Annotated in this window: 58 protein-coding genes (1 of these 58 running past the window's edge); 29 read left to right on the top strand and 29 right to left on the bottom strand. The window is 28.8% G+C overall.

All coding sequences use genetic code 11. The annotated features are described in order from the left end of the window. Nucleotides 1-1546: the 3' portion of a class I SAM-dependent DNA methyltransferase gene (locus SY27_RS07800; RefSeq protein WP_045968905.1), read on the top strand. The gene continues 296 nt to the left of window position 1, outside the view; 1546 of the gene's 1842 nt are visible here — the last part of the coding sequence; its start codon lies off the left edge, out of view; the stop codon is at nucleotides 1544-1546. 402 nt (nucleotides 1547-1948) lie between these two features. Here the strand turns inward: SY27_RS07800 and SY27_RS07795 are convergent, their stop codons facing one another. Then, on the bottom strand, nucleotides 1949-2245 hold the full coding sequence (locus SY27_RS07795) for a hypothetical protein (protein ID WP_152640732.1): 297 nt from the start codon (nucleotides 2243-2245) through the stop codon (nucleotides 1949-1951). Nucleotides 2246-3098: 853 nt separating this feature from the next. On the opposite strand from SY27_RS07795, the gene SY27_RS07790 reads away from it, so the two are divergent. Both SY27_RS07790 and SY27_RS07785 read left to right on the top strand, forming a co-directional pair. Then, on the top strand, nucleotides 3099-3521 hold the full coding sequence (locus SY27_RS07790) for a hypothetical protein (protein ID WP_045968901.1): 423 nt from the start codon (nucleotides 3099-3101) through the stop codon (nucleotides 3519-3521). 28 nt (nucleotides 3522-3549) lie between these two features. Continuing rightward, on the top strand, nucleotides 3550-3729 hold the full coding sequence (locus SY27_RS07785) for a hypothetical protein (RefSeq protein WP_045968899.1): 180 nt from the start codon (nucleotides 3550-3552) through the stop codon (nucleotides 3727-3729). A gap of 41 nt (nucleotides 3730-3770) precedes the next feature. On the opposite strand, the gene SY27_RS07780 is transcribed toward SY27_RS07785, so the two are convergent. From SY27_RS07780 to SY27_RS07705, 16 genes are all read right to left on the bottom strand, one after another. Continuing rightward, nucleotides 3771-4277: a class I SAM-dependent methyltransferase gene (locus SY27_RS07780; RefSeq protein ID WP_045968897.1), complete on the bottom strand. Its 507-nt coding sequence runs from the start codon at nucleotides 4275-4277 to the stop codon at nucleotides 3771-3773. An 89-nt stretch (nucleotides 4278-4366) separates the two neighbouring features. After that, nucleotides 4367-4543, bottom strand: coding sequence for a hypothetical protein (locus tag SY27_RS18990; RefSeq protein ID WP_200894142.1), 177 nt, complete (start codon nucleotides 4541-4543; stop codon nucleotides 4367-4369). Beyond that, a complete protein-coding gene (locus SY27_RS07775; protein WP_045968895.1) occupies nucleotides 4543-4752 on the bottom strand; it encodes a hypothetical protein in 210 nt (69 codons plus the stop codon). The genes SY27_RS18990 and SY27_RS07775 overlap by 1 nt, the downstream gene beginning before the upstream one ends. Nucleotides 4753-4761: 9 nt before the next feature. Then, nucleotides 4762-5157: a DUF5675 family protein gene (locus SY27_RS07770; protein ID WP_045968893.1), complete on the bottom strand. Its 396-nt coding sequence runs from the start codon at nucleotides 5155-5157 to the stop codon at nucleotides 4762-4764. Next, a complete protein-coding gene (locus SY27_RS07765; RefSeq protein ID WP_045968891.1) occupies nucleotides 5157-5915 on the bottom strand; it encodes a hypothetical protein in 759 nt (252 codons plus the stop codon). Before SY27_RS07765 ends, SY27_RS07770 begins: the two co-directional genes overlap by 1 nt. 852 nt (nucleotides 5916-6767) lie before the next feature. Next, nucleotides 6768-8036 (bottom strand): HNH endonuclease, encoded by a 1269-nt coding sequence (locus tag SY27_RS07755; RefSeq protein ID WP_045968887.1) that lies wholly within the window; start codon nucleotides 8034-8036, stop codon nucleotides 6768-6770. A gap of 13 nt (nucleotides 8037-8049) precedes the next feature. Beyond that, nucleotides 8050-10155, bottom strand: a complete 2106-nt coding sequence (locus SY27_RS07750; protein ID WP_045968885.1) for a hypothetical protein — start codon at nucleotides 10153-10155, stop codon at nucleotides 8050-8052. Between the two features lie 4 nt (nucleotides 10156-10159). Beyond that, complete coding sequence (locus SY27_RS07745; protein WP_045968883.1) at nucleotides 10160-10927, bottom strand: hypothetical protein; 768 nt, start codon at nucleotides 10925-10927, stop codon at nucleotides 10160-10162. A 425-nt stretch (nucleotides 10928-11352) separates the two neighbouring features. Beyond that, nucleotides 11353-11631: a hypothetical protein gene (locus tag SY27_RS07740; protein WP_045968881.1), complete on the bottom strand. Its 279-nt coding sequence runs from the start codon at nucleotides 11629-11631 to the stop codon at nucleotides 11353-11355. A gap of 8 nt (nucleotides 11632-11639) precedes the next feature. After that, nucleotides 11640-12269, bottom strand: a complete 630-nt coding sequence (locus SY27_RS07735) for a hypothetical protein (RefSeq protein ID WP_152640731.1) — start codon at nucleotides 12267-12269, stop codon at nucleotides 11640-11642. 38 nt (nucleotides 12270-12307) lie between these two features. Next, nucleotides 12308-12778, bottom strand: a complete 471-nt coding sequence (locus tag SY27_RS07730; protein ID WP_045968876.1) for a hypothetical protein — start codon at nucleotides 12776-12778, stop codon at nucleotides 12308-12310. A gap of 230 nt (nucleotides 12779-13008) precedes the next feature. Beyond that, a complete protein-coding gene (locus SY27_RS07725) occupies nucleotides 13009-13698 on the bottom strand; it encodes a hypothetical protein (protein ID WP_045968874.1) in 690 nt (229 codons plus the stop codon). Nucleotides 13699-13922: 224 nt separating this feature from the next. Beyond that, complete coding sequence (locus SY27_RS07720; protein WP_152640730.1) at nucleotides 13923-14852, bottom strand: hypothetical protein; 930 nt, start codon at nucleotides 14850-14852, stop codon at nucleotides 13923-13925. Nucleotides 14853-14894: 42 nt separating this feature from the next. Then, on the bottom strand, nucleotides 14895-15179 hold the full coding sequence (locus SY27_RS07715) for a helix-turn-helix domain-containing protein (protein WP_052705208.1): 285 nt from the start codon (nucleotides 15177-15179) through the stop codon (nucleotides 14895-14897). A gap of 94 nt (nucleotides 15180-15273) precedes the next feature. Then, nucleotides 15274-16056, bottom strand: coding sequence for a hypothetical protein (locus SY27_RS07710; RefSeq protein ID WP_045968870.1), 783 nt, complete (start codon nucleotides 16054-16056; stop codon nucleotides 15274-15276). After that, on the bottom strand, nucleotides 16056-17330 hold the full coding sequence (locus tag SY27_RS07705) for a tyrosine-type recombinase/integrase (RefSeq protein ID WP_045968869.1): 1275 nt from the start codon (nucleotides 17328-17330) through the stop codon (nucleotides 16056-16058). The genes SY27_RS07710 and SY27_RS07705 overlap by 1 nt, the downstream gene beginning before the upstream one ends. A 598-nt stretch (nucleotides 17331-17928) precedes the next feature. Between SY27_RS07705 and SY27_RS07700 the strand changes: the two genes are divergently transcribed. The 7 genes from SY27_RS07700 to SY27_RS07670 all read left to right on the top strand — a co-directional run bounded on the left by SY27_RS07700 (nucleotide 17929) and on the right by SY27_RS07670 (nucleotide 27037). Further along, nucleotides 17929-18375 carry a hypothetical protein gene (locus tag SY27_RS07700; RefSeq protein WP_152640729.1) on the top strand — a complete coding sequence of 149 codons (447 nt, stop codon included), beginning with the start codon at nucleotides 17929-17931 and terminating at the stop codon, nucleotides 18373-18375. 188 nt (nucleotides 18376-18563) lie between these two features. Next, nucleotides 18564-18905, top strand: coding sequence for a heavy-metal-associated domain-containing protein (locus tag SY27_RS07695; RefSeq protein ID WP_052705207.1), 342 nt, complete (start codon nucleotides 18564-18566; stop codon nucleotides 18903-18905). A 125-nt stretch (nucleotides 18906-19030) separates the two neighbouring features. Further along, nucleotides 19031-22855, top strand: a complete 3825-nt coding sequence (locus SY27_RS07690; RefSeq protein WP_045968865.1) for an efflux RND transporter permease subunit — start codon at nucleotides 19031-19033, stop codon at nucleotides 22853-22855. Continuing rightward, entirely contained in the window at nucleotides 22848-24068 is a 1221-nt protein-coding gene (locus SY27_RS07685; RefSeq protein WP_045968863.1) for a TolC family protein, read from the top strand. Before SY27_RS07690 ends, SY27_RS07685 begins: the two co-directional genes overlap by 8 nt. Nucleotides 24069-24070: 2 nt before the next feature. Further along, on the top strand, nucleotides 24071-25852 hold the full coding sequence (locus SY27_RS07680; protein ID WP_045968861.1) for an efflux RND transporter periplasmic adaptor subunit: 1782 nt from the start codon (nucleotides 24071-24073) through the stop codon (nucleotides 25850-25852). Nucleotides 25853-25864: 12 nt separating this feature from the next. Beyond that, the gene (locus SY27_RS07675) at nucleotides 25865-26596 is read left to right on the top strand and encodes a DUF3347 domain-containing protein (RefSeq protein WP_045968859.1); all 732 of its coding nucleotides are present in this window, start codon (nucleotides 25865-25867) and stop codon (nucleotides 26594-26596) included. Continuing rightward, complete coding sequence (locus SY27_RS07670; protein ID WP_045968857.1) at nucleotides 26597-27037, top strand: heme-binding domain-containing protein; 441 nt, start codon at nucleotides 26597-26599, stop codon at nucleotides 27035-27037. 334 nt (nucleotides 27038-27371) lie between these two features. On the opposite strand, the gene SY27_RS07665 is transcribed toward SY27_RS07670, so the two are convergent. Continuing rightward, nucleotides 27372-28349, bottom strand: a complete 978-nt coding sequence (locus SY27_RS07665; RefSeq protein WP_045968855.1) for a GlxA family transcriptional regulator — start codon at nucleotides 28347-28349, stop codon at nucleotides 27372-27374. 158 nt (nucleotides 28350-28507) lie between these two features. Here SY27_RS07665 and SY27_RS07660 point away from each other — a divergent pair, with 158 nt between their 5' ends. The 3 genes from SY27_RS07660 (at nucleotide 28508) to SY27_RS07650 (ending at nucleotide 32811) form a co-directional block, all read left to right on the top strand. Next, nucleotides 28508-28945, top strand: a complete 438-nt coding sequence (locus tag SY27_RS07660; RefSeq protein WP_235270931.1) for a VOC family protein — start codon at nucleotides 28508-28510, stop codon at nucleotides 28943-28945. A gap of 29 nt (nucleotides 28946-28974) precedes the next feature. After that, nucleotides 28975-29361 (top strand): DoxX family protein, encoded by a 387-nt coding sequence (locus SY27_RS07655; protein ID WP_045968851.1) that lies wholly within the window; start codon nucleotides 28975-28977, stop codon nucleotides 29359-29361. 456 nt (nucleotides 29362-29817) lie between these two features. After that, complete coding sequence (locus tag SY27_RS07650; protein WP_045968849.1) at nucleotides 29818-32811, top strand: CHAT domain-containing tetratricopeptide repeat protein; 2994 nt, start codon at nucleotides 29818-29820, stop codon at nucleotides 32809-32811. Here SY27_RS07650 and SY27_RS07645 read toward each other — a convergent pair. After that, nucleotides 32791-33492, bottom strand: coding sequence for a tol-pal system YbgF family protein (locus SY27_RS07645; protein ID WP_045968847.1), 702 nt, complete (start codon nucleotides 33490-33492; stop codon nucleotides 32791-32793). The genes SY27_RS07650 and SY27_RS07645 overlap by 21 nt on opposite strands. A 1-nt stretch (nucleotide 33493) precedes the next feature. Next, nucleotides 33494-34033, bottom strand: coding sequence for an RNA polymerase sigma factor (locus SY27_RS07640; protein ID WP_045968845.1), 540 nt, complete (start codon nucleotides 34031-34033; stop codon nucleotides 33494-33496). A 120-nt stretch (nucleotides 34034-34153) separates the two neighbouring features. On the opposite strand from SY27_RS07640, the gene SY27_RS07635 reads away from it, so the two are divergent. The 11 genes from SY27_RS07635 to SY27_RS07585 all read left to right on the top strand — a co-directional run bounded on the left by SY27_RS07635 (nucleotide 34154) and on the right by SY27_RS07585 (nucleotide 44263). Next, nucleotides 34154-35491 carry an OmpA family protein gene (locus SY27_RS07635; RefSeq protein WP_082084320.1) on the top strand — a complete coding sequence of 446 codons (1338 nt, stop codon included), beginning with the start codon at nucleotides 34154-34156 and terminating at the stop codon, nucleotides 35489-35491. A gap of 3 nt (nucleotides 35492-35494) precedes the next feature. After that, a complete protein-coding gene (locus SY27_RS07630; protein ID WP_045968841.1) occupies nucleotides 35495-36694 on the top strand; it encodes a hypothetical protein in 1200 nt (399 codons plus the stop codon). A gap of 8 nt (nucleotides 36695-36702) precedes the next feature. Next, nucleotides 36703-37341: a hypothetical protein gene (locus SY27_RS07625; protein ID WP_045968839.1), complete on the top strand. Its 639-nt coding sequence runs from the start codon at nucleotides 36703-36705 to the stop codon at nucleotides 37339-37341. A 1-nt stretch (nucleotide 37342) separates the two neighbouring features. Continuing rightward, nucleotides 37343-38074 carry a hypothetical protein gene (locus tag SY27_RS07620; protein ID WP_045968837.1) on the top strand — a complete coding sequence of 244 codons (732 nt, stop codon included), beginning with the start codon at nucleotides 37343-37345 and terminating at the stop codon, nucleotides 38072-38074. 1 nt (nucleotide 38075) lies between these two features. Continuing rightward, on the top strand, nucleotides 38076-38468 hold the full coding sequence (locus SY27_RS07615) for a hypothetical protein (protein ID WP_045968835.1): 393 nt from the start codon (nucleotides 38076-38078) through the stop codon (nucleotides 38466-38468). A 2-nt stretch (nucleotides 38469-38470) separates the two neighbouring features. Beyond that, nucleotides 38471-38956, top strand: a complete 486-nt coding sequence (locus SY27_RS07610; RefSeq protein WP_045968833.1) for a hypothetical protein — start codon at nucleotides 38471-38473, stop codon at nucleotides 38954-38956. Between the two features lie 126 nt (nucleotides 38957-39082). Beyond that, nucleotides 39083-39994, top strand: a complete 912-nt coding sequence (locus SY27_RS07605) for a hypothetical protein (RefSeq protein WP_045968831.1) — start codon at nucleotides 39083-39085, stop codon at nucleotides 39992-39994. 28 nt (nucleotides 39995-40022) lie between these two features. Continuing rightward, nucleotides 40023-40778 carry a hypothetical protein gene (locus SY27_RS07600; RefSeq protein ID WP_045968829.1) on the top strand — a complete coding sequence of 252 codons (756 nt, stop codon included), beginning with the start codon at nucleotides 40023-40025 and terminating at the stop codon, nucleotides 40776-40778. A gap of 1 nt (nucleotide 40779) precedes the next feature. Continuing rightward, complete coding sequence (locus tag SY27_RS07595; RefSeq protein WP_045968827.1) at nucleotides 40780-41106, top strand: DUF4870 domain-containing protein; 327 nt, start codon at nucleotides 40780-40782, stop codon at nucleotides 41104-41106. 1 nt (nucleotide 41107) lies between these two features. Beyond that, nucleotides 41108-42052: a hypothetical protein gene (locus tag SY27_RS07590; protein ID WP_152640728.1), complete on the top strand. Its 945-nt coding sequence runs from the start codon at nucleotides 41108-41110 to the stop codon at nucleotides 42050-42052. 54 nt (nucleotides 42053-42106) lie between these two features. After that, on the top strand, nucleotides 42107-44263 hold the full coding sequence (locus SY27_RS07585; protein WP_045968823.1) for a T9SS type A sorting domain-containing protein: 2157 nt from the start codon (nucleotides 42107-42109) through the stop codon (nucleotides 44261-44263). A gap of 56 nt (nucleotides 44264-44319) precedes the next feature. Here SY27_RS07585 and SY27_RS07580 read toward each other — a convergent pair whose 3' ends face one another. Further along, nucleotides 44320-44823: a DUF2938 domain-containing protein gene (locus SY27_RS07580; RefSeq protein WP_200894141.1), complete on the bottom strand. Its 504-nt coding sequence runs from the start codon at nucleotides 44821-44823 to the stop codon at nucleotides 44320-44322. 84 nt (nucleotides 44824-44907) lie between these two features. On the opposite strand from SY27_RS07580, the gene SY27_RS07575 reads away from it, so the two are divergent. Next, nucleotides 44908-45288 carry a Fur family transcriptional regulator gene (locus SY27_RS07575; protein ID WP_045968819.1) on the top strand — a complete coding sequence of 127 codons (381 nt, stop codon included), beginning with the start codon at nucleotides 44908-44910 and terminating at the stop codon, nucleotides 45286-45288. 293 nt (nucleotides 45289-45581) lie between these two features. Then, on the top strand, nucleotides 45582-47813 hold the full coding sequence (locus SY27_RS07570; protein ID WP_045968817.1) for an amino acid permease: 2232 nt from the start codon (nucleotides 45582-45584) through the stop codon (nucleotides 47811-47813). A 168-nt stretch (nucleotides 47814-47981) separates the two neighbouring features. On the opposite strand, the gene SY27_RS07565 is transcribed toward SY27_RS07570, so the two are convergent. From SY27_RS07565 to SY27_RS07555, 3 genes are all read right to left on the bottom strand, one after another. Then, nucleotides 47982-48695, bottom strand: coding sequence for an AAA family ATPase (locus SY27_RS07565; RefSeq protein ID WP_045968815.1), 714 nt, complete (start codon nucleotides 48693-48695; stop codon nucleotides 47982-47984). Nucleotides 48696-49016: 321 nt separating this feature from the next. Further along, on the bottom strand, nucleotides 49017-49898 hold the full coding sequence (locus tag SY27_RS07560; protein ID WP_045968813.1) for a dihydrodipicolinate synthase family protein: 882 nt from the start codon (nucleotides 49896-49898) through the stop codon (nucleotides 49017-49019). 10 nt (nucleotides 49899-49908) lie between these two features. After that, nucleotides 49909-50370, bottom strand: a complete 462-nt coding sequence (locus SY27_RS07555) for a cupin domain-containing protein (RefSeq protein WP_045968811.1) — start codon at nucleotides 50368-50370, stop codon at nucleotides 49909-49911. Nucleotides 50371-50466: 96 nt separating this feature from the next. On the opposite strand from SY27_RS07555, the gene SY27_RS07550 reads away from it, so the two are divergent. Then, nucleotides 50467-51879, top strand: a complete 1413-nt coding sequence (locus SY27_RS07550) for a PLP-dependent aminotransferase family protein (protein WP_045968809.1) — start codon at nucleotides 50467-50469, stop codon at nucleotides 51877-51879. 9 nt (nucleotides 51880-51888) lie between these two features. Here the strand turns inward: SY27_RS07550 and SY27_RS07545 are convergent, their stop codons facing one another. From SY27_RS07545 to SY27_RS07540, 3 genes are all read right to left on the bottom strand, one after another. Next, entirely contained in the window at nucleotides 51889-52482 is a 594-nt protein-coding gene (locus SY27_RS07545) for a MarR family winged helix-turn-helix transcriptional regulator (protein WP_045968807.1), read from the bottom strand. A 191-nt stretch (nucleotides 52483-52673) separates the two neighbouring features. Beyond that, complete coding sequence (locus SY27_RS19075) at nucleotides 52674-52745, bottom strand: DUF2024 family protein (RefSeq protein ID WP_235270941.1); 72 nt, start codon at nucleotides 52743-52745, stop codon at nucleotides 52674-52676. Nucleotides 52746-53111: 366 nt separating this feature from the next. Beyond that, on the bottom strand, nucleotides 53112-53345 hold the full coding sequence (locus tag SY27_RS07540) for a hypothetical protein (protein ID WP_045968805.1): 234 nt from the start codon (nucleotides 53343-53345) through the stop codon (nucleotides 53112-53114). Between the two features lie 318 nt (nucleotides 53346-53663). Here SY27_RS07540 and SY27_RS07535 point away from each other — a divergent pair, with 318 nt between their 5' ends. Both SY27_RS07535 and SY27_RS07530 read left to right on the top strand, forming a co-directional pair. Beyond that, a complete protein-coding gene (locus SY27_RS07535) occupies nucleotides 53664-54233 on the top strand; it encodes a hypothetical protein (protein ID WP_045968803.1) in 570 nt (189 codons plus the stop codon). Between the two features lie 344 nt (nucleotides 54234-54577). Next, a complete protein-coding gene (locus SY27_RS07530) occupies nucleotides 54578-55642 on the top strand; it encodes a bifunctional methionine sulfoxide reductase B/A protein (RefSeq protein WP_152640727.1) in 1065 nt (354 codons plus the stop codon). 462 nt (nucleotides 55643-56104) lie between these two features. Here the strand turns inward: SY27_RS07530 and SY27_RS07520 are convergent, their stop codons facing one another. Further along, nucleotides 56105-56290 (bottom strand): hypothetical protein, encoded by a 186-nt coding sequence (locus SY27_RS07520; protein ID WP_045968800.1) that lies wholly within the window; start codon nucleotides 56288-56290, stop codon nucleotides 56105-56107. 49 nt (nucleotides 56291-56339) lie between these two features. Further along, nucleotides 56340-57517, bottom strand: a protein-coding gene (locus tag SY27_RS07515; RefSeq protein WP_235270929.1) for an IS3 family transposase whose coding sequence is annotated in 2 segments (ribosomal slippage) — nucleotides 56340-57268 and nucleotides 57268-57517 — 1179 coding nt in all. Because the reading frame shifts where the segments join, the coding sequence is not laid out codon by codon here. Nucleotides 57518-57671 lie beyond the last annotated feature (154 nt).

Raw genomic sequence — 57671 nt, 5'->3', positions numbered from 1 at the left:
TATTAGAGAGTATATTGTAAATCAATCTTTAAACAACAGAAATGTTAATTTTCAGACAATTAAAGTAGCAGACATAGCATGTGGTTGTTCTGGATTTTTATATACTGTTGCAAAAGAATTAAGACAAAGAACAGGTAATACTTATACATATATTTTTCAAAATCAAATTTTTGGTTTAGATATCCAAGAATACTCAGTTACTCGAAGTAAATTATTATTAAGTCTTCTAGCTTTATCCGAAGGTGAAGATATTGAACAGTTTCATTTTAATATTCATCAAGGCGATACTTTAATATTTGATTGGTCAGAAATCATTATTGATTTTCATGGTTTCGAAATCATTGTTGGAAATCCACCATATGTATCTGCTCGTAATCTTGATGATTTAGCAAAAGAGAATGTTAAACTTTGGGAAGTATGTTCTACCGGTAATCCTGATTTGTATATTCCATTCTTTCAAATAGGCTATGAAAATTTAGCTCCAAATGGTATCCTTGGGTATATAACCATGAATACATTTTTTAAGAGTTTAAACGGAAGAGCTTTAAGAAGATATTTTGAAAATAGTAGGATTGCAATAAGAATTATTGATTTTGGGACACATCAAATTTTTAAATCAAAAAGTACATATACATGTATTTGCTTTTTAGAAAATACTGAGCAGAATTTTGTTGAGTATTATAAATCTGAAAGCAAAGAATTACCTAATAATAGAAACTTATACAGTAGAGTAAATTTTCAAAATTTAGATGCAAAAAAAGGTTGGAATCTAAACAATAATGAAATTATTTCTCGTATAGAAGCTGTTGGAAATCCTTTTGGCAAGCTTTATAAAACAAGACATGGTATTGCTACATTAAGAAATGATTTATTTATTTTTAAGCCTGTCGATGAAGATGATGATTTTTTTTATTTACAAAATGGTAATTTATATCCAATTGAAAAGGGTATCTGTAAAGATATTTTAAACTCAAACAAACTGAGTAGAAGTATAGATTTTGATAGTGTAAGAGAAAAAGTTCTGTTTCCTTATAACGATGAAAATAAGCCGAAAGCTTTAGAAGAAGAATTTTTAAAAGATGTATTTCCAGAAGCATACAAATATCTGAAGAGAAAAAAGGAAGAACTAGCTAAAAGAGATAAAGGAAAAGGCGAATATGACAAATGGTTTGCTTTTGGTAGAACTCAATCTTTAGAGAAAGTTGGCAACAAATTATTTTTTCCTAAATTTTCTGATCAAACTCCAAATTATCTTTTAAGTAATGATAATGACTTATTATTTTACAATGGTCAAGCTGTTGTAGGGCATTCTGTAGAAGAAATGTTATTGATTAAAAAAATAATGGAATCACGTTTGTTTTGGTATTATATAAAAACCACTAGCAAACCATACTCATCAAGCTATTATTCCCTAAATGGTAATTATATCAACAATTTTGGAATTTGCGATTTTACAAATAACGAAATTGATTTTATCCTTAATGAAAATAACAAAGATGTTCTTGATGCTTTTTTTGAAGAAAGATATAATATCATTTTACAATAATATTATCTCATTCAGACTGCACAAAAACCGTCTTTAGTCCAAGTATTCCTAAAGCCGGTTCTTTGTTTGCTTCATTTCGCTAATTTCATTTTTAATCACAAGAGTATTTTTTCGTTTAGTGGTAGAATGACGTTTTAGTTTCTAGTTGCCACTCCTTCCCAACGCTCAAAAAGTTTTTGTATGCCAGAAGTTTGTCACTCCGATAGGTAAATGTGCAAGGCAACAAAAACTTTTCCCAAAGCTTAGTTACATAATGTGGCATTATAGTGCATAAAGACTATCCTGCTACTAATCAAAATCTCGGATGCACTATAATAACATTATGTAAAAAAGCCGCTCACCCAACGCGCTTGCCAGTGGCTCCAGGACAACATTTTTTGCAGCTCCCATCGCATCACCCAGCTACAAAAAACACTGTCCTTCGCCACTGTCTTTAACAACGTTCGCCATTTCATAGGAATATTTTCGGTTACCATCATTTTTAAGAACGTTCACGGTAACTGTTTTTATCAGCTTTGTGTTTAAATAGGAAGTATTTTCATTGCTTTTGTAAGTAATAAAATGGCTTTTAATTTCAGTTAATTTGCCTATGGTAAAAGCCATTTTATTACCCACAAAACCAAAATTCCCAGTAAGAGTTTCATTTTTTATTTGCCAGAAACCCCAAAGTAATTGCTCTAGCGGAAAAGCTGATGCCATAACGTTTTTTAAGATAATCTGCCGAATACTGAACACTGCGACTGCCAGCTAAATTTCAAACATCAGCTTTTCCACTGAAGCAATCAGAACATCCCGATAAGCAAATAAAAAATGATACCCTTACTTGCGCTACTGCCACATCGCACTCGGAAGTATAATGCATTGTTTTTTGAAGATGCTTCCCATTTTCAACACAACATCCAATTAAATTGAAAACTCCTATTTCAGAAGACGATTAAGCATCCTCAAAAATCAAAACTAAATGAAAGAGTAACAAATTCTTTGGCCGAATGAACAGCTTTTTTATTTTCTGATTTGGTTTATTCATCCATCCAAAGAATTTGATACCCTTTCCGAAGACGACCATCTTTCAAATCAACTCCCAATCCTTCAAATTAAATCCGATTAAACAAGGACATCTGATTGGAAATAGCCAACTAAAAATAAAATTCCGATTTCAATAAAATGGCTATTCTCAATTTCCGATTAAAAAACAAATAAAAAAGAATTGAAAATTTCAAAAAAAAATAAATAAAAAAAGGAAGCAAAGATAAGTTCCAGGTATTCAAAAAAGCAAGTTCAAGCCCTGCGGGTTTCAGAAAAAATCTCCACCCAAAAAGTTTCAAAAGATATTTTACTTCTGTTTAGACGCTGACGATTTCAATCACGTATCGGGTAGTATTTTTTCTGAAAAACTTGCTTTTTTGAAACCTTCCACTTGGACGAATGGCTTTCTTTTTTTCTTTTTTTTCTTTTGAAAAATTTTAATGGGCGGAGCGTAGCGAAGCACATCTGCATTCATCAGAAACTCAACAGGAAATTAGAAGAAAACCTAATTTTTAAATCCGAAGCCATGATGAATTTTATCGTTAAAACCCACAAGAAAGATACAATCTACAACAAACCTCACTTTTTTGTTTTAAACAAAGGAATGAATAGCGGAAAGCCCCAAAATGAGCCATTCACAAACAGTTTCGTAATCATATTTGATAGTGAAACTGATTGCGAAAATATTTTTTGGATTGCTTATAGCTTGTGGAAATCTAAATTTTGGCACCAGCATTTAGTAGGCTCTGTCATTTCATTTTTACGTCTTCCTGATTTCAAAAGAGAGTTTTTTCCAAAGTCAAAGCTTTTGATGGATGAACACGAAGCACATTTGAAGCATGTTGAAGCTTTAAAACTTTTGGAATCAAAAGAAAAACAATTTCACGAAAACATCAATTTAATCAACGATATGCGTAGAGTTATTGTGCATCGCTATTGTAACAGATAATTTATTTATAATCCTTAAAATCAATTCTATGAGTGTATTTCTATTATTTCAAACCGATAGTTGGAAGTCAAAAGCATCAAGAGTTTTCTTTGGAGCTTTTGATAGCAGAGCAAAAGCATTAGATTATGCAAAATACAACGATTTGTATTGGTATAATTCAGAAGTTGTAGTGGTTGAGGTGATACTCAATCAATTTGGAGAAGTTTAATATTGAAAATGCCTAGTTTTTAGCTAGGCACTTTATTTTTTTTATACATTCATAAAAATTAAATCGCTTTTTAAATTTAATTTCCAAGTAAACCAAGATGTTTGAAACCAACTTCCTTTTTTTTCTTTGATGAAATTAAATCGTTTACTTGGTATCAAAACTTGAACTTTATGCTGCTGGAACATTTCGCTTCGCTTTTTCCCTTCTAAAGTTGTTATAGGAAGTAACATCATAAAAGGTTTATCCAATTCAAAAGCTCGTTTCAAGAATTGGTCTTTTAATGAATAAGGCGGATTGGTTATAATCAAATCATACTGAGGTGGTTCGTATTCAAAAAAGTCCAAACCATCTTTTATATGTGATTTGATTACTTCAAAATCATTAGCTTTTAAAACAGTGACTATTTCACTATTCTCAATGGCGGTGCATTCCCATATAATTTTAACAGTATCGGGAATATAAGGAAGAATACACTCTATAGCTTCTTTTGGTGTGTATAACTCGTCAAAAGCACCTCTTTTGATATAATCTATTTTGTTTTGTATCATAACAGTTATTATTAAATATAAAAGCCCATTCCGTTAGGTTTGGGCTTTCAATTTGTTTAACCCAAAGGTCACCACAACTAGGGCTAAATTTATTTTTTGTGCTTCTTATTTAGGCTTTTAAGCAGTAACGAAATCGTAAAACTTACAACAGCTCCAACAGTAGCTAGTATAACCGTTTTTGCAATATCATGAGAGGAAAGATTAGGTACAATACTTAAAAACGTGCCTCCAGCAGTTCCCATCAATGTGGGATTATTGGCTGTCATCAGTTGTAGTTAGCTGACTTGCAGCTGACAAAACTCAAAACTCCTCCAGCTACTGCAACATAACCACCAATGGTAGTTACAATCGCGGGTAAAGCAATTGGAGCAGCTAAAATAGTTCCACCAACGGCAGCTAATGCCAACCCAACAGTTCGAAGCACTTTGAAAAATTTTGGTGTGGGAGCTTTTGCTCTATTAATGATTTTTTTCATAATCTATTTTTAAGATTGGATAATTAATTCAACACTTTCATTTTTGTCTAAAGCTTTGTAAACAAATGTTTTTAGCTTCGTAAAAGCTTTTCTCGACATCAAACCTAAACCAGGTCCAGAAAGTTTAGTAACAGGAGCAATACAACCTTGCAATTCCTTTTGAGCATTATTAGCAGGATGAAATAGAATAAACTTTCTATTCGGCACATCCACCAATTCTAAATGCCATTTGTATTTTGCGCTATATCGCTTTCTAATAAAATATTTCCCTTCCGGAACACAGGAAACCTTCGTTTCGTTCATCACCCATGGCAATTCGATGGTTTTACAAATCAATTTGCCTTCGCATTCGAGTTTACCATTCGTTCCTTCAGGGAAATAAGTTCTAGTGAGTAATAAAACCATTACACACCACTGTCAACCTTAGCAACAGATAATGGGTTAAAAGCACCATTTTTTAACGGATACATTTGCCCATTAATCTCTTGATAGAACTCAACACCTAAAGCCAAAAACAAAGGTTTTGTACTTGCAGGTGTAACCGCATTAACTTGATTAATTGGAGCTGTAGCAGTTCCATCCCAAGGCAAAATTGCCGTTTCAGAAGTAGCAACCACATACGTTTCAGCTTCAAAATCAATCTCAGCTCCACCAGAAATGATTTTGTAGTGCGTAGTTCCACTTGGTGCAGCAATCATATTCGCAGGAATAAATGATGCCAAATCCACAGTAATTTCACCAGCCACACGGTCAATAGTTGCCACAAACGGAGCAAACAAAGTAGTACCAAGCTTACCACGAATATTGAATTCAAAACCAAATAACAATTCAGCTTCTCCATCAATCACATTACGCAAACCACGTACACTTGTCAAATCCGCTTGAAGCACTTTAACCATTGCTTGTGTCAATCTACTAACCATTCTACCATCCGCAGAATTGATTAAAAGCGGTCTTAAAGCCGTTCTAAGCATTTTTCCTGCTTTACCAGCTCTACCAAACTCGGAGCCATTCTCACGAGTTCTTTGAAACGCAGGATCGCTTGCAATTCTACTAGCGTCAATTCCGCCTTTTTCTCGTGCCAAGTGTCCATCTTGCGTTTTGTAAAAAGTAATATCTCCGATAGTACCTTTCAGTTTAATTATGCCTTTCTGTCTAGCCATAACTTTTAAAAATTTGTTTATAAATCAGTGAACAATTCCCTCAATCATCATCTTTGTTGCAACATCTTTCGATTGATTTGAGAACAAATTTTAGTTTTAATTCTTTTGCTTAATTTTCAAGTGTCATTAATAGACATAAATGTCCAAAACAGTCATATTTGTCAATGAACCAGTTCAATAATTACTTCTGAACCAAAACAAATATGACTTATTTTTATCCGATTTTTAGTTAAACTGAACTAGGTTTCATATACATCAAAGCCTAGTCAAAGGCATAGATAATGTATGAAAATGGAAAAAAAGAGAATATGTATCTACCCAAAGGATATACAACTCATTACAGGAAAGAGTTATAGACAAAGTGCTAGATTATTACAAAAGATAAGAAAGGACCTGAATAAGCTTGAAAATGAGTTTATATCAGTGGAAGAGTTCTGCCAATACACGAGCCTAAAGATTGAACAGGTAGAACCTTTGATTATTGGATGAGGTAGTAAAAGAAAGTAGTAATAATTAAACTTCTGAAATAGTCTTGATAAGTTCAATAACTAGTTCATTTATTGAACAATAAATTGAGATTTTGTTATGATTAATCCTTTAGTTTTCATACATTTGTAATGTAAGATTTCGAAAAATTTGCACGTCATTAAGAGGAGCAAAAGCGAGACCCTAGGATTATAAAAGATATTAAAGTCAACAATATCAATCGGTTAGAAATGATGGACAATTCCCTCTTTCTCCGCAAAAACCCTCATAATCTATTGATTATGAGGGTTTTATTTTTTTAGGTGTAAATTTAGGTGTAAGTACTTGTTGTTATGTCAAATTTATGAATAGAGAATAGTATCTCTTTTATTCTTCTTTTCTTTGCTCAAAATTTAAGTTCATCACAAATTTCTTTGGAACATTATTATTCAGATTAAAAAATTTCCAACTTGACGCAGAATTATAATGCTTGAAAAAATTCCAAAATTGTTTATAGTTTTCCTCTTTTGTAAAAGTTAATTCATCATTACTTGAAAGTGGTATTATATAAACAAAAGTTAAAAACGTAAATCTAAATTCCGCAACTACAAACGGTAAGCTTTTGTCATCCGTTTTACGCTTATATATAATTAGTTTAGGATGTTTTGTAAATAAATTATAATTGGTAAGTATTCCAATTTTTGGCAATTCTGAAGTTTCTCTAACTCCATTAATCCAATCAATTGTATTTTCAAAATGAACTAATTCAGACTTATCAATTACAGACAAAGCATACTTAGCTAAAGTTTTATATATATTTTGGCTAATTATATCTTGATTTGTTTCAAATTTCATTTTGAAATCATCATAATTAGAATCTTCTATCTCTTCACCTGTCAAATAATGTTTAATTTCGATTGTTCCGGTATTTACAATCTCAAAATTTTTACCTTTTAATGTAGGAATCCCATTTTTACCCTTTATTCCAAAAATATTTCTATAAAGATTTAGATATAAAATTAGGTCATTTTCGATACCTGAACCGAATTTTTCATTGCAAGTATCACATTCATCATTTGTAATTATTTTTTTATTACCCAAAGCCTCAGATATAGAATGTGCAATCTTTCTAAAGGTTACCTCTCCATTTGGTTTATTACAAAATCTGCAAACACGTTTTAACTTATCAGGCTCTCCAATTTTACTTTTTGTCGTCTCGTCAAACGCTGATATATCATAAACTAATCTTAGTTCTCCAAATAAATCATCCATCTGCTTTTTTTCTGTTTCATAATCTTCATTGTTTTCATGTGCAGAGAGATAACTATATAATTGAAATCTCTCATCTGAACTAATCTCTTTATTAGCAAAGAAAAAGAAATACTCGTCTTCCTTCAAATTCTTAAAATATGAATTAAGCTGTTGAAATTTCACATTACTTTCTTTATATTTTTGAACTACAGCATTAATCTTATTTTTAAGGGTATCGGTATTTTGTTGCAAGCAATTAATTGTCATCTTAAAATTTTTAAAATCAACTTCATCTGCAAATGCAATAAATAAATCATTTACAATATCATCAATCTCATTTTCTGACTTAATTTTTAATTCAGTAGTTCTCGATAAGGCTATGAATGTTAATGTTATTTTTTTCATTGTTTATTATAATTTAATTATTTTTTTTATTGTCTAAATGGTTAGTGTAGTTAAATTCATAATACCAATCAAGTGTATTCATTGATACATGTTTAGTTTTTATTAATACGTCTAAAAATGAATTGTTATCAATTGAAAGGCTAATTATTTCTAATAGCTGTGGCAAGCTTAAAAACCAACAATTAAAAAATGGAAAATGTGCAAATGATTTATCTAAAGTGAATAATTTGTCATATTGCTCAACCCAAACTTTTTGTTTATCGACAAGTTTTTTAAACTTGTTTATAATTGTTGTATCAGTAGAACTTGTATTAATTCCGTGAGTAATGAACGTAGTTAAAAACTGATTAATAATTGTCCTATCTTGAAAACCTCCAAATTCTAATTGAGTTAATGCAATCCTTTCAATATTCCTGCCTGCCAACCTTATTTCAAATTCTTCTCCTTCTTTGGATTTCAATTTTATTGAATCTTGTTCCCTTAAAAAAATATCTGTTCTTCCTGCTTGAATTTGTGCATTTAAAATACTTTCAACTAAATCAAGTATTATGTTTATATCTATTCCTGATTTTGCTTTTCGTGTTAAAGGCTTCTTTTTAAACTCAATTAGAACTATTGATTTATCAGATTCAATCAATAAGTCGCACTCCCCGTGAACTCCATTAACATTATAATCCCCCGTACAGAAAGTTATACCTTTTTCTTTCATCTTGTTTTGCAAAAACAATTCTAATTGTTCCCCCAATTCATTATCTAAATCTCTCTTTTCTAATTTTAAAACTTTTCTAAAATGTGATGCTAAACTTTCAAAATAGTTGGGTGAACACCACGATTCATTCATTAAAATAAATTTTGTTTTACCTAATTGAATCAATGGTTTTAGGAAGAAATCAATATGGAAATAATCAGACGGTAAAAGATATTGCTCATTTACTTTATCATTATGAGCAATAAAGTTCAAAACATTTTGAATTGTCGTAGAAGGTATATGCTTCAACCGTTTAATTAACTTAGATACATATATTACAGTTATTTTTTTATGGTCGATTTCAATCTTATGTATTTCATTTATTATTTCAAACATTTCTAATCTACTAAAACCAAGAGTTTTATTAAATTGATCATCTAAATATTCAAATAGTTTATTTGCAATCTCTATAGCAGTTGAAGGTCTCGACTGAGGTAAATTGTAAAGTGAATCCCATAAAGCTATATCTGTACAGAATTTAATCATAGTATCTCCGGATTGGAAATGATGTTCCCACATACTGTAATGTTGTACTCCATAAGCCCCATTCGTTATAACAATAGCATGTTTTATAATTTCATTTAACTTACTTTGAGGTTTTTTTATAGATAAATTTTCATGAGGGTACTTTAATGCAATATTTAGTATGTAACCAAAAGGTATTTGAGGTCTTTGATCATGTGCTAAACCACTTGTTCTTCTAGGCATAAAATATCTTTCAAAACGTTGGGAATACTGATTAGAAAGAGATAAATGATTGAAAATTGAACGAATAACGGTAATACCCCCTAACTCTTTAATCATTAAATCTAAACCTTCAACAACTTTTTCAAATCCCTCAGTTACATTTATCTGAGAATCTCTGATTTCAACCTTACATCCTTGTTGAATTAAGCTATTAACTGATAAGGCTATATCGTACTGTTTAGGGTAATTCTCTCTTAAATTTTTTAAAGATGTAGAAAATGTAGTAGGACAATATATATTATAATTTTTGCAGTTAGTTATTGCAATTTGCCATTTTTCAATTTCATCAAAACTTGTAAAATAATTTGTTTCTTTTCGACAGGAATCATTAATAACATCAATGACTTTTAAATATTCTATTGGGTCTTCTCCATACAATACATAATTATAAATTAACTCATCTCTAAAGTTTATTAATTTATGCCTCTTGATGTCATTTTCAGATGATTTTTCTTTAAGAGATATTGATATATATATAGAACTATATAATGCTTCAAAAACATTTTTAGAACTTATATTGTCAGAAGTATCTAGGTTTAAAATTTCATAGGCTATACCTAAGTCAGATGAACTTAATGTAGGTTGATAAGCATCTACTAATCTTTTAAATTCAGTTAATAACATAGTTTTAAAATATTAGCGGTTGGTTATTAATTTCGTCTAAACTTCTATAATCCATTGGAAAAGGGAATATTGTTGGATACTTATTTAACATGATCATAATTTCTTTATACTTTAAAGATGGATTATACTTTTTAAAATCAGTAATATTTGAAAGTTCCATTATAGGATTTGGGTTATCAATACTTAACACGAAACCAAAAGGCTTGAATGCAAACTCACAAATAGTTCCATATAGATTTGTAAAAGTTAAGTTTCCGCTTCTTATGTTTCCTTCATCGTTTAAATACATGTAAACTTTGTATCTTTCAGGTAAATTATTTGAATTTTCATCTAAAACAAATTCAATTAAACCTTTGTGATTTTCAGTGAAATCAGTGTTATTACTACATATAAAAATTGCTATAACTTGTTTTATAAATTTCAAAAGATTTACATCTGAAATATTATATTCATAACATTTAGAGACAGGATACTGACTTATAATAGAATATGAAATATCTGATAACTTTTTGTAATCTCTTACGTATTTTGAACCTAAATACCCATTACAATTTTCGCAAAGGCAATAATCTCCAACACCCCCTTGCTCTTTGCGAGATTTTGGTTTTAAGATTCCTTCCACATATTGCTTTGCATTTTTAAAATATTCAGTTGTTTCTAATCTATAGAATTTAGTATTTCTATTATATGCAGACTTAGGGGGGATATGTTCGTACGTTAAATCTTTTGTTTTTTTGCAAAGCTTACAAACCCCTATTTTAGTTTTATTCATAAAGTTTAAGCTAATTTTCTGTTGTATTGTCAAATATACATATATTATATACTTAAATAATTCTTTTAATTATAAAGAATATCAGATTTTAACCCTCTCAATAAATGTATTTTGTCATTCATCAATTTACTATTTGGGAGCGTTTATAACAAAGTATAACAAAACCGTATTTTGTTATGTTTTGTTATACTTTGTTATCGTTTGCTATCCATTTTATAACAAAAATGAGTTTTGTTATCTGTTTTAGCTTTTTAGCCTTTTGGCTCTTTTTCTTGAAATGAAAATAAAAACACAAAATGAGAGCTAAATGTGTCTGATTTGTCTCTTTTTACAAAACACCTCTAAATGTGCCAACTTTGTCAACTTTTTTCTAAATATTTCTGAAATTGCAATTTTTTCTTTGCTTTTCAGAAAAAACAAAAGGCTCAATTAGAGCCTTTTTTGCTATGTATAGTAAGAAACAATTGTTCAGGTGTTTTAATTGTTTGTAATACATCTAAAAGTATATTCTGTCTTTCTTCAACACTAACTTCTTTACTTAATAAAAAATCAACTGTTTTACGTGTAATTGTAGTTCCGTATTCCAAAATATAACGTTCAACTAAAATGATTATTCTATACGGGTCTGTTTCGTAACCACTTGATTTTATTAAACCTCTTAAAACACCAAAGTCCTTTTCAAAACTTTTCAAAATGGTATCCATAATACAATTTAGAATCTTTGATTTAAACCTGCCTTTTCACTTAAAAGATTATAATACTCAATTAATGGTTTAAAATGCTTTTGTAGTTTCTTTGTGCCGTCAGGGACATTCAATTCTACATATTTGCTATTTCGTGTACTGGTGTATCTTATATTAAGCCCTGTCTCATTAGCTAAAACGTATTTAATAAATGCTATTGCATCTTCATTAGTAACTACATCCGATTTTTCCGAAATACCTTTACTAACTTCTGTATTAGTTTCTTTATCTGTAATTTTAAAAACTTTTCCTTGTCCTGCTCTTACCTCTTTTCGGCTTCCAAGTAAATAACTAACCTCATCAAAGAAAATCCAATCACTATCCCTGTATTTGTTTATTAAGCGTATTGGTGTCATATGTTGTTTGCCGTCCTTCATATACATTCCAAAATAGATTTGAATATGAGTTACGTCATAAGCACTAACTAAAAAATCTTTTGATACTAAAGAAACAGGTTTCGACTTTATCCAAGTGATGTTTTCGTGGTAGTCATTTTCCATTTCCACGCCTTTTAAGCGTAGTGGTTCTTCTTTTTTATCTTGGCTATATAAAGAAATGGAGAACATAAAAGTTAATAAAATAGAATAAATAGGTTTCATAGTTAGAATTTTGGTTTTAATGTTATTTACGAGTGTTTTTAAAAATCATATTCAGCCTGTTTAATCAGTTCTTGGACAACGTCCCTTTGACTTCCTACTTTTTTTAAAATTTCCATCATCTTTAGAACCGTTTCTTTTACTTCGGTTGTCTTAGAACCATAACCCATAGTTAAATATCTGCTCATATAATAGTCAATATTATAAAATTGCTTTCTCCCAATATCAAAAAAACCATAGTTACCATCACTATTTGTACCTACGATATATTTATCTGTTTTTTTTGTAATAGAAAAAGTGTTCAGAGGAGAAAAGATTGTGCCGTTACCTGTCGTAAACTTCAAACTATCCTTATCGTAAACGACCGTTAAAGTATATTCTCTTTCAGTTGTTGTTATGCCATACTTTTGACTACAACTAAAATCCGTCGTACATTTAGAAGTAATAGTAGTTTGTGAGAAAGACAAAGCTGTAAAAGCCGATAAAAGGCAGGTAAATAATAATTTTTTCATAAGATATTTTTACTTTTTTTTTACCCGTTCCAAAGTAAAGTTAGACAATAAAAAAGCGTGGAACTATAATCTATCTGCTTTGGGGGTACTGGTATACCTGTATACAAAATAGAAAAAGCCCACGCCGTGACGTGAGCATTAATTCTAATATTCTTGTATACTTTTTTAAATTACCAGTTTTCCAAAGCAAGAATAAAGACTAACGCTTTATCAATATTTTAAATTCTTTTTTATCTTATAATGTTATATTTTGTGTAAAATTCCTGTAAATATTCATTTATCATTTTTTCTTTTCCTTCTATACCTTCTTTTACATTATTCAATTTTTCATCAACAGCCTCTTTAGTTTTTTTGTTTATAGAAAGTGCCGATGTTTGAATATGAAACTCTATATTTTCGATAATATTTGATGTTACCATTGAAGTAACCCAATTTCTAATTTCTATTGGAGGTTCTTCATTTACATACTCACTCATTCGTTTTAAGTATTCTTCAATTTGTTGAAGCTTTTCTTTAATTTTATACTCTTCCGACAATTCAAAAGCAAATATTGGAAATATTTCAGATATATCCTCTATAATTGTATCTATATTTTTTTCTAAATTCTCAACCTTGTTAGAATTTGAAAAAGAATTTCTTATAAATTTTTTAATTTTAGGTAATAAAACAATTAATTCATTTTGAGCATCTTCTTTTACATCGGCAGGAAGTTTTTGTAGAACTTTCTCTACGTATTCATCACATATCTTTTCAAAATTATATTCTTGTTTAAGAATACTATGTAATTGGAGAAGATTGAAAAGTAGTTTCTTAAATTTTCTTTTTTTTTCTTTTCTATCTTGAAATAATTCTCCTACCTGTGCCAAAACAAAACCAATTATTAAGGCTATAATCGGAATGATAGTATTAATCCAACTCATATTTTATTTATTGATAATTTGTAAAATTACTCTAAATGTACATTTTTATTTTTTAATCTATAGCCTTGATTTATTTATTAAATATTAAAACGGGCAAACTCTTCTCTAATTTTTCTCTAATGCGTTTTATTGGTTTTTACATTTTTACTTTTGTTTTAATCTTTTTATTTTTTTGTTTGAGGTGCATATTCCATTCTTATCTACTATGGAAATTGCACCTTTCTCTATACTTTTGGGGTTGTGGAAATTGCACCCCTTTTTAAAAAGTCCAATTTATCAGAAATAATTTTTATTAATTGATTTCTTAAGTTATTCTCAATCTTATTTACAAACTTATAATAAATTTCTTTTTGTTTTGAAAAATGATTTCTATAGGGATTATTCAAAATATGAAACCATTTTAAAGGGTTGTTATAATCTGCAATTTTTCTTTGTTCAATATCTGTCAAACTAGTGAAATCAGTTTCACAATCTAAAATTAAAACATTATCAAATTCTTCTTTTATTTTTTCTTCCATTTTCAAATACACTTCTAAATTAAGTAGGTCTTTTGCCGAATTAATACCCAGTTGTTTAATGTATTTAGCTTCTTTACTTGCAATTTCAAACCTGCACGTATCAGGTTCGCAATATTTAGGAAATTGTAAACTTTTAATGTAGGCTTTGATTGTTTTATATTTATTTGCTGTACCATCTTTTCTGTCCTTAAAGCTTCTAATACTGTATGACAAACCCGCATCATTTCTAAAAGCATTCTTATCGTGATAAATCATATACGAAATTAAATATATTGCTCTTATTGGAGATAGAAAGTTTACACCAAACTCTAAATTAATGACAGCCAATAAAGATAAATCTATATCAAAAATATCTCTAAACTCCTTAACAACATTAATACAATCAATTACACTAAAATCATTTGCATTGTGCTGACTATTATTAAAATAATAATGAAATTTGAAAATGATTTCTAACCTATTGTGGTAAAAAAAAAATATAATCCCCTTGTATTCTTTTACTTTTTTTGTTTGAATAACCTCATCATCATTATATTTTAAATTATCCGTTTCTGACACCCATTTCAATAAATCACAATTAAGGAAATAATTAATAAGGAATTGATTGTACGTGCGGAATTTCGCAGTATCTAACATAATGTTAAATTTCCCTTTTTAAGGCTACACCTTTTACATTTCTCATCTTTTATACTTTAAGGATTTTACTTCACTTAAAGCATCGTTAAGGTCTGTACTTTTTATGACAATCCTTCTACCTATTTTTGAAGCAGGAATAAAACCTTTCTTAATATAATTATGAATTGTAAGTTCTGTGACGCCTAATAATTTTGCAGTTTGTTGTACTGTTAGATTTTCGGTTTTTTCAGATTTTTTGAGAGCAGTTAGTTTATCTTCTATTACACTTTCTATAATTGAAATGAACTCGCTTTTTGATACGTTGTGAATTTGAATAATACTTTCCATTTACCATTAATTTTGATTACTGGTGTAAAAGTATTTTTAGCAAGTGCGAAATATATTCAGAATGTTCAGACCTGAACAAACTGAATATTCCGAACTATTTTTGAGGTATAAAATGAAAAAAATCGAAGTACATATTCTCTGTAACACTAAATTCTCTATTAGCAAGTGCCTTTTTTGTATTTCCGTAAACTTTATCCGAAATCTTAGTATTAAATGTTTCTGTTAGTAGCTTTGCTATTAATGCATTACTTGGTTGAGGTTTGAAATAATTATTGCTTTCAAGAACCACAAATAAGGTACACAACGATTTAAGAGGCTTTAAAGTAGGATCTTCTAAAACTCCTAACCATTCTATTTTTCCTTCAATTATTCTTATCAATTTATTTTCAATAAGCAAACTCTTTACCTCATCAAAATATTCTTCTTTTCTAAATAATTGTGTAATATTTACTTTTTTTGAACTATCGGGTTCTAAAATTGTTTGTTTGCAACCGAAGACATCATTAATAATTAAATCTATCTGATTTTCAATATCGTTAGCTTCCTTTTCAGTTAGATCCTTGTTTAAATATTTTATTTGTAGATGTTTTAAATCTATTAGTTTTGTTCTTTTAACTTCAAATGCTCTAAAATCCTTAATTTTCTGAATTTCATTAGGGTTTGGCTTATGTATTATATAACTTTTATCTCCGCCATTATTTTTCCATATTTCTAATTTTCCGTCAAATACTTTACTTTCAATAACGTATTTTGGCAAATTGGCTAACAGCTCATCAAGATTACCATAAATCTTGTAAGGCTTATAAAGTTCATCAGTGATATAGTTATCAATCCACTCGGTACTGATTACTTCAAATTTATTTTCGATAAAATTCATTAATCAACTTTTTTAAGTGTTGCTTTTTCCATTTTCCAAACTGTTTGCATAAAATCTACTTTATCATCATCATTCGGCTTATAATATTGGTTAAAGACTTCATGGCTCTTATGACCCGTATAACTCATAATTACTTTATCAGGAATCTTATTATTCTTCATAATGGTTATAAAACTTCTTCTTGCTGTATGGCTCGAAATCCTGTCATAGAAAGGTGTTATAGTTTCAACAATTTCTTTACCAACCTTCACGGTCTTTTTAATTTCTTCTATAAAACCAACTTCCTTTATAACCTCTTTGATGTATTCATTAAATTTTTGATTTGTAATAACAGGTAGTTTATAATCATACTTTTTAAGTATAAAACTTGAATAATCATTTAAAGGTATTGAAAGGCTCTTTTTGTTGTCCTTTACGTCCCTTACAGTAATAAAATTATTATGAATATCATTTTTCTTAATTATTGAATAGTTGCTAAATCTCATTCCAGTTACGCAACCAAACACGAATAAATCCCTAACTTTTTCCAATCGACTATTTTTATTAAAATCAAATTCAAAAATTTCGGTTACTTGTTCCATTGTTAAAGCAACTTCATCAGTAATTTCTTTTTTTATGTTTTTGAAGTCTTTAAAATCTGTTTTGTAAGTATAGTTATTCTCAAAAGCCCAAAAAAGAAATGTTTTTAAAAGCCCCAAATTTCTACTTAACGTATTTGTTGAATGTTTCTTTACAGTAATACAATAAGTGATATATGAATTATGAAAAACCTTGTCCATTTTATTGAAATGTAAAGAAGTTTTTGAGTGTTTTTCATATTCTTCTAATAAGGTTTTATTATATTCATATCGTTTTATCGTAGAAGTCGAATTAGCATCTTCTGTCCTGTCAATTCGTTTCATCTGTAAGAATATGTCATAAACAGAAAAAAAGTTATTTGCGACAGCCTTTGTTCTTTTAAACTCTTTGTCAAATTCATTTCTTACACTTTCAATTGTAATTTCTTGATTTGAGTTTTTATAACGATTTACAATTTCAACAAAAAAACTTGAATATCTATCTAATTGCCTTTTTATGGTTCTTTGTGTTTCTGCTTTCGCAGTTCTACCAGTTAAATTATTAGGTTGAATATTTGTAAAATCCCATTCAGCAGGGTTTATAACTTCTCCAGTTGAGTAAATAAATTTTTTGTCTTCATTTTTAAAATAAGACACAAAACGAATTGAAGTTTCTCCCTTTTTGTTTGGCTCTTTCAAATTAAACGTACTTCTCATATTAACTTTCTAAATGTTTATTATTAAAACTTACACCTAAAAGTACGGGGTGTAAGTTTAGGTGTAAGTAAAGGTATGTTTTATTATCATTTTAGCATAATATTAAGGCATATTATTTTTATAAAAATCTTGTAAAGCCTATATAAATATGGCTTTAAGGAATAATGAGTCAAAATAAGTTCGATAACCTCTTTCTCCGCAGAGCACGGCTCAAAATCAACTAAAACCCTTTAAATCATATAATTTAAAGGGTTTTTTCTTTTGCAACCATGTTAAATATTCATTAAATCTTATTCTAATCGAGATAAAATCGAGACCCTAGAAAATTCAAAAATTAGAGTCTCGTTAAACTCTCAGAAGTATTGTAAATAGGTGGTTTAATGACGTGTTCGATAGCCTGTTCACTCATCAAACATCTTGTTTGTTTTTAATTTAGGAAATTAAATTGAGTAATAATTAATTTGGTTACCACAATAAAAACAAAAATCACACTTCACTTTTATGCGAAAACACTAAAGCCAATAGAAACGGACTACTTCCTATACCTCCATTACACAAATGATAATAGATAAATATGCAAATAAAAATGTGCCATTAAATGACAAAGCAAATTGATTTTAACATTTTTTTGATAAAAAATAATTTGTTTTGGTTAACTTTGTCATATCATTATTATCAATTAATGAGAAAATCATACTTCATATTACTTTTGTTTTTAGGAATATTTTTAATTCCTTATACTTCTTTTGCATGTGGTAGTGAAAAATATACTTGTGAAAAAGAAGTTTCTTCAATTAAAGTAAAAGAACAAAGCTGTTGTGATAGCAACAGTGATTCTGATGATAACGGATGTGAAGGAAATTGCGGCCATTCAAAATGTGGTTGTTCTTCAACTTGTACAAGTAGCTCTACATCAATAATACTTGCATTCAAAACAAATACTATTTTTAGATTTATAACTTCAAATAAAATTAATTTTTTCTATAAAACACCTTCTGTTTTAAAGGGTTATTCTTCTATATGGCTTATACCTAAAATAAGCTAAATTCAGAGTTTGACAGCCATACTTGTGTCAAATTTATAGTAGTAGTGCTACTACTTTTTATAACGTTTATTGATGTTTAAACTATTCATGTTAAACATGTTTGTTTAATTCAATATACCTGTTATTCAATTTAAATTTATTTCAAAAATTAATTCAAAAAATCTTTTTGAACACTAAAATCATATAGAATGAAAAAATCATTATTAAAAATAATAATAGCAATTACGGTATTGTTATCAACCACAATTAATGCACAAACAGAGAACACAAAAACAGAAGAAATAAAAGTTTCTGGAAATTGTGGAATGTGCAAAAAAACAATAGAAAAAGCAGGAAATATCAAAGATGTTGCAACCGTAGTATGGAACAAAGAAACCCAAATGGCAACATTAACTTATGATGAATCTAAAACAAATAAAGAAGAAATTGCAAAACGTATAGCCAAAGCTGGTTATGATACTGAACTTGTTAAAGCAAAAGACGAAGACTATAATAATCTTCCAGGATGTTGTCAATATGACCGCGAGTAATTTTATTTTAGTAAGTTGTAATTAACCTAATTCCTCCAAAGTTCTTCTTTGGAGGAATATTCAAAAAAATGTTTACCAAAATCTTTGATAAATAATTTTTTGTTGGTTGTAAATTTTATATTCATATGTTAAATAAAATAATAAAATATTTCCTAGAAAATAGATTAGTAACTGTACTTATTTTTATAGTTCTAATTTTATGGGGTATTTCTACAGCACCGTTTAATTGGAAAATACCATTTCTTCCTTCTGATTCGGTTGCGGTTGATGCTATTCCTGATATTGGTGAAAATCAGCAAATTGTTTTTACGCAATGGCAAGGTAGGTCGCCTCAAGATATTGAAGACCAAATCTCTTATCCATTAACTACCTATTTATTAGGAATTCCTGGTGTAAAATCAATTAGAAGTAATTCCATTTTTGGTTTTTCAAGTATCTATATCATTTTTGATGATGATATCGAATTTTACTGGTCCAGATCAAGAATATTGGAAAAATTAAACTCACTACCAAATAGTTTATTACCCGAAAATGTAAAGCCATCATTAGGCCCAGATGCAACAGCACTAGGACAAGTATATTGGTATACAATTGAAGGAAGAGATAAAGACGGTAATCCTACTGGTGGATGGGATTTACAAGAAATAAGGACGGCACAAGATTTTTACATTAAATACGGACTAAATGCTGTTCAAGGAGTTTCGGAAGTGGCATCCATTGGTGGTTTTGTAAAAGAGTATCAAATTGATGTCAATCCTGATGCATTGAAAGCATACAATATCAGTTTAATGCAGGTAATGACAGCTGTACAAAAATCGAATAAAGATGTTGGTGCCAAAACAATTGAAATTAACCAAGCCGAGTATTTAGTTAGAGGTTTAGGTTATGTTAAAAAAGTAGAAGATATTGAACTAGCCGTTGTAGCGGTTAAAGACAATGTTCCAATTCGTATAAAAGATATAGGTGTAGTTGCATTAGGACCAGAAACAAGAAGAGGAATTTTAGATAAAGGAGGTGCTGAAGCCGTAGGTGGTGTTGTTATTGCACGATATGGCTCTAATCCATTAGAAGTAATTAATGGTGTAAAATCTAAAATCAATGAAATTGCACCAGGTTTACCTAAAAAAACATTAGCTAATGGTGTTGTAAGCCAATTAACAATTGTTCCTTTTTATGATCGAACAGAATTAATTCAGGAAACAATTGGAACCTTAGAAACAGCTCTTTCGCATGAAGTATTAATAAGTATTATTGTAGTTTTACTTTTAGTTTTAAATTTAAGAGCTTCTTTAATCATTTCCAGCTTATTACCTGTTGGAGTATTAATGACTTTCATTGTAATGCGTTATGCTGGTGTAGATGCTAACGTAGTGGCTTTATCAGGAATTGCTATTGCAATTGGAGTAATGGTAGATGTAGGCGTCGTGTTTGTCGAAAATATTATTCGACATCTCGAAATGCCAGAAAACCATGGTGCAAAAGGCAAAAAATTAATGCAGGTAATTTATGAAGCAACTACCGAAGTTGTTTCAGCTATTACAACTGCCTTAGCAACTACGGTTGTAAGTTTTATTCCTGTATTTGCTATGGAATCTGCCGAAGGAAAATTATTTAGACCTTTAGCATTTACTAAAACATTTGCTTTATTAGGTGCTTTTGTTTTAGGATTAATTATTCTTCCATCTTTAGCTCATTATATTTTTGGTATTGACTACGACAAAAAAAGAGTAAAACGTTTTTGGGCGTATGTATTTATTTCTGGAGGTATATTATTGAGTATTTATTTTAAAATTTGGCTTCCTTTAGCTTTAACATTAATGGGATTATATGATCTCTTAAATCACAAAATACCTCAAAAATATCAACCCTATACAAAACATTTCAATTTAATTGTAGTTTTATTTATTGTATCCTTTTTCCTTACCGAAGAATGGATGCCTTTAGGTCCTCAGATAAGTGTAATTGGTAATTACCTATTTGTAATCATTTTGTTAGGAATAATATTAGGTGTTCTTTTGTATATCGTAAGTTCCTATGAAAAAGTACTGCGTTGGTGTTTAGAAAATAAAGGTAAATTCATGTTATTACCAATGATAACATTGTTTTTTGGAGTTTTAGTTTGGATAGGATTCGACAGTACTTTTGGCTTTGTTGCCAATGGATTCGACAAATTAGGTTGGAATATTAGATCCTCTAAAATTTGGTCAGTACCATCACATACATTTCCTGGAATTGGTTCCGAATTCATGCCAACACTTAATGAAGGGAGCTATCTTTTAATGCCAACATCTATGCCTCATGCTGGTGTAGAACAAAACAGAAAAGTAGTTGGACAACTCGATATGATTCTAAACCACATTCCCGAAGTTGATATGGCAGTTGGGAAATTAGGACGTGTAGAAAGTGCTTTAGACCCTGCTCCAATTTCAATGTATGAAAACGTTATCAATTATAAGCCAGAATATATTTTGGATGCTAACGGACATCGAATGCGATTTAAAACCGATAATAAAGGTCGTTACATTACAAAATCTGGTGATACACTTTCACATGATGAAGCACTAAAACAGGCAATTACTGTAAAAAATTTAATACATGACGAAGATGGTTCTTTCTATAGAAATTGGCGCGATATAATTCAATCACCCGATGATATCTGGAATGAAATTGTAAAAGCTTCTAAAATACCAGGAGTTACATCTGCTCCCAAATTACAACCTATCGAAACACGTTTGGTTATGCTTCAAACAGGAATGAGAGCACCTATGGGAATAAAAGTTTTTGGACCCGATTTAAAAACTATTGAAGAATTTGGATTAGAATTAGAAGCCATTATTAAAGAAGTTCCTTCTGTAAAAAGCGAAGCTGTTTTTGCCGATAGAATCGTAGGAAAACCTTATTTACATTTAAATATTGATAGAGAAAAAATTGCTCGATTTGGCTTAAATATAGAAGATGTTCAACAAGCTATTGAAACAGCAATTGGAGGAATGAAAATTTCTTCAACTGTTGAAGGAAGAGAACGCTATCCTATAAGAGTTCGCTATCCTAGAGAATTAAGAGATAGCCCTGAAGCATTAGGAAAAATATTAATAGCTACTCCTACTGGCGCACAGATTCCGTTAGGTCAATTAGTTCAGTTTGAATATAAAAAAGGACCTCAAGCCATTAAAAGTGAAGATACTTTTCTGGTTGGTTTTGTATTATTCGATAAAAATGATGGCTATGCCGAAGTTGATGTAGTAAATGATGCTCAAAAAGCAATTCAAGCTAAAATTGATTCAGGCGAATTGGTAGTGCCTCAAGGTGTAAATTATAAATTTTCAGGAAGTTATGAAAATCAAATAAGAGCAATGAAAAGACTTTCAATTGTAATTCCTATTTGTTTAATCGTTATCTTTTTATTACTTTATTTTCAATTCAAGACTGTTATTGCATCGTCAATCCATTTCTCTGGAGTATTTGTTGCATTTGCAGGAGGATTTATTATGCTCTGGTTATATGGACAAGATTGGTTTATGAATTTTGACGTTGCTGGTGTAAACATGCGGAATTTATTCCAGATGCATCCCATAAATCTAAGTGTAGCTGTTTGGGTAGGTTTCATAGCCTTATTTGGAATTGCTACTGATGATGGAGTAATCATGGGTTCTTATATCCACCAAGTTTTTGAAGAAAAAAATCCACAAACAATACCCGAAGTTCGGGACGCTGTAGTAGAAGCCGGAAAAATGAGAGTTAGACCAGCAGTTATGACAGCTGCAACAACAATTATTGCTTTACTGCCCGTTTTAACTTCAACTGGTAAAGGTTCAGATATTATGATTCCTATGGCAATCCCTACATTTGGAGGAATGACTATTCAAATTATGACCATGTTTGTAGTACCTGTATTACAAGCGTTTTGGAGAGAAACAGTAATTAAAAATAAAGAAAAGAGAAATGCGTAAACTAATAATTATATTCATTTTATTTTTTGCTTATAATGCTAAAGGACAATCTTTAAACGATTATTATACTATTGCTGCGGAAAATAATCCAGAATTAAAAGCAAAGTATAAAGAGTTTGAAGCAGCCATGCAAAAAATACCACAAGTTAGCTCTTTGCCCGATCCTAATCTTTCAATGGGGTATTTTATTTCTCCCGTTGAAACAAGACTTGGACCGCAAAATGTTCGATTATCTCTTTCGCAAATGTTTCCTTGGTTTGGCACTTTAAAAGCACAAAAAAATGCAGCAACTTTACTTGCAGAAAGTAAATATCAAGCATTCTTAAATGCTAAAAACCAATTGTTTTCACAAGTAGCCGCTGTATATTATCCATTATATGAATTGCACGGTTTAAAAGAAATTGAACAAGAAAACATTAGAATTTTAGAATCGTACAAAAGCATAGCCAATACAAAATTTCAAAATGCTAAAGGAAGTTTAGTAGATGTTCTACGTGTGGATATTATGATAAAAGATGCTCAAACTAATTTAGAAATTTTAAATAAAAAAGAACCCGCATTAACATCTTGGTTCAACAGTATTCTAAATAGAAAGTATGATGAAAAAGTTGTTGTTTCTAAAAAGATAGAAACAATAGAATTACCCATCGAATATCGTAAAGATTCAATAGTTACTAATCCAATACTACAAGAAATTGAATTAAAAAAGCAAGCTTCGGAAGCTACAATTGAAGTAGCTAGAAAACAAGGTTTGCCAAAATTAGGAGTTGGTTTAGATTATGTTTTTGTAGGTACTGGAATGAATAATTTTCCAGACTCAGGTAAAGATGTTATCATGCCTATGGTTACAGTTAGTTTGCCCATTTTTAGAAAAAAATATGACGCAGCAGTTACTGAAGCAAAATTAATGCAGGAAAATTATTCTTTTCAAAAAGAAGCTTATGAAAACAAATTGAACGGAACCTATTACAAACTTGTTTTTGAATTGCAAAAAGAAAGAGACTTATTAAAATTATATGAAGGACAAGTAATAACACTATCCAAAAGTTTAAGTCTATTATTTGCCTACTACAGTAATGCCAATAAAGATTTTGAAGAAGTATTACGTATGCAACAAGAGCTTTTAAAATATCAAAAATTGCAATTGTCAAGTATAAGTACTTTTCATGTAAAATTAGCAGAATTAGATTATTTAACCGCAAAACAATTTTAATCATGAATATAGATAAAAAAACAAAAATCTTATTAGCAATAACCTTATTAGTTGGGCTACTATTAGGAGCTTTGTTATTTGGTGGAAGCTCTGAAGAAAAAGATGAAAATAAAACAGATGCTTCATCAAAAGCAGAAACATGGACCTGCTCTATGCATCCACAAATTAGACAGCCAGAACCAGGTGATTGTCCTATATGTGGAATGGATTTAATCCCTTTGGAAGCAGGAGATGATGATATAGATCCTGATGCAATTAGCATGTCGGAATCTGCCATGATTATTGCTGGAATCTCTACTTACAAAGTAGGAAATACCGATGGTGTTAAAGAAATTTCACTTAATGGAAAAGTTGAAGTTAATGAAAGAACCGTTTATAGCCAATCATCACATATACCAGGTCGTATCGAAAAAATTCAAGTTTCGTTTGTGGGCGAATATGTAAAAAAAGGTCAAGTAGTTGCGTATATCTATTCTCCTGAATTAGCCAGCACACAACAAGAATTAATTGAAGCATATACCGTAAAAGACATTCAACCTGAATTATTTGAATCGGTAAAAATGAAATTGAAAAATTGGAAAGTTTCTGATGCTACTATTAATACTATTATCTCATCAGGTAAAACCCAAGATAGATTTCCTGTTTATGCCGATGTTTCAGGATATATTATCAAGAAAAATGTTGAGTTAGGCGATTATCTTCAAAAAGGACAAACATTATATGATGTTGCCGATTTATCAACCGTTTGGGTGCTTTTTGAAATTTACGAATCAGACATGAATTGGGTAAAAAAAGGAAATAAAATAGACTATACAATTGCATCATTTCCAGGAGAAAAATTTTCGGGAACAATAACATTTATAGATCCATTTATAAACCCAATAACACGAATTGCAAAAGCAAGAGTTGAGGTAGCTAATTCAGGATTAAAATTAAAACCCGAAATGTTTGCAACAGGTACTTTAAAAACTCAAATAAGTGCAAATAAATCAACATTAAGCGTTCCAAAATCTGCTGTAATGTGGACAGGAAAACGCTCAATTGTATATGTAAAAAATGAAACAGACAAAGGAATAACATTCAAATTACGCGAAGTTACCTTAGGGCCATTATTAGGAAACGATTATATAATTGAAAACGGTTTAGAAATTGGCGAAGAAATAGTAGCAAATGGTACTTTTAATGTTGACGCTGCTGCACAATTAGCCGGAAAACCAAGTATGATGAATATTGAAGGTGGCAAAGTAAATACAGGACACAATCATGGAGATTCACCAATGTCTATGAATGGTGATAAAAAAGTAGTGCTAAAAGAAGATAAAACAGCAATTAGTACAGAAGCCAAAAAGAGCTTACAACCATTGTATAAAGATTATTTTCAATTTAAAGATGCTTTAACAAAAGATGATTTTAATTCGGCTAAAAAAGCTCTTTTAGAATTTGAAAAATCGTTTAATAAAATAAACATGAGCGTATTTAAAGGAGATGCTCATAAAATATGGATGAGTTACCAAGCAGAGTTAAAAAAACAAACATTACACGCTACACATATAAAAAACATTAAAGAATTAAGAATGTCTTTAGAACCAATTTCAAATGTAATGGTAGCAATGACAAAAGCTTTTAACCCTTTAAACGAAACTACTTATGTTCAGTTTTGTCCTATGGCAAATAACGATAAAGGTGCGTTTTGGTTAAGTAAAGAAAATAAAGTAATTAACCCATATTTTGGGGCTTCTATGTTAAAATGTGGAGAAGTAAAAGAAACAATTAATAACAAATAAATTTTAAAAATAATGAAAAAAGTAATAGGAGTTTTAGCAGTAGCTTTATTAAGCTTAACAATTTCTTGTAAAGACAACAAAGGAGAACAAAAAGACGAAATACATAATGAAATGAGTGATAATCATACAACATATGCTTGTCCAATGAAGTGCGAAGGCGATAAAACCTATGATGAAGCAGGTTCATGTCCAAAATGTGGAATGGATTTAGAAGCAGTTGAAGCACACAACCACTCTGAAGCAAATCACGAAGACGGACACGACCATGGTAATAACGAAAGTACAGAAAGAGCAATTACTCAAAACAGTACAAAAAACACTGCTACATCAGCCATACTTGATGCTTATTTTGAAATCAAAAATGGTTTAGTTGCTGATAGTAAAGAAAAAACAGCAACAGGAGGAAATTCTCTTTTAGATGCTATTTCTAAATTCGATATGTCAAAATTATCGCAAGAAACACATAAAGAATATATGGAAATTCAAGAAAGTGCAAAAGAACATGCAGAGCATATCGTAAAAAGCCCTATTGATCACCAAAGAGAACACTTCGAAGCTTTAAGTACAGATATTACTGATTTAGTAGCACTTCTTGGAACTGATAAAGTTATCTATCAAGATTTTTGTCCTATGGCAAACAACAACAAAGGAGCATATTGGTTAAGCGAAGTAAAAGAAATTAAAAACCCATATTTTGGTTCAAAAATGTTAAAATGTGGAAGTGTAAAAAAGCAAATAAACTAAATGAAAAAATTTAAAATCATAGTATTGATTTTATTGATTGTGTTTGTGGGAATTCAATTTTTTCCCACAAAGCGCAATCAAAGTGATAGTGTACCCAATACAGATTTTATGATAGTTAATACTGTGCCAAAAAATATTGATAACCTATTGAAAACAGCTTGTTATGATTGTCACAGTAATAATACATCATATCCGTGGTATAATAAAGTGCAACCAGTTGCTTGGTTTTTAGAAAATCATATTGATGAAGGTAAAGCAGAATTAAATTTTAACGAATGGGATAATTATTCAAACAGAAGAAAAAAAAGCAAATTAAAATCAATAGTTAGTCAAATTGAGGACAACAAAATGCCTCCTAACTCATATAGCTTTATTCACAAAGACGCTGTCCTTTCAAACGAACAAAAACAAGAAATTATAGATTGGATAAATAGTATGTAAAATTATAATTGAATTTATTAAAAAATTTAATAATATGGAAAATCATAAATACCACTAAAAAAACGAACCATTCTAGAATGAAACACGTTCCTATAGGAATGGCAGGTTATAATTACCATCAAATGATGATTAACGATTTTTAAGAAACGCTTTTGGTAACCATTCCAATAGCATTTCTATCTCCAATGACACAAGATTTTTTGGGTATGAATTTTTATTTCTCAGAAATTCTTAATGTACTATTTGGTTTAGCAACAATCGTATATTTTTATGGAGAATGACCTTTTCTAAAAGGGTTTTCAGCAGAAATAAAAAATAGTTCTCCTGTATGCAACTAATTTAAAGTTCCTTTGTTGTATTTATTTCTATATTCAATAGGAGTTAATCCTGTTATCTTTTTAAAAATAGTTCGAAAAGCCTTTGAATCAGTATAACCAACATCATACATAACTTCATTTATGTTTTTTCGATTTGTTTCAAAATTTCGTTTCGCAAATTCTATCTTAACTCTATTTATGTATTCTAAAACAGAATTATTAGTAGCTAGTTTAAATCGTCTTTCAAAACTTCGTCTCCCTAATGAAACTAAATGTGCCAGTTCATCAATTGTTATTCTTTCTTGAATATTATTTTCAATAAAATCCTGAGTTTGTTTTATAGCCTCATCAGTATGGTTTTTTTGACCTTGAAACATTGCAAAAGCAGATTGATTTTTTCTATCAATATCAATGGCAAAATATTTAGAGGCTAAAATAGCGGTTTGTCTATCAGTATATTTTTCAACTAAATGCAATAATAAATTCCAATATGAATTAGCTCCTCCACTAGAATAAATACGATGTTCTTCTGTAATAATATTACCATCAACAACTTCTGTTTTTGGAAACATTTCTCGAAACTCGTTTTGAAATCCCCAATGTGTAGAGCATTTTTTACCATCAAGTAATCCTGTTGATGCTAATAAAAAAGCACCTACACATAATGAAGCTATTTCTGCTCCATTTTCATATTGCTCATTTATCCATGGCAATGCTTTTTTATTCATTTTAATAGCACTTTTCATATCACCAAACAATGCAGGAATTACTATTAAATCTGTTTTTTTTACATCTTTTAGTAGTTGAGTAGTTTTCACAGAATAAAGACCATCATTTAATTTAATTTCTTTTTTAAATCCTACAAGTTCTATATTGAATAAAGGTTTTTTACCAGAAACCATCATGAATTGATTTACAGCAGAAAATAAATATTGTGGATCAGCAATGGCTTGTAATACTGACGATTCTGGAACTAAAATACTTACACTTTTCATATAAAATACTTGGAATAAAGGTCTAAAGTACAAATTATATTGACGTAAATATACCTTAAGTTGTCATTTTTGCACATTTTAAAAGTTTTGTTTTTGTTGCAATTTTGTAATGTTACTTAATCGATATACGATTGCATTTTTGTTTAATTTCATATAAAATGAATATGACACAAATTAATTCTTATTTGACCTTTAATGGAAATTGTCTTGAAGCAATGCAGTTTTATAAAGAATGTTTAGGAGGGAAACTTTTGTATCAGACTATTGGAGATTCTCCTATATCAGAAAAAATACCTAAGCAGATAAAACATTATATTATGCATGCTTCACTTTCAAAAGAAAGATTGTTATTAATGGCTTCAGATATAGTAGATAATGATAAATTAATTAAAGGAAATACTATTTCTCTTTTTTTGAATTGTAGTAGTGAAAAAGAAATTAGAGAGTATTACGAAAAACTTTCTCAAGGTGGAAAATCTAATTATCAGCTAGAATACAATTATTGGGGTGTATTGTTTGGAACTCTTATAGATAAATTTGGAACACATTGGGTACTAAATTATAATAAAAATAGAAGTGAATCTTTTAATTTATAACTTTAATATTAATTTAAAAAACAGAAAAAATGAAATCAAAAAAAACAAACAAAATTATTTTTTGGACAGCAACAATTGTTATTTTCTTATTTGAAGGAGTAATGCCAGCATTAACTTATCAAACAGAATTAGCAAAAGAAGGAATCAGACATTTGGGATATCCTGAATATTTTGGAAGCGCTTTAGTACTGTTTAAAATTTTAGGAGTAATCGCATTAATTATTCCAAAAATACCAAGAAGATTGAAAGAGTGGGCTTATGCAGGATTTGTCTTCGATTTTATATTTGCATCAATTAGTCATACTGCTGTAGAAGGTTTTGGATTTGGAACTGTTTTTCCGTTAATTATCTTAGCCGTTTTAATGGTATCTTATGTTTATTATTATAAGATAAATTCTTTTAACTTTAAATCATAAATGTTATGTCATTTCAAACATATTAAAAAAATATTGAGGCTAAAACAGTAAAAATCACCTTCGAGTTATTAAAAATAAAGCAATAGTTCTTTTGGTATTTAATGATTTAAGGTGAAAATATTAAGATCTAATTATCATTTGTGACAATTTGTTTTTTATAAATAGCACAAGCAAAAAATGAAGCTTTAGCTAATGTGAAAAACACTTTTTACCTAAAATAAATCTATAAAAACCATCATTTTTACTAGGTTGGTTTCATAGTCAATGAATATGTTTTTATCTATTAAAATTACAAATTATACTATTCAGACAATAGGTTTTGCTGTCATAATTAGATTGAGGTTGTTCTTCTTTTTAAAAAAAAAAAGGAAATAGTATTATTTAGAAACTCTTTTTTTATTTTTTTAATGAAACAAGAAATTATTTTTCTATTTTTAGAATATTAAAAATGACTGTATGAAAAAGTGTTTTTTTTTAGTTTTATTGTATTCTATTTCTTTTTTTTCACAACATAATGACTTAAAAAAAACAGTAAAATTATCAGATAGTTTAGAACATGTTGAAGATTTTACAAAAGCAATCCAACTTTGGCAAAATAATGTAAAAGGAAACCCAACATTAGCTACAAATTATATAAAATACTTCGTATATCTAAAAGAAAAAAAATCCATTTTATCTCTTGATAAATTGCAAAATAACCTTTTAAAGAGTAGTAAAAGAGATACTTTTCAGTCCGATTTATTAATTAAAACATATGTTTTATATTATAATTATTTGTCAGAAAAAGAGAGCTGGGAAAAAGCACTAGAAAAAGCTTTGGAAGGAGTAGAATTAAAAGATTTCAATCTAGCAAGTACAAAAACCAGAATAGAGTATTTATCAAATTTAGGATATATCTATAGACAATGTAAAAACCCATATGAAGCCATTTCTTTTTACAAAAAATCTTTAGACTTAAATATGGCAACTAATGGAGAAAATGCAAATATAGCTAATGATTATAATAATTTAGGAGATGCTTATATAGAGAATTATAATCCTACAAAAGCGAATGAATGTTATAAAAAAGCAATTTCAATCTTAGAAAAAATTACTACAAACAAACCAGAAGATATAGATCAATTACTTATTGGTTATAGAAACCTGATTAGTAATTTGTTAGAATATGGAGCACAAGACGAAGCAAAAAAATACGTAAATAAGATAAATACTCTTTTTTTAAAAAATAAAAAGCAGTTGAATATTCATTCAAAAGAATTGTGTTTTCATGCTAGACAAATGCAAATAGATGGCAATGTTTCTTTTTTTGCAGCAACAGGTAATTTTGAAATGGCCACCAAATATTGTGATAGTTTAAAGACTGAAACATCATTTAAAAAAGAAAATATAAAGGAAGTTGAGTTTCTAACTATGCGATATTACGATGTTGCAGACTTTATGTATGAGTTTGAAGAATATGCTCAAACCGCAGAACGACTTCATCAATTAGAACCCATTATAAATAAATTTAATTTAATCGTTCCTAAAATGTTAGTTAATGCTAAATTAGGTACTTCTTATGAAAAACTAAAGGAGTATAAAAAAGCATTGCATCATATAGAAATTGCAGAACAAATAGTAGATCAACAGCATTTTAATTCTAGTAAATTTTCAATCCAAATTATTAAAGCTATTATCTTAGGTGGAATGAATAAAAATCAAGAAGCAATTGCTATTAGCAAAAACACATTAGAACAATTAGTTTATGAGAAAACAAAGACAAAAATTGCGATTGATCAAATAAAGTTTGAAAATGTATCTGAACTTGCAGATGCTTATTTTATTAATATTTTTGAAAAAGTAGCAGATTTATATGTGAAAAAATTCAAACTATCTAAACAAAAAAAAGACATAGAAATTGCTGAAAACTTATACCAAATTGCTGGAAAATTATTTCAAGAATATTATTTAAAAGGAGAATTTAATGATTATTTAAGTTATTATCATCAAGAAATTGTTGAAGGTATTTTAGAATGTACACTTTTAAATCAAGCTAGTTTTCAACAAAAAATAAAAAACATAAATCTAATAGAACGTAATGCTTCTCAGCATTTATTAAAAGAGTTTGATAAAAAAATAAAAAGAAGAACATCTGAAAATACAACTTCTGTAAATCAAATTAATAATTTAAAGATAGAACTTGAATTTTATAAAAAACAAAACACAACGGTAAAAAGAGAAAGAGATTTTAATTCAAGAAAAATAATAACATTACAAAAAGAAATTGATAAACTAAGTAATAAACTAAGTGAAACGGAGAAAAATTATTCCAAATTTAATACAGCTACATTTGATGTAAATAAAGTGATTTCTAGATTAAAAAATGAGGAACAATTGCTTAAATATTATGTTTGTAGCAATGTTGTTTATGCGATTATGTTTTCCAACAATTCAATTGAAATAAAGAAAATTGGTGATAAAAAAACAATTGAAAATCAAGTCAAAAAGTATAGTAAAGAAATACACACTATTCAAACCAATTTTAAAAAAAATAGTAATACATTGTATACTCTTTTAATGCCTTTTACTTTTAAAAAGACCATTACTATAATTCCTGATAGTTTCCTAAACTATCTTCCATTTGAAACACTATATAATTATAAAAAAGAGGCTTATGTTATAGAAAATCACTTAGTGTCTTATAATTATTCGTTACCTATGTGGTTGTTGCACCAACAAAATAGGCAAAAAAACTATAATCAGAGTTTGGCTGCGTTCGCTCCATTTTATGATAAACCTTCAAGCAATAATAAAAGAAGTGACTTTAAAGAATTAAAGTTTACTACTGTTGAATCTCAACAAATAGCAAATCTTTTTGGAGGTACATTGTTTACAAAAGAAAAGGCTACAAAAGATAATTTCATAAAAGAAATTGAAAATTTTGATATTTTTCATTTATCCATGCATTCTCAACTGTTTGAAGACGATTTTAATAAATCATGTTTAGTGTTCTCTAATGAGGAAAAACTTTATTTTTCAGATTTATACGGCATGCATATTCCAGCTTCAATGGTGGTTTTAAGTGCTTGTGATACTGGAAGTGGTACTTTGAAAAATGGAGAAGGTATCATGAGTATGTCTAGAGCTTTAACGTATGCAGGAGTTAAAAGTGCAGTAGTCAGTTTATGGCAAGTTCCTGATAAAGAAACTTCAGAAATAATGATTTCTTTTTATGAAAATCTTAAAAAAGGACAGGCAAAAGACCAAGCCTTGGCTAATGCAAAAAACACTTTTATTAAAAATAATCCCATGAAAAACCATCCTTTTTATTGGGCAGGTTTCATAGTAAATGGAGATGTTTCACCTATTGTAAACAATTCTTATAATTGGATAATTTACATAAGTATCGGAATACTATTAGTAGCACTACTTTTTATTTTTAGAAAAAAATTATTGCAATTCAGAAAGTAATCTCGTAGCCGCTTCTTTTTGCGGATTATCTGTTTGAGTAAGTTTTTCTAAAAGTTGAGTAGCATCCTTTTTATTTTTTAATTTGAGGTTTGTTAAAGCAGCATACCATCTAAAAAAAGGTGTAAACGTATTTTCTTTAGTATAATCATGTAAATTTAAAGTAGTAAGAGCTTCCTGGTATTTCTGAGTCTCCATTAAAGACAACGCTTTATAAAATAAAGCATAATCGTCACCATCTTTAGTATAAATTTCCGAAAATAAAACAATCGCTTCTTTATAATCTCCAGAATCATAAGCATAAAATGCATCCGATTTTAGATCTGTATTATTTTCACCTCTTACTGTTGGAGCAATAGTATTAGGATAAGTCTGATAATATTCATTGTAAAGAGAATCGTAATTTGTATTTAAGAAAATAGTCCATATAAAAAAGCCTAATAGAACAGCAAAACTAGCTGCTATACATAACCATTTATAAGATTTTTTAGATTTTTCAAAAGATTGTAATTTTTGTTTTAAAGCCTTTCTTTCATTCAGCGTTATTGCTTTTTTTACATTTTTTTCATACTCAAATGCCATAGCAAAATCGTTGTCTTCTGCCAGTAAATTTTGAAAAATAATTTCTTCTTCAGACGACAAAGTGCCTTCAAAATATTTTTCTATGTAACTATACTTTTCCATTTTAATTTTCTTTTGTTAAGTCTTTCAGTTGTTTGAGACATCTAGATTTCTGACTTTTTAATACATCCTTACTACTATAACCAAGTTCTTCTTGAATTTCATCTAAATTTTTTTCTTCATAATAAAAAAGTTGTAATACCTTTTTACATTGTCCTCCTATTTTATTTAGAGCCTTTTGCAATAAAATAATTTGAATGTTATTTTCCTCTTCATTATAATCTTCATCAACATATTCTAGATTTGAAAAATCATCTTTTGAAAACGTCTTTTTCTCTTTTTTTAATTTTTGAAAAATCATAAACTTCCCAATACCAAATAAATAGGTTGAAATACTACTTTGTAGCGCATCAATTTTTCCTTTTTTTGCATTTTCAATTAAAGCAATAACAGCATCTTGATAAATATCAAGAACATCTTCCGAGTTTAAATTATAACGATTAGCGAAAATTAAAAACCCTTTCTTATTCTCATCATAAAGTTTCCGAACTGTTCTTTCGTCTTCCTTTTTTAATAATGCAATTACATGTTCAGGGTTATTCATTGGTGTACTTTTTTTATAGAAGTAAACAAAACTAACTAAAAAAAAGATTTTTTATATACCATGTTTACCTTTTTTAATTCTAAACACTAAATAGAAAATAAAATTTAAAACTATAGAATTATGAAAACAATTATTACAACATTTCTTTTCATACTTACACTATCATTACAAGCTCAAGAAACAGTAGGTGGTAAAGTAGTGAAAAATGCAAAAGATAAAACCTATCAAAAGGGAGAACAAAAAGGAGATGAAACAGTTGATAAAGCATTAAATAAAATAGAAGACGGAATAAGTAATCTTTTTAAAAAGAAAGATAAAAAAGCAAAAAAGAAAAAATCGAAAGATGATTCAGAAGAAATGAGTGAAAATGATAATTCTTCAAGCAGTGGATCAATATCCAAAACGAATCTAAAAAACATAAAAGTGTATTCAAAATTTGATTTTATTCCAGGAGAAAAAATTATTGGATATGACGATTTTTCAACAACTAATATAGGTGATTTTCCTCTAGGTTGGAATACAAATTCATCCGCTGAAGTAGTAACAATAGATGATAGTAATCAAAGATGGTTATTCATTTCAAAAGACGGTTATTTTCAACCTGATTTTGTTAAAGATATGCCAGAAAATTTCACATTAGAGTTTGATGTTTTTACACGTTACCGAAGTAATAATATTTTAGAATATCAATTCTACATTTTACCATCAACAAATCCAAAAAGAGATTTATCAGAAGAGTATTTAAACGACTATTTTCAATTCAAATGGTTAGCGTGTGAAGGATCTTCTAGTTTTTATGTAGTGGAAAATGGAGAAACAGTTGGTAAAAATGAAGGCTTCACAGTTAAAGATTTTATTTGTGGTGGAAATGATAAAGAAGAACCTACTCAAGTAAAAATTTCTATTTGGCGACAAAATTCTCGATTAAGAATATATGCAAATGAGAACAAAATATTAGATATTCCTCAAGCCTTTAATTCAAAATTGAAATATAATGTTTTTAAAATAGGAGCCAAATACATGAATTTTTCTGAAAATGAAAATAAAGATGAATTTATGGTCTCAAACATTCGTTATGCAGTAGGTTCACCAGATACTCGTAGCAAATTAATTACAGAAGGGAAATTAGTAACAAGAGGTATTTTATTTGATGTTAATTCAGATGTTATTAAACCTTCTTCTTATGGAGTTCTAAAAGATATAGCTTCTGTTTTAAAAGAAAACCCAACAGTAAATATCAATATTATAGGTCATACAGATAGCGATGGAGATGCCACTTCAAACCTTACACTATCTCAAAATAGAGCTTTGGCAGTGAAAAACATTCTTACATCAGAATTCAAAATTGAAGAAAATAGAATGCAAACAGAAGGAAAAGGAGAAGCAGAACCATCAGATTCTAATAAGACAGCAATGGGAAAAGCAAATAATAGGAGAGTGGAATTTATAAAACTATAAAACATGAAAAAATTAATTTTAGCAATTATTCTAATAAGCGGATTACAAACACAAGGACAATCACCATTGTATTATGGAATGTATACTTCAAAATATGGAGATATGAATTTCTTTGAAGAATATGGACCTGAATATCCAAATAAAAATATCATTTATGGAGATTATGGAACAAAAGGAACAACAGTAGGATTTCTTTTAGGCAATGAGAATATTGGTAAATTTTATAACGGAACTAAAGACGGACAATTTAGGCTAAATATGAGCACGTTAGGTAGTTTGCCAAGTTTTATAGGAACATGGGGTTATACTTCAAATAATGCTAACACGGCTGATAAAAACTATTGGTGGGACGGAAATGCAAAATCTAAAGGAATGCCTTCATGTATTGTAAATGCAGTTTGGAGCGGTAAATGGAATACAAATCACGGATTTATAATCTTAGAGCAAGTAGGTAATAAAGTAACAGGAAAATATGATAATGTTGGAACTATAGATGCTACTTATAATCCTACTACAAGAATATTAAAAGGGACTTTCGTAAACAATGGTAAAAATGGTTTTTTTGAATATTCTTTTGAAGGAAATTCTTTCAAAGGAAAATGGGGATGGACAAATGCATTTACAGGAGGTCAATGGAACGGAACAAAAGCATATAAAACAAATAAAGAAATATTTGAAATAGACTTCATAAAACAATCTTTAGGAGAATGGACTTTCAATTCTATATTAACAGGAGAAAAAATAGCTGCAAAAATTAAAATTGAAGATAGAGGTACAGTTTGTGAACCAAAATTTGTTGCTATTATATCAATGCCTACCCAAGTTTTTTTAGATTTTTCTGTTGAAAACACCTTTACAACCAAAGAATACAATCTTACATTACAAAGAAATAAAGACACAAGTTTACCTAATTATTTCTTTGCAGAAATATCAAGTCCTATTACTCTTCTTGATAAAGGAAAACCTTCTACAACTACAAACACTTATTTGTCGCTTATTCCATTATTCGATAGCAATAATAAAATTATAAACCTAGGAGTAACATTAAATACGAGAACCAAAAATTTAAAAACAAATAATGAAACATCTAGTGTGCCTCATATAAACGTTTTTTTAAAAACAATGAGCAACATAAAGGTTTTAGACTATAGTCAGATTAACAATCAACTATTAAAACAACTACAACTCCCAATTAACAAATAAAAAACATCATGAAAAAAATAGTATTTACATTAATAATTATTTCTTTTTTCTCTTGTAATAAGGCAAAAGAAAGTATGCAAGATGCTGTAACCGGAGCAGTGGAAAAAACTATTGAAAACCAAACAGGAACACAAGTTGAATTACCAGATGCTGAAGATATGGACAACAATGCAGGATTTGTAAATTATAAATCTGAAAAGAAAATATATTTGAAAGGAGATGAGAAAATGCAAGCTACAGTAATCTTTCAAAAAGACAATGATTATTTGGCTATTGCTCTACAACTAACAGGAGAAAAAGGAAAATCATTTATAGCAACTATAAACCATATATCAGAAAGTTTTTCACTTCCATTAAAAGGGAAATTTGCTGTAAGTAACAGATATGATGGCATAAATCCATCCGCAACAATAATGTTTATGGATGTTTCTGAAAATGGAATGATGACATCTGAGTTGCCTTATGAAGGAGAAATCACCATTACAAAACTAACAAAAGATGCTGTAGAATTTAAAATCGAAGGAAAAGGTGGAGACCCATCTGATGTAGATAGTCCAAGCAATTGGAAAACTATTTCTGGAAATGGGAAAATTACAAATCCAATTATTTTAAGTTACGGAATCGATAAAAACAATGTTTTAAAATAAAATGAAAACAATACTAATAGCACTAACAAGTATTTTTCTGTTTGCCTTTTCGTGCGAAGGTGACAAAAAAACAGAACAATTAAACGGTTTAGAAACTGAAGTAATCGAATCTTTAGAAGCAACAAGTTTAAAAGCCGAAGACTTTAAGGGTAAAATAGATGAATTATTAACATTGGAAATAGCTGCACAAGTTTCAGGTTTACCAGCGACAGAAGCAGAGAAAAAATATTCTAAATTTTCATCTTTAGAAAACTTAAAATACGAATGGAATTCTAATAGAACTAAAAAAATAGAGTTCATGAAAGGGAAATTTATAGAAGCACCTATAAAAAACACCATTGAATTGAGTTGGGTAAAAAACACCACTTTAGAACAATTTAAACACGATTATCATAATCCAACTGCTGAAGAAATTAAAAAAGCAGAAGAAGCAATGAATAAAAAAATGACAGAGCTAAATGCAGAAGGAAAAACTACAGAAGAACAAGCAGAAACAGCTTCAAATGTTGCAAAAGAATCAATCTCTAAGTTTAAGGTGGAAGAAGTGCCAAATCTTGGTACGTATTCTGTTTTTGTAGATAGTGGTATTATGGGTGTAACAACAAGAGACTTGAAGGTTTTTTACAAAGGATTGTCATTTACAATTAGAGTGGATTTATCTGATGATGTTCAATCTAACGATAAAAAAGCGATTGAAACCGCAAAAATGATCATTGATCAAAAATTAAAATAGTATGAAGAAAGTAACCTTGTTTTTATTCTTATTCATTGGATTTTATACCAATGCACAATTAGTATTTGAAAACAATAAAACCAATAGTAATACACCTAAGTTTATTGTAAATACTAGTAATAGCACCACACAGTTTTATACTAAAGTAGGAGGAATTCCCAAATTATATTATACTTGGAATAAGGTACCTCAACTTTTCGATGACGCAGACAGAACCAATCGTTACAAAATGACAGTTGTAGAAAATGATAAAATAGCCAAACGCACTTTTGAAATCTATTATTCATTATATAGAGAAACACAAGGATATATAGGATACATTAAACAAACAATTGACTTTCACGATTCCCGACCTACTAAAATTATAGAAGATAATTTTAAATTAAAAAACTAAAGATGAAAAAAACAATTTTAATATTGCTTTTGGTTTTCGCAATAAAATCACAAGCACAATTAGTACAAGGCGAATTAAAAATTAATAACCAAGCAAAAGTAGAACTAATAATAAAAGGAAATAAAGCAGTTAATTTATATGCCGATTTTCGAGAAAATAAATATAAGATCAACTTCATTTTCACAGGAACCGATATTCCATTAAATTCAGATAAAAAAGAAGTAGTTCAGTTTGTTTTCAATACAACAATCAAAAAAGATGGAAAAGTACTAGGAAGTATGAAAAGAACACCAATTCCTTTTTTTCCAGGTGATATGCTTATGCCAGTGGAAACCTTTGATTTTATTTCAATGCTAGCCAATTTACAAACAAATTCTAATGAAAAGGTTTCCGAAATACAATCAGGAAACTATGAGATTATTTTAGAAGCAAAAGGGTTAGGAGTAAAAGGAGAAATTACTCCAGCTAGATTTTTTATAAAGTTATAATGAGAGAATAGTAGTTAAGTTCTTTTTTTTAAAAGCCGTTAAACGTAAAAAAATTAACGGTTTTTTTATATCCCATGTTTACCTTTTTTAAAAAAAGACACTAACAAGAAATTTAAATAAATAATTATGAAAAAATTAGTTTTAATATTCGCGTTAGCAATACTTAACTTTTCTTGTAGCAAAGATGATGAACCAAACGAAGCACCTTCAAAATCTAAACTAGCCACTTTTACACAAAATGATGGAATTGATTATGCGATAACTTACAATGGAGAAACACCTACAGGTATTGAAACTGACGGAGTTAATGGCAATATAATTAACCCAATTATATTTAATACTCTGGGTAATGTCACAAACGTTGGTGCTGAATCCTACTTATACAATGCTAATAATTTAATTAATAGAGTTGTAACAGGAGATAATAACCAAAATTGTGTTTTAGAATATAATGGACAAAACCAATTGGTAAGACAATCAATTAATATTAACGATACAAATAATGATGGAATATACAATTGTATAAGGAATTTTACTTATACAGGAAATAGAGTAACAACAATAACAGAATCATCCACTTTGTATTATTCAGGAGGGCCAACCTATTCTTCAGATAACAAATTTGATTTAAGTTACGATGCTAAAGGAAACATTGTACAACTATTAAAATATGAAAAAAATCTTTCTGGTAATTATGTCGTAACAAGTACTACTTCGTATACCTATGATGACAAACCAAACCCTTGGAAAGAACTTTTGGCAGATAAAATATATAAGAATCAATTTGTCATTTCAAATGCTGCAATTGTTGAAAGTAAGCCTGTAATTGCAATCAGCAATTTTGCCTATTTCAAAATCTTTTACATTAATAACAACAACTTTATTAAAGTAAAGACAGAAAGTAATTTTGGCTCAATATTAGAAAATAATTATGAAAACACTTACAATTCAGAAAACTATATTACTAATATTACAACTGTTACATTATTTAATTCTCAGATAGAAAGGACATTATACAATTCATACTCTTACAATTAAAATTATAAAATTACTAAAATCTTAAAAAATGAAAAAAATAATCACAATTCTTGCTTTATCAATCGTTTTGTTTTCTTGTAACAAAGACGATGAACCAACTTCTCAACCATTACTTAAAGTTATTGATAAAATTGAAGTTAAAATTACGGCTGGTAATTTTCCTTCCAATACTTATACCACTCAGTTTTCATATAATGAATCTAAAGAAATTTCTAAAATAGAATATCTGCCTAATGGAAATTTACAATATAGTTATACCTATAATTATCAAAATAATATTCCAGTTTCATCAATGTATGAGTTTCCTGGTGGAGGTGATCCAATTTATGAAGTTACTTATGGTTATACAAATGATAAATACACAAGTTATTATGATACGTATTATGATACTACCATTGCTTTTTCTTATGATCAGTCGTTTAATGCATATACAAACACAGAATCAAATAACAGGTATATTTTAAACGAGAATGACGATATTATTTCTAAAACATTAAGTAATATTGGAAATGAGTTTGCGTATAGTTTTGATACTGTAAAGAAAGGTCCTCTTTACAATGTGAAAAATAAAAAATTTATTCCAATACTATGGAATGGAACTTCAAATTCAAAGATGAATGAGCTAACTACTTATCCTATCATTGCAATTTTTGATGATAATTTAGCACAAAACAATCCTTTTGTTAATACTTATGATTCCGATGGATTTGTAACAAAATCTGTTTTTACAATTAACAATGGAGATCAAGCTTATGAAATAACATATATCTATAAATCAATATAAAATGGAAAACAAAGAAATTCAAGGAAAAGACATTGCGCTGATAAGTTATTTAACAGTTATTGGTTTGGTTATCGCATTTGTAATGAATAATGACAAGAAGTTTGAATTTGCCAAATTTCATATTCGTCAAAGTCTAGGCTTGTTTTTAACCGCAATTGCGTTAAGTTTTATTGCAATAATTCCAATTTTAGGTTGGTTAGTGTGGATTGTTGGCATTTTTATTTTGCTTTACATGTGGATAAAAGGTTTGATGAACGCTATTAATGGTAAAGAAGAAGTCATGCCAATTTTAGGAGAAAAATATGCCGAAATATTTAAAAATTTATAAAATGAAAAAATTATTATTTACAATAATAATACTAATTAGTTTGATTGGAAATGCACAAGAAAAAATGTGTGATTCTATAATGAAACAAATCGATTTTGAAATTGAAAATGCTAAAAAAAACAAATTAGATGCAACCATAATACAAGCATTGGAACAATCTAAAAAAGCATTTTACGATCAATATTGTAAAGACAATGTTTTTTACAATCATGGTGGTGCATCCAATGGAAACAACAATAACAGTAATGATACTAATAATTCAAATATTTCCATTACTGAAATTAATAATGAATATGTAAAAACAAAACCTTATAAAGGTGAGCCTTTTTATGGAAAACATAAGATTACTGTAAAAGTAAGTTCTACTGATGCAGAAGGCACTGTTAATACTAATTACAGTTATTATATTAATAAAGAAGGATCACTTATTTTACTAGATAAAAAATGTTTACAAAATGCAGGCATGGATATGATTCCTAATACTGAAGGAGGTACTTTTGAATATTGGTGTATTCGAAACGATGGCATAAGTACTGTTTTTGCCCTTTCCAATACTGGTGAAAAAATGGCAGTAACCACACATATCAAAAATTTTCTTATATCACCTCAAAATAATACTAAACCCACAATAAAAAATCTTAATAAATCGAAAATGATAGCTGGAAATCTATGCAAAGCTTATGAAGTCATTTTTAAAGAATTAGATGCTCCAAAAATGACCTTGTGGATTACTGCAAAACCCATGCTGTTGCAACATGATATTTTACCTTTTACAACTATGTTTACAGCAGATAAATTTGGTTTAACAAATTTTAAAAATCATGGTGTTTTAGAAATAGATATGAAACATAATAACGAAGCCACGTTTTTAAGTGTTACCGAAATAATTCCTTCAAATAAAGCAATATCGTTTAACGGATATACAGAATTCTTTATTGAGTATTAACATTCTAGATGCTTACTTATTAAAAAATGGATACTAATTAAAAAAACTACTATCATGAAAAAAATTACCATATTACTTTTCTTGTTCATTATAAGTAATAACTATAGTCAAGTTGTACCTATTCCAGATCTAGAATTTAAAGGAATTTTATTATCTGCAAACGGACCACTTAATAATATTGCCAAAGATTTAGCTGGAAATCCAGCCACAATTGATACTAATGGAGATAACGAAATTCAGGTTTCAGAAGCCTTACAAATTTCTTATATATCAACTGTAGGTTTAGGAAATAATATTTTTAGTTTTCAAGGAATTGAATATTTTACAAATTTAGTTGAGTTTCAATCCATTCAAAGTCAAATAACCACAATTGATTTGTCATCAAATGTCAATTTAACAAAACTCGATTTAAGAAGTAATGGATTAACAGCTATAAATCTTGCAAATAATAACAATCTAAATTTTTTAGACTTATCATATACCCAAATTTCAAGTTTAAACATTAGTAACTTAACACAGCTTCGATATTTATATTTTTACAATTTGCCAATATCAACCTTTGATTTTTCATTTTTCCCTCTTTTACAAGAAGTATATTGTACAGGAGTACCTATTGCTGAATTAGATTTTAGTAACAACCCCATTTTCAACTCTCTTATTTGTGGAAGTCCAAGTTTAACATATTTAAACATAAAAAATGGATTCACTAACGCCTCACAAGGCATTCAAGTTTCTAATAGTCCAAACTACAAGTATTTATGCTGCGATGAAAATGAGCAATCAAATTTTATAAATAGTTATGCCGTTTTATTTCCTAATTGTAATATAGGAAGCTATTGTTCATTCACCCCAGGCGGAACTTTTTATACTATTACAGGAGAAACCAAATTTGATGCTAATGAAAACGGCTGTGACATTAATGACATAATACTTCCTAATTTAAAATTTGATATAAATAGTAGTAATTCAAATGGCTCTTTTTATGCTAATGCTACAGGTAATTATTCCATTCCACTTCAAGAAGGAAATTATTTTGTGTATCCAAAATTAGAAAATCCTACCTATTACAACATTTCACCATCATCTTTCAATGTTCAATTTCCTTTTGAAGCAAGTCCGTACAATCAAAATTTCTGTATAACACCAAATGGAGTTCACAATGATTTAGAAGTCTCAATTACTAGACTAAAAGCTCCAATTCCAGGTACTGATGTACCTTACAGAATCATTTTTAAGAACAAAGGAAATCAAATACAATCAGGAACCATTACCTTAAACTTTGACGATGCTATTATGGATTTTGTTTCTTCAAACCCTGCCGAAACATCAATTATCACAAATCAATTAACGTGGAATTATACTAATTTAAAACCATTTGAAACAAGAACCATTACATTTATCATGAATCTAAATTCTCCAATGGAAACACCACCAGTTAATACAGGAGACAGAATCGAGTTTAGTGGAAGTATTCAACCAACTAATAATGCTATCAGTGATGATTTTCCAGATGATAATAATATTAATGTAAGTTTTGGAGTCGTAAACTCTGCTGATCCAAATGACATCACATGCTTAGAAGGAAACATAGTTGGTTCAGACAAAATAGGACAATACGTTCATTATATGGTTCGTTTTGAAAACATTGGAACTGCAAATGCAATGAATGTTGTAATTAAAAATCATATTGATGCCAATAAATTCGATATTACAACGTTAATACCACTATATAGCAATTATGATTTTATTACGAATCAAAAAAACAATCAATTTGAATTCATTTTTGAAAATATAAATTTACCATTTGACGATGAAAATAATGATGGATATTTAGTATATAAAATAAAACTAAAAAACAATCTTGTGGTAGGAGATACTTTTACAAATCAAGCCAATATCTATTTCGATTTTAATTTTCCAATTGCTACAAATACAGAGTCAACAACAATACAAACCTTAGAAACAGAATCGTTCTTAAACAATAACGAAATAACAATTTATCCAAATCCAACTTCTGGAATACTAACAATTCAAACAGAAAGAAATATCAATTTCAACATTGAAATATTTGATGTAATGGGTAAAAAAATAGCTCAATTACAAAATCAAGCTATTATTGATATTTCAAACATCAATTCAGGAATGTATATCTTAAAAATGACTGATTTAGAAACAAATCAAGTTATTTCAAAAAAGGTTATAAAAAAATAGTGTATGTTTTTTGAAAAAATCCTCATTTGTAGCTTTTACACTTGAGGATTTTTATTTTAAACAGCCCTAAAAACACTTAAAATATAGTTTAAAAATAGAGCACTTAAATAAAGTCCAATACCATAAATAGAATGTGTTAAAAGACTTTTAAATCGAGCCATATTAGGATCAGGCAAATTGGATGCAGCAATACCAATTCCTAAACAGGGTTGCATAATAAAAAAAGGAGCAACAATTGTTACTATACCAATTAATAAAGCAGGAAAAAAAGTAGGATTTTCCAGCCATGTATTACCATAAATGCTAACTAAAAGTACAGCAAAAGTAATTCCTATTAAATAATGCGCAAGCCAACCAATAATAAGCTCATTCGCTATAGGTTGAGCATTTGCAATACTTTCATGAAAAAATTTACCTTTTGGAAAATGACCTATCCATCTCCCTACAAATTGATAATTCAACGATTTAATATTAAAAATAATTTTAAGTAAAAAAGCCCAAATATCCATAGTAAATGTTGCACCTATCCCAATTAATATTGTTTTTACAAATGTTTCCATAATTTTGTTGAGTATTATTAATCTTTAATTAAAGACAAAGATAAAGATATTTTATTTATTGCAACAAAATCGCATTAATAGATTATGAAAAGAAGAAACACAAAATCAAAACAAGATGTTTTGGATATTTTAAAAGATTCAGGTTCAGCATTAAATCATGAAATGATTCAATCCGAACTCTCAACAAAAACAGACAGAGCTACTATATATCGCATTTTAAATCAATTTTGTAATGATGGAATAGTACATAAAATTGTAGCAGATGATGGAAAACAATATTTTGCACTCTGTTTAGATTGCTCAGAAAAACAGCACAAACACAATCATTTACACTTTAGATGTTTAGAATGCGGAAAAGTAGAATGTTTGAAGAAAGAAATTACAATTTCGTTACCAAAAAATTACACATTAGAAAATTTCAATGGATTAATATCAGGAAAATGCAATAAGTGTAGTAAAATATAGATTCTTACATTATTGACTAATATTAATTAAATTTCATTAAAAATGGCTTTCAATACAGGTCACTTCAAGCACGAAGCGTATAGATAAATTTTGTTCTACTTTACTGCACAAAAAACACTACCATTGACGTTTTAAATAACTTCCCCCAACAAGTTATAATTAAACACAATTTTGAATAAAAAAGAAATGCAGAACTCTTTAAAAAAGAAAAAAGGATTAATCTAAAGTCTTTTGTGTATAAAGTTTTAGATTTTAAACTATTGTTTTTAAATTGCAAGAATAATAACGTAACTATGGAAAATAAATTACAAAGCGTAAAAGCAAATTTCGGGACTTTACCCGTTTTTTTAACAGCCATTTCAACCATTTTAGGAGCAGTTATGTTTCTGCGTTTTGGATATGCAGTTGGAGAAGTAGGCTTTTTAGGTACATTATTAATTATTATCATAGGACATTTAGTTACAATTCCTACTGCAATGGCATTGGCAGAAATTGCAACAAACCAAAAAGTAGAAGGAGGAGGAGAATATTTTATTATTTCTCGATCATTCGGACTCAATATAGGGTCTTCCATAGGACTCGCATTATATTTATCACAAGCTATTAGTGTTGCCTTTTATATAATTGCTTTTGCAGAATCATTTGAAGCAATAAAACCATGGATTGCAAACGAATTTGGATATGAAATTTATGATAATAGACTATTTAGTATTCCAGCCTTATTATTATTAATTTGGTTAATGACTACAAAAGGAGCCGATTTAGGAATGAAAGCACTCTATGTCGTAGTTGCCATTTTATTCATATCACTTGTAATGTTTTTTCTAGGCTCTACAGATTTTTCAAACACTTATGACAGTTCACTTTTATTTAAAAACATTGACTCTGAAAAAGGATTTTTCTTTGTTTTCGCCATTATATTTCCTGCCTTTACAGGAATGACAGCAGGAGTTGGATTATCAGGAGATTTAAAAGATCCTAAAAAATCAATTCCTATGGGAACACTAGCAGCTACAATAATTGGAATGATAATTTATGTTTTTATAGCATTAAAATTAGTTTATTCAGCATCAACTACAGATTTAATTACAGATCAGCTTATCATGAGCAAAATAGCACTATGGGGACCTATTATTCCATTAGGGCTTGCAGCAGCTACTATTTCTTCAGCGTTAGGATCATTTATGGTTGCACCTAGAACATTACAAGCAATTGGAGCAGATAACGTTATTCCTAATAAAAAAGTTAACGATTTTGTTTCAAAAGGAACAGACAAAAATAATGAACCTAGAAACGCAACGATTATTACAAGTGTAATTGCACTTACTTTTGTTTTAATGGGCGATGTAAATGCTGTTGCTGAGGTAATTTCCATGTTCTTTATGGTAACCTACGGCTCTTTGTGTTTAATATCATTTATGCAACACTTCGCAGCAGACCCATCTTATAGACCTTCATTTAAATCAAAATGGTACTTATCACTATTAGGAGCTGTTTTATGTGTTTATTTAATGTTTAAAATTAATGCCGTTTATGCAGTAGCCTCTATTTTACTAATGGTCGGAATCTACTTTTATATCACTTTTAATAATGAAAATAAAAAAGGAATGGCCAATATTTTTCAAGGCGTTATTCATCAATTTAATAGAAACCTTCAGGTATTTTTACAAAAAAGCGAAAAAGAAATTTCAGATGACTATTGGAGACCAGGTGTTATTTGTTTAAATAAAGATAGCTTTGAGCGTCTAGCAGCATTTGATATGATGAAATGGATTTCAAACCGATATGGTTTTGGAACCTACATCCATTTTGAACAAGGCTATTTTTCTAAAGTAACAAAACAAATTGCAGATCAAAAATTAAATAAACTAATAGAAATGGCTAATAATACAAAATCAAATGTGTTTTTAGAAACAATTATTAGCCCATCAAATACAAATGCAATTGTACAAGCTATTCAACAACCAGGAATATCAGGACATGACAATAATATGATGCTGTTTGAATTTAAAAAAGGCACAACAGAATGGCTAACAGATGTTATTGATAACTATAACTTAATCGCTTCAGCAAATTACGACTTATGTATTTTAGGAAGTTCAGATCGAAATTTTGGATATCGAAACGAAATACATGTATGGATTAAAAAAGAAGACTATGAAAATGCCAATTTAATGATTCTACTTTCTTACATCATCTTAGGTCATCCCGATTGGAAAAAAGCAGAAATAAAAATTTTCGCAGCAGTAGACAAATCAAATTTAGATAAAGAAAAAGAAAGTCTAATTCAACTTACAACAACAGGACGTTTACCTATATCACCTAATAATATCATCGTACTACCAATTGATGAAAATGTAGATAAAGTGGAATTGATAAATGAAACATCAAAATTAGCCGATTTAACCATTTTAGGGTTTCATGAAAGCAGCATTAAAACAAAAAACATTGATCAATTTAACAAATACAATGGAATAGGAAATGTACTTTTTGTAAATACATTAAAAAACAAAATGATAAAATAATTTTAATACAACAATTGAGTTTTTGATAATTCATTTTTGCTTGAATATTTATAGTGGAAAACTATAGAATAGGTATATAGATAATTTGTATCAACTTTTTATTGATCTTTAATTCTAACAAAGAATCTTTTATATAGTTCCACTATTAATTTTATTTCATATTATTTATCATAATTTGTAATTATTTTCAATTTCTTTAATAACAATTGATTTTATTATTGTGTAAGTATAATCTTTTGCCTCTGCGTAAGAAATCTTATATTTACGTTGAACTTTCCTTAGATTATCAGGGAATCTTAGAAGTAGGAGATCATAATATTTATCCAACTCTTTTTTATTTGGCATTCGATACTCTATTATGCATTGAAATCGTCTGATTACAGCTTTATCAATTATCTCCAATTGATTTGTTGCCGCAATAAGCACAGATTTCTCTGGAAAATAATCAATTAACTGAATTAAAGTATTTACAAGTCTCCTCATTTCACCAACATCCTTGTCATCCTTACCACGCATTTTTCCGATTTGATCAAACTCATCTAGAAAAAGAACGGCATTCTCATATTTAACCTTATCAAAAACCTTTTTTAAATTTTGAGATGTCTCACCAATTCTTGATGATATGATATTACTCAGATCAAGTATATATAGATTTTTACCTAAAGCTTTTGCAATAGCCTTTGCTGTGGTTGTTTTTCCACAACCCGAACTACCGTGTAATAGAATTTTATTGTTGATTGGCAAATCAAAGGATATTAGCTGCTCCGCATATTTATATTCTTTTAAGAGTTGATTGATAGACTCGCGATTTTGTACATCCATAAGTACATTATCCCAATCCATTTGTTTCTTATCAGTTATGATTAAGTCATATACATTCATATATAATTGAATTTTATTAAGTATAAGTAAAATATGCTTTTAAAATAATAACACTAATAATTATACCCAAAGTGTTGGCAATATCCTTTACACAGAGTCTTGGTTTGCTTTAAAATATTTTAATTTTTTGTTTTTCTCAAAAAAGAATCTACATAATAAATTGAGGTTAAAGACTTTTTAAATGATATTGTATTTTTTGATTTGTAATTAATATATATCTTGGTTGCTTGAACTAAAAAAGTTTCCTTCTACATTATTTCTGAGTGTAAAAGGAAATCTTTCTTATTTAAAAACTTAACATTTAGTAAGATTTTAAAAAAATTATTCAATATTTTTTAAAATCATCTTTAGCTCTTCGGTTTCAGAATCACTTAATGCTTTCAAAGGACTTCGTAGATAACCTGCATATTTACCCTGAATTTCTAGACCTGCTTTTATAACCCTTGGTAATCCTTTATTAACCATAAATTTTAAAAGATTCACTTGCTTATAGAATATTTTTTGTGCCTCCTCTAAATCATTATTTTCTATGGCATTATATAAATCAACATTTAGTTTAGGAATTAGATTTGGAGCTGTAGTACACCATCCAGTTGCACCTGCTGCAAAAGCTGCCAAAGCCAATGGGTTAGAGCCATTATAAAAGGAAACTTCATCCCCTAATTCTTTCTTTAAATAATGCATTCTTTGTACATCACCAGTACTTTCTTTAATCATTGTAACGTTAGGAATTTCGAGTAGTTTTTTAAGCAGAGTTGGAGACATATCAACACCACCAGTTGCAGGATTATTGTATGCCATAATCGGTATTGAAATTTTACTAGCAACTGCATCATAATGTTGGATAATTTCCTCATCGGTTAATTTCCAGTAACTCATTGGTATAATCATTACAGCAGCAGCACCAGCTTTTTCTGCGAATATTGCATGTTCAATAGTTTTTGCTGTAGTTAAATTTGAAACTCCAACAAGAACTGGTATACGACCATCAACTTGTTTAATTGTTGCCTCTGTAATCTCTTCTTTTTCTGCATCAGATAAATATGGCATAACTCCAGCGCTTCCTAAAGGAGCAACCCCATGTGCTCCAGTGACAATCAATTTTTCAAGTAAAACTTTATACAAATTAATATCTACTTTATCATTTTCATCAAATGGTGTGATTGGATAGGCTATAACGCCTTTAAACGGAACGTTCTTCATTTTATTTTTTTTAAATATCTCTACCTTCTTCTTCTCTTAAAGCCACACCTAAATTTTGAAGTTGAGGTGCATTTTCACAAGCTAAATATTTTGCATTTTCTGAATCACTCAAATTTTTATGTCTGTGCCACGCCCAACTAGGTATGTAAACCGCATCACCAGCTTTCCATTCCACTTTAGTATCTTCAATTTCTGTATATCCATGACCTTCAATTACATATAGCATTGTTTCGTAAGTATGTCTATGACGATTAGTTAATTGATTAGGTAATAAACCTCCAACAGTCATACTTACATTTTTACTTGGAAGATCAATAAAAAACACAGGATGTTTACGCTCTGCTGAAAATTGATCGTGTTCACCTGCTTGTTCTACATTTTTGTGAATAAGCTTATTAGGCATAACAAATGTTGGTCTTGCAAAAGTTTTGTGAAAATCTTTTGAGCTAAATTGGCTTTCTTTAGTTTCCATTTTTATAAATTTTAATTATTGCATTATTGCTCTACAAATTTATTATATATTTGGAGGGTGTAAATAGTACAGTTTTAACTTAAATAGATAGTCCAGATGTTGCGTCCTTGGGAATTAAAAATTTCATTAAATAGTAATTCAGAAAAATCAATTTATCTGCAAATAGCAGATGAAATAATTGAAGCAATTAAGACAGGAAAGCTTGTTAGTGGATCTGCATTGCCAGGAACAAGAAAGTTAGCAAATCTATTAAATGTAAACAGAAATACCGTCATCGAAGCTATTGATGTACTCATTGCAGAAGGTTGGTTAATTTCAGTTGAAAGAAAAGGCACATTTGTGTCTGATATTTTACCTAAAAAAGCATATATAAAAACGAGTACTAAAGAGACAAATAAAATATATGAAATTAGTAATCCCATTTTAAATTTTGATGATGGATTGCCAGATAGTAGACTTGCACCAATGAAAGAACTAGCTAGAGCCTATCGAGAGATTTTTAATAGAAAATCTCGCTGGCAAATTATGGGGTATAGTAATGAATTTGGTGATATTGAGTTTAGAAAAGCAATTGTTCATATGCTTAACTTTAAGAGAGGGATGAACATTACAACTGACGAAATCTGTATTACTCGTGGAAGTCAGATGGCTATGTATTTAGCCTCTTATGCTATTTTTAATTCCGGAGATTTTGTAATTATAGAAAATCCAGGTTATAAACCTGCTTGGGAAACTTTTAAAAATGCAGGAGCTAAATTACTTCCTGTTAATGTAGATAGTGATGGATTGATAATTGAAGAGGTAATAGCTCTTTTAGAGAGTGGGAAACGGATAAAAGCAATATATGTAACACCCCATCATCAATTCCCAACTACAGTAACCATGAGTTTAAAAAGAAGAGTACAACTAATCGAATTATCAAATCAATATAATTTTATAATTATTGAAGACGATTATGATAATGAATTTCATTTTGGACAAAGACCTATTCTTCCAATATCAAGTTTTGATACAGCAAAAAATTACATTTATATAGGAACTTTAAGTAAAATAGTGGCACCAGCTTTAAGAATAGGATATTTAATAAGTAATTCAGAAATTGTTAAAAAAGTAGGTAAGCACAGAAAAATGATAGATGTACAAGGCGATAATATTATGGAAGAAGCAATCTTACAATTAATTAATGATGGAGAAATAAAGCGTCACCTTAAAAGAACTACTATTATTTATAAAGCAAAACGTGATTATTTTGAGAGTGTTTGTGAAATGTATCTAAAAGGAAAAGCAATTTATAATAAACCTGAAGGAGGATTGGCATTTTGGATTGTACCAAATAAAGAAGTTGATGTGATTTTTGTTGCAGATCAACTGTTAAAAAAAGGGATTAAAATATTAACACCTGAAAATTTTAGCTTTGATAAACCAGTTTCTGGTTTTAGACTGGGTTACGCTTCACTAACAGAAGATCAAATTAAACAAGGAATTTTAGCAATTTCAGCGTATCTATAATGTTTTAAATTATTCGAAGTCTAAACAATCAATTCTTATATCTTCTATTTTTAAATTTTGATTTAATAAACTACAAAAAGATTGATTATTTTTTTTAGAATAGAATTTACATTTTAGACAAGTTCTTTGAACACTAATTATTTCTAATTCATTTAGCTGTTTAATCATATTTGTTATACTTTCCCACAAAATCAATTTTTTATTTAAAGCAGAATTTTTAATTATCTTGGTCAAAGGATCTATAAAATTTTCAGTTTCTAGAACAATCATTTTCCCAGTAGGTGTTAAATTAATCGTGTAACTACGAGAATCATTTTTGTCAAAAGTTTTTGTTATATAAAGTTTTTTTTCAAGTAATTTAATGGTATCGCTAATTGTTGGTTTTGACAAATTAAATTCTTTCGCTAAATAACTAATAGTAGATTTATCTTTATCATGATATTCAATGAAAATAAGTAGTTGAATTTGAATTGGGCTTAATTGGTATTCCTTTGACTTTTCTAATAACAAGGTTTTAAAAACTTGAGAAACACGGACTAATCCTGCAACAATTTTACTGTCAAGATTTGAATTTTGATTGTCTAAATTAAAAATACTTTCCATAGCCTTATAAATAGTAAACCGAAAGTAAATTTCTCACTTTCGGTTTACAAAGTTAGTAATCTTAACTGAAAATTAATCTAATAGCAATTTTCCATTTCAATAATCGCATACCCATTAATTAAAATTTGTTTTTTAATATCATTAGGACTTACCATGTTCTAAAATTATATTTACATCCTTTTGATTTACATCTATAAAATATCAAAATGCATTACTTTACCATCTTTATGAGTTACATATGCATCCCAAACTGCTATTCTCATTTTTAATTAAATAAACAATAAATCTTTTTGTAATCCATAATATTTAAGAATCATGCCTTATATCAAAATTCGTCTTTTTCATGTAGTATTTCCCAAAAAAAATAGAATAATTGAGGATGTAGAACCTACAAATTCATACCAAATATCTAAAATTTAATCTGTCTGATCTTTTAATCTATTATGACTCATTTTAAATACTTAACATTCTCATTTATAAGAAGTATTGATTGCTATAATAGTCTCCAACTCTTCAAGTATGAAAGGAAATTTTAAAACATTTCAAGTTCCATAAGTGCAAACAGATGGTTTCTCAATTTGAGCTTGTGTACTTACAAGTGAAAATATTGCTATTATAAATAATAAGATTTAACCTATTACATCTGCCATCGATGCTCCAAAATTAATATGTAATACATTTCCTTTTGGAGTTACTAAAGCAGGTACCGATTTTACACCAATATTCTGTGCTTCCTCTATTCTTTCCTTATCGTTTCCTAGATGTACAATTTCAACATTGTCTCTTCCAATTAGGTCAATGACATCATGTTCAGCACTTATACAAACTGGACAACCTGCATGATAAAAAATTGATTTACTCATAATTTAATTTATTTTGATTATTAGCATTATTGCTGATACAAATATAGTTAGGAAAGCTAACTATATTAGGATCCAGTTTTATTAAAAAAAGAGAAAAACTGGTTTACCGTATTGTTAGAATTTTATCTTCAGTTAAATATACTCGTTCAGCTTCTTCAACTTTTGATTTATAATTTGCAAAAGGGTTTTTATCAAGCTTATTATTGCATGGTATCATCAATAAGTGTAAAATTAAAGAGAACTCAAACCTAATTATAACTTCAATTTAAATCAAATTCCATATTTTAGCATTTTATATAACTTCTTTAAAAAAAATAAATGAGAAAGATACTTCTTTTAATAGCATTAGCATTTTATGCTATTTCATGTCAAAATTCAAATACATTTGAGACTATAAATGTAAAAGATTATTCAGTTGATATTCCTACAAATCTTTCAAAAACAGAAAACTTAAATAAAGAAGCATCTTTGCAATATCAAAACCTTTTAAAAGAACTATATATTATCGTAATTGATGAAAGCAAAAAGCAAGTTGAAAAAGCCATAAAAGACAACGGATTAGATCAAATGTATTCGAATGACTTTAAAGGTTATGTTGAATTAATGTCTACAAATTTTAATAATTTAATTGGAGTTAAGAATAAAACACAAAAAGACACACTAATTAACTCTTTAGAAACAAAAATTGTAAAATTCGAAGCAAAATTAGAAGAGTATGATATCTTTTATGAAATTGCATACGTAAACGGAATAGAAAATTACTATCAAATAATGACATGGACATTACTTAGTAAAAAAGAAGATCATGAAGAAGCCATGGATAAAATGATTTATTCTTTTAAAATAAATAACAGTAAAAAGTATATAAAATCCGCTAAAAAAGAATAAAATAAGATCACAGGATATAAAAAAACAGCTATTAGCTGTTTTTTTTATGTCAATACAATCCAGTTTACACATAACGGACTGCTTGTTTTAAAATAGATTAAACTTGGATGTAAACTATTTAGAGTCTAACCTAACAATCAATGTATCAATGTCAAGATGAATGTTTTTTTAAAATCATCAACTAAAAGAGTAGTTTTTACGTATATTAAGTTGTTGTACATATACATAGTGTTAATCTTTTGATAAAAAAAGACAATTGTAAGCTAAATAACAATCCAAAGAACACAGTTGAATTAAATTTGTTTAATATAAAATGTGTAAATTTTAAATCTAAAAGCTTAAAAATGAAAACAGTAAAAAAAATAGGAATATCGTTTATTGTTGCATTTAGCATAATAGGCTGTGCACAAAATTCAGATAAAAAGAAAAGGGTAGTAAATAATACTCCCATAGTAACTTATACAACAAAAGTAGATACAAATTGGACAGAAAAAATAATTAAAACAGATGCCCAATGGAAAGAAATTTTAACACCAGATCAGTATTATATTACTCGCGAACAAGGAACAGAACGCCCTTTTACACATGAGTTTAATGATATAAAGGAAAAAGGTGTTTTCCTTTGCGTGTCTTGTAATAATCCACTTTTCAGCAAAGAAACAAAATTTAATTCAGGAACAGGCTGGCCTAGCTTTTATGCACCATATTCAAAAAAGAGTATAGCAATTAGCAAAGATGATTCAGCAGGAATGACAAGAGATGAAGTAAGCTGTGCCAGATGTGATGCTCATTTAGGACACGTTTTTAATGATGGTCCAAAGCCCACAGGTCTAAGATATTGTATGAACGGAATAGCCTTAAAGTTTGTTCCAGAGCAAAAAGTAGAAAAAGTAGTTTTTGCACAAGGATGCTTTTGGTGTACCGAACATATTTTTGAAGCAATTAAAGGCGTAAAAAATGTAATATCAGGCTATAGTGGAGGAGAAGAAACAAATCCAACTTATGAAGAAGTAGGAAGCGGAAGTACGTCTCATGCAGAATCTATAGAAGTAATTTATGACCCTTCTGTAGTTTCGTATGAACAATTATTAAAGGTATACTTTAATTCGGGAGATATTACACAAATTAACGGACAAGGAAATGATATAGGAAAACAATATCGTTCTATAATTTTCTATAACAATCAAGAACAAAAAAGATTGGCACAAGAATATATAGCAAAATTAAACCAATCAGGGAAATATACTAAAAAAATAGCAGTAGAAGTAGTACCATTTAAAAAGTTCTATCCTGCAGAAAAATACCATCAAGATTACGTAAAACATAACCCAGAACAAGGATACGTAAGAGGAGTTTCTATCCCAAGATATAAAAAAGCGATAACCCATTTTCCTGAGTTATTGAAATAAAAATATTTAAGATAAATTACAATAGCTTAATTCTTTAGATTTATAAAAGAGTATTATTTAAAAATCAAGGCTTTAGTTTGTTGTTTATTTCTTTAAAACAACAAAACCACTCTTTTTGGGACATGTTCAGATTGAGTGGTTTTGATTTTTTATTTTATTACTCAAAATTGGAAGATTTTGAATAATTAGGTTTAAATTTCATTGTACTAATAATAAATATTAAAAGATGTAAAATGAAATATTTAAAATCTAACTCAGTATATCCAAAGATTATATAAAAAAGTATAAAAAATATATTAATAAGAGTTACAGAATAAAACACCTTATCTCCAATAATTATAAAGCCATTCGTTTTTAGAATTGTAACATGTTTTTTCTTTTCTTTTTTAACAAGAAAAGAACTTAGTAAAAGAACAATCCATATAAATAGAATTAGTATAAATGTATTAGTTTTCATTTCTATCATCTACATTTTTCATTAGAATAAACTTTTTTAATTTGAAAGAGGTTTATTAAATAATTAGCTAAAACATCATTCTTATATACATCACCATCTTTTTTAAATATATACCCATTCTTGTGAGTAAAAAGTAAAGTTACAACTTTTGGAAAAAAATCTTTACTTCCAGTATTGTATTTAATACTCATATAACCTCTATGGAATTCCTAGAAAAAAGTGGACAAATTTTAATCGACCCTAAGCTGCCATTTTTAAATTGTTATTGATTAATTTTTGATACTCTAAAATAGTTAAATTATTTAATTGTTTATGCCTTCTGTTTGTATTATAAAATGTTTCAATGTATTCGAAAATTGACAACTCGGCTTCTTGTCTTGTTAGGTAGCGGTTTTGGTAGATTAACTCCACTTTTAATGTTTTGAAAAAACTTTCTGCTACTGCATTATCCCAACAATTTCCTTTTCTTGACATACTTCTAATGATTGATTTTTGTTTATTTAATTCACAAACAAATTCTTCACAAGCGTATTGTATTCCTCTATCAGAGTGAAAAATCAAAGATTGATTGTTTTTGATTGGACGATTAATTAAAGCCATTTTAAAAGCTTTAATATTTGTGTCTTTTGCGCTCATTGTTGCACTCAATGCCCAACCAATCACTTTTCTGTCAAATAAATCAATTACAGAAGTTAAATATAGCCAACCTTGACCTGTTCTGACATATGTTATATCTGATACCCAAGTTTGATTTTCTCTGCTAACAGTAAATTCTCGGTTCAAATTATTCTCTACCACTGGATATTTATGTGATGAATCTGTTGTTACTTTGAATTTTCTTTTTACAATACTTTGTAAAAACTCTTTCTTCATTAGCTTTCTAACCAATTCTTTGGAGGCTATAAAACCAAGCATCTTCAGTTCTTTGGTTATTCTAGGACTACCATATCGTTTTCTGTTGTAATAATATATTCGCTTTATTTCTTCCAACAATATTTGATTATATAATGCTCTTTTGGAAGGAACTCTAATCAACCATTTATAGTAACTACTTTTGTTAATTTTAAAGACTTGACACATCTTTTCAACAGTAAAAAGATATTTATTTTGTTTAATAAATTCAAATTTCACTTGTCGCTCTTGGAAAAGATGCTGACCGCCTTTTTTAAAATATCTCGCTCCATCTTAACATCAGCTAACTCTTTACGCAACAAAATAAGCTCTTGTTCTTCTTTGCTTTTTACTGAAACTATTTTACCTGTTAGCTTACCTTGATTATATTCTTTCTTCCAACGTTTAATATTGTCAGAACTAATGTTTAATTCTCTCGCTACAATAGTAGAACTACCTCGCTCATTACTTAACTCTACTGCTTTAAGTTTAAATTCTAAACTGTAAATTCTTCTCTGTCTTTCCATTTTTCAAAGTTACAGCATAAGGTCTTAAATATTTCGTCCACCCAAAGGTAGCAACTCCAGTTAATAGGTATATTATTTTTTTCATAACTATATAGTTGTCTTTTTTGCATTCCCCTCTTTTGGCGGGGTGGTTTATTTTATTTTTTTACCTCAT

Source organism: Flavobacterium sp. 316 (assembly GCF_000967805.1).
GTDB lineage: Bacteria > Bacteroidota > Bacteroidia > Flavobacteriales > Flavobacteriaceae > Flavobacterium > Flavobacterium sediminilitoris.
This window is presented reverse-complemented; position numbering and strand designations above follow the sequence as displayed.

Excerpts from the sequence above, each read along its gene's own strand:
- SY27_RS07795 (WP_152640732.1), bottom strand. The coding sequence starts at position 2,245 with ATGGCATCAGCTTTTCCGCTAGAGCAATTACTTTGGGGTTTCTGGCAA.
- SY27_RS07790 (WP_045968901.1), top strand. The coding sequence starts at position 3,099 with ATGATGAATTTTATCGTTAAAACCCACAAGAAAGATACAATCTACAAC.
- SY27_RS07785 (WP_045968899.1), top strand. The coding sequence starts at position 3,550 with ATGAGTGTATTTCTATTATTTCAAACCGATAGTTGGAAGTCAAAAGCA.
- SY27_RS07780 (WP_045968897.1), bottom strand. The coding sequence starts at position 4,277 with ATGATACAAAACAAAATAGATTATATCAAAAGAGGTGCTTTTGACGAG.
- SY27_RS18990 (WP_200894142.1), bottom strand. The coding sequence starts at position 4,543 with ATGACAGCCAATAATCCCACATTGATGGGAACTGCTGGAGGCACGTTT.
- SY27_RS07775 (WP_045968895.1), bottom strand. The coding sequence starts at position 4,752 with ATGAAAAAAATCATTAATAGAGCAAAAGCTCCCACACCAAAATTTTTC.
- SY27_RS07770 (WP_045968893.1), bottom strand. The coding sequence starts at position 5,157 with ATGGTTTTATTACTCACTAGAACTTATTTCCCTGAAGGAACGAATGGT.
- SY27_RS07765 (WP_045968891.1), bottom strand. The coding sequence starts at position 5,915 with ATGGCTAGACAGAAAGGCATAATTAAACTGAAAGGTACTATCGGAGAT.
- SY27_RS07755 (WP_045968887.1), bottom strand. The coding sequence starts at position 8,036 with ATGAAAAAAATAACATTAACATTCATAGCCTTATCGAGAACTACTGAA.
- SY27_RS07750 (WP_045968885.1), bottom strand. The coding sequence starts at position 10,155 with ATGTTATTAACTGAATTTAAAAGATTAGTAGATGCTTATCAACCTACA.
- SY27_RS07745 (WP_045968883.1), bottom strand. The coding sequence starts at position 10,927 with ATGAATAAAACTAAAATAGGGGTTTGTAAGCTTTGCAAAAAAACAAAA.
- SY27_RS07740 (WP_045968881.1), bottom strand. The coding sequence starts at position 11,631 with ATGGATACCATTTTGAAAAGTTTTGAAAAGGACTTTGGTGTTTTAAGA.
- SY27_RS07735 (WP_152640731.1), bottom strand. The coding sequence starts at position 12,269 with ATGAAACCTATTTATTCTATTTTATTAACTTTTATGTTCTCCATTTCT.
- SY27_RS07730 (WP_045968876.1), bottom strand. The coding sequence starts at position 12,778 with ATGAAAAAATTATTATTTACCTGCCTTTTATCGGCTTTTACAGCTTTG.
- SY27_RS07725 (WP_045968874.1), bottom strand. The coding sequence starts at position 13,698 with ATGAGTTGGATTAATACTATCATTCCGATTATAGCCTTAATAATTGGT.
- SY27_RS07720 (WP_152640730.1), bottom strand. The coding sequence starts at position 14,852 with ATGTTAGATACTGCGAAATTCCGCACGTACAATCAATTCCTTATTAAT.
- SY27_RS07715 (WP_052705208.1), bottom strand. The coding sequence starts at position 15,179 with ATGGAAAGTATTATTCAAATTCACAACGTATCAAAAAGCGAGTTCATT.
- SY27_RS07710 (WP_045968870.1), bottom strand. The coding sequence starts at position 16,056 with ATGAATTTTATCGAAAATAAATTTGAAGTAATCAGTACCGAGTGGATT.
- SY27_RS07705 (WP_045968869.1), bottom strand. The coding sequence starts at position 17,330 with ATGAGAAGTACGTTTAATTTGAAAGAGCCAAACAAAAAGGGAGAAACT.
- SY27_RS07700 (WP_152640729.1), top strand. The coding sequence starts at position 17,929 with ATGACAAAGCAAATTGATTTTAACATTTTTTTGATAAAAAATAATTTG.
- SY27_RS07695 (WP_052705207.1), top strand. The coding sequence starts at position 18,564 with ATGAAAAAATCATTATTAAAAATAATAATAGCAATTACGGTATTGTTA.
- SY27_RS07690 (WP_045968865.1), top strand. The coding sequence starts at position 19,031 with ATGTTAAATAAAATAATAAAATATTTCCTAGAAAATAGATTAGTAACT.
- SY27_RS07685 (WP_045968863.1), top strand. The coding sequence starts at position 22,848 with ATGCGTAAACTAATAATTATATTCATTTTATTTTTTGCTTATAATGCT.
- SY27_RS07680 (WP_045968861.1), top strand. The coding sequence starts at position 24,071 with ATGAATATAGATAAAAAAACAAAAATCTTATTAGCAATAACCTTATTA.
- SY27_RS07675 (WP_045968859.1), top strand. The coding sequence starts at position 25,865 with ATGAAAAAAGTAATAGGAGTTTTAGCAGTAGCTTTATTAAGCTTAACA.
- SY27_RS07670 (WP_045968857.1), top strand. The coding sequence starts at position 26,597 with ATGAAAAAATTTAAAATCATAGTATTGATTTTATTGATTGTGTTTGTG.
- SY27_RS07665 (WP_045968855.1), bottom strand. The coding sequence starts at position 28,349 with ATGAAAAGTGTAAGTATTTTAGTTCCAGAATCGTCAGTATTACAAGCC.
- SY27_RS07660 (WP_235270931.1), top strand. The coding sequence starts at position 28,508 with ATGAATATGACACAAATTAATTCTTATTTGACCTTTAATGGAAATTGT.
- SY27_RS07655 (WP_045968851.1), top strand. The coding sequence starts at position 28,975 with ATGAAATCAAAAAAAACAAACAAAATTATTTTTTGGACAGCAACAATT.
- SY27_RS07650 (WP_045968849.1), top strand. The coding sequence starts at position 29,818 with ATGAAAAAGTGTTTTTTTTTAGTTTTATTGTATTCTATTTCTTTTTTT.
- SY27_RS07645 (WP_045968847.1), bottom strand. The coding sequence starts at position 33,492 with ATGGAAAAGTATAGTTACATAGAAAAATATTTTGAAGGCACTTTGTCG.
- SY27_RS07640 (WP_045968845.1), bottom strand. The coding sequence starts at position 34,033 with ATGAATAACCCTGAACATGTAATTGCATTATTAAAAAAGGAAGACGAA.
- SY27_RS07635 (WP_082084320.1), top strand. The coding sequence starts at position 34,154 with ATGAAAACAATTATTACAACATTTCTTTTCATACTTACACTATCATTA.
- SY27_RS07630 (WP_045968841.1), top strand. The coding sequence starts at position 35,495 with ATGAAAAAATTAATTTTAGCAATTATTCTAATAAGCGGATTACAAACA.
- SY27_RS07625 (WP_045968839.1), top strand. The coding sequence starts at position 36,703 with ATGAAAAAAATAGTATTTACATTAATAATTATTTCTTTTTTCTCTTGT.
- SY27_RS07620 (WP_045968837.1), top strand. The coding sequence starts at position 37,343 with ATGAAAACAATACTAATAGCACTAACAAGTATTTTTCTGTTTGCCTTT.
- SY27_RS07615 (WP_045968835.1), top strand. The coding sequence starts at position 38,076 with ATGAAGAAAGTAACCTTGTTTTTATTCTTATTCATTGGATTTTATACC.
- SY27_RS07610 (WP_045968833.1), top strand. The coding sequence starts at position 38,471 with ATGAAAAAAACAATTTTAATATTGCTTTTGGTTTTCGCAATAAAATCA.
- SY27_RS07605 (WP_045968831.1), top strand. The coding sequence starts at position 39,083 with ATGAAAAAATTAGTTTTAATATTCGCGTTAGCAATACTTAACTTTTCT.
- SY27_RS07600 (WP_045968829.1), top strand. The coding sequence starts at position 40,023 with ATGAAAAAAATAATCACAATTCTTGCTTTATCAATCGTTTTGTTTTCT.
- SY27_RS07595 (WP_045968827.1), top strand. The coding sequence starts at position 40,780 with ATGGAAAACAAAGAAATTCAAGGAAAAGACATTGCGCTGATAAGTTAT.
- SY27_RS07590 (WP_152640728.1), top strand. The coding sequence starts at position 41,108 with ATGAAAAAATTATTATTTACAATAATAATACTAATTAGTTTGATTGGA.
- SY27_RS07585 (WP_045968823.1), top strand. The coding sequence starts at position 42,107 with ATGAAAAAAATTACCATATTACTTTTCTTGTTCATTATAAGTAATAAC.
- SY27_RS07580 (WP_200894141.1), bottom strand. The coding sequence starts at position 44,823 with ATGGAAACATTTGTAAAAACAATATTAATTGGGATAGGTGCAACATTT.
- SY27_RS07575 (WP_045968819.1), top strand. The coding sequence starts at position 44,908 with ATGAAAAGAAGAAACACAAAATCAAAACAAGATGTTTTGGATATTTTA.
- SY27_RS07570 (WP_045968817.1), top strand. The coding sequence starts at position 45,582 with ATGGAAAATAAATTACAAAGCGTAAAAGCAAATTTCGGGACTTTACCC.
- SY27_RS07565 (WP_045968815.1), bottom strand. The coding sequence starts at position 48,695 with ATGAATGTATATGACTTAATCATAACTGATAAGAAACAAATGGATTGG.
- SY27_RS07560 (WP_045968813.1), bottom strand. The coding sequence starts at position 49,898 with ATGAAGAACGTTCCGTTTAAAGGCGTTATAGCCTATCCAATCACACCA.
- SY27_RS07555 (WP_045968811.1), bottom strand. The coding sequence starts at position 50,370 with ATGGAAACTAAAGAAAGCCAATTTAGCTCAAAAGATTTTCACAAAACT.
- SY27_RS07550 (WP_045968809.1), top strand. The coding sequence starts at position 50,467 with ATGTTGCGTCCTTGGGAATTAAAAATTTCATTAAATAGTAATTCAGAA.
- SY27_RS07545 (WP_045968807.1), bottom strand. The coding sequence starts at position 52,482 with ATGGAAAGTATTTTTAATTTAGACAATCAAAATTCAAATCTTGACAGT.
- SY27_RS07540 (WP_045968805.1), bottom strand. The coding sequence starts at position 53,345 with ATGAGTAAATCAATTTTTTATCATGCAGGTTGTCCAGTTTGTATAAGT.
- SY27_RS07535 (WP_045968803.1), top strand. The coding sequence starts at position 53,664 with ATGAGAAAGATACTTCTTTTAATAGCATTAGCATTTTATGCTATTTCA.
- SY27_RS07530 (WP_152640727.1), top strand. The coding sequence starts at position 54,578 with ATGAAAACAGTAAAAAAAATAGGAATATCGTTTATTGTTGCATTTAGC.
- SY27_RS07520 (WP_045968800.1), bottom strand. The coding sequence starts at position 56,290 with ATGAGTATTAAATACAATACTGGAAGTAAAGATTTTTTTCCAAAAGTT.